This is a genomic window from Mycolicibacterium rutilum, assembly GCF_900108565.1.
Lineage (GTDB): Bacteria > Actinomycetota > Actinomycetes > Mycobacteriales > Mycobacteriaceae > Mycobacterium > Mycobacterium rutilum.
On sequence record NZ_LT629971.1, the window covers coordinates 1418760 to 1475352 of the forward strand.

A 56593-nucleotide genomic window follows, 5' to 3' on the forward strand; every position below is an offset into this window, starting at 1 on the left:
TCGACCGCGTACTGGCTGCAGGTCGGCATGAACCGACATGTCGGAAGGCGCAGCGGCGAGATGGTGTGGCGGTAGAGCTGGATGAGGAAGATGACCCCGCGGGCGGCCGCAGCCCCGGCCGACCTCATCGGTCGACCTCGGTCTTGGGCCGCGCGCGCCGCAGCGCACTGCGCAGTTCCTGCTCCAGCCGCGCCGAGATGGCGTGCCGGCTGCTGGGCAGCGCGCGGATGACGACCCGGTCGGCCGGGTCCAACTCGTCGATGACCGCGCGCGCGACATGGCGCAGGCGACGGGCCACCCGGTGCCGTTGGACGGCGTTGCCGACGGACTTGGAGACGACGAGGCCGATGCGCGGCCCGGGATCGGTGCCGGTCTTGCTGCGCAAGGCATGGACGACGAGATCGGGCTGCGCCGCGCGCACCCCACGACTCACCGTGGCCCCGAACTCGGTCGACCGCGTCATCCGGTATCGCGCCGGAAGCACCGCGTCAGACCTCGGATCGAATCACGCAGTGAGCTTGCGGCGGCCCTTGCCACGGCGATTCGCCACGATCGCCCGGCCGGCCCGTGTCCGCATGCGCAGCCGGAACCCGTGCACGCGCGCCCGGCGCCGGTTGTTCGGCTGGAAGGTCCGCTTGCCCTTGGCCACGGCTGTCTCTCCTTGTTGCGTTTGGCATCCGCAGCCCACACCGAACCCGTCTGGCTTCAGTGAGGACGCAGTCGCCGTTGGTAAGCTCGTCCGTCTCGCTAACCGGCGCGGTCTCCAGGCCATGCTGGTCGCAGCCGTATCGCCACGTACGGGCGACTGTTCGAGGGTACTGACGAGATTTCGCTGGGTCAAACCTCGCCGGCGCGGCCCGCAAACGGCGCCCACCGCACCGTCGGCCGGCCGTGCGTCCCGGCCGCAAATCTACGTCGGCGCAATGTTGCAGAACGGTTGGCACCCGCGAAGAAAACTGTTAGCTTCTGCCAATGCCGTTCGATAACGAAACGGCGACAGACAACAAGGCGGGGACCCCCGACGAGTCGTGAGCCCACGGTGATCACCGTGACGCGCCCCGGCTCGCGGCATTCTCGCCCGTAGACAACCGAACGAAGACGACCGTCCGATATCCACAGACTGTGGATAACTGTGTGGACAGATCGTCATCGTTCCTTCGGTCGTCCCTGGATCGGCCTCGAGGGGGTGCTCGTCATTGACAGCTGACCCCGACCCACCGTTCGTGGCCGTCTGGAACACTGTCGTAACAGAACTCAACGGTGGCCTGGGAACCGGCACCGACGGGCCGATGCTCACCCCTCAGCAAAGGGCATGGCTCAAACTCGTCAAACCCCTCGTCATCACCGAGGGGTTTGCGCTGCTGTCGGTTCCGACGCCGTTTGTGCAGAACGAGATCGAACGCCACCTGCGTCAGCCGATCATCACAGCATTGAGCCGTCAGCTCGGCCAGCGCGTCGAACTAGGTGTGCGCATCGCTGACCCCGGACCCGACGACACCAATTCCGGCCCGACCGGACTGGCCGCCGTCTCCGAGCCCGACGAAGTCGACGAGGACCTCGAGGCCAGGGCCAGCGCCGAGGAGAGTTGGCCGACGTACTTCACCAACCGCTCACCCGGCGCGCTCGCCGACGACACCACCTCGGTCAACCTCAACCGCCGCTACACCTTCGACACCTTCGTCATCGGCGCGTCGAACAGGTTCGCCCACGCGGCCTCGCTGGCCATCGCCGAAGCGCCGGCCAGGGCCTACAACCCGCTGTTCATCTGGGGTGAGTCCGGCCTGGGCAAGACGCACCTGCTGCACGCCGCCGGGAACTACGCCCAGCGGCTCTTCCCCGGCATGCGGGTCAAGTACGTCTCGACCGAGGAATTCACCAACGACTTCATCAACTCGCTGCGCGACGACCGCAAGGCGTCGTTCAAGCGCAGCTACCGCGACATCGACGTGCTGCTGGTCGACGACATCCAGTTCATCGAGGGCAAGGAAGGCATCCAGGAGGAGTTCTTCCACACCTTCAACACGCTGCACAACGCGAACAAGCAGATCGTCATCTCCTCGGACCGGCCGCCCAAACAGCTCGCCACCCTCGAAGATCGGTTGCGCACCCGGTTCGAATGGGGCCTGATCACCGACGTTCAGCCGCCCGAACTCGAGACCCGCATCGCGATCCTGCGCAAGAAGGCGCAGATGGATCGCCTCGACGTGCCCGATGACGTCCTCGAACTGATCGCCAGCAGCATCGAGCGCAACATCCGCGAACTCGAGGGTGCCCTGATCCGGGTGACCGCGTTCGCCTCGCTCAACAAGACGCCGATCGACAAGTCGCTGGCCGAGATCGTGCTGCGGGACCTGATCTCCGACGCGAGCACCATGCAGATCAGCACCGCGGCGATCATGGCGGCCACCGCCGAGTACTTCGAGACCTCGGTCGAGGAACTGCGCGGCCCGGGTAAGACCCGCTCGTTGGCGCAATCCCGCCAGATCGCGATGTACCTGTGCCGCGAACTCACCGACTTGTCGCTGCCGAAGATCGGCCAGGCGTTCGGCCGCGATCACACCACCGTCATGTACGCCGAGAAGAAGATCCGCGGCGAAATGGCCGAGCGGCGTGAGGTTTTCGATCATGTCAAGGAACTCACCACCCGCATCCGCCAGCGTTCCAAGCGCTGATTCGACTGCTGAATCCCCCGCCGCGTCGACCACGCGGCGGCTTCGTCTTGCCCCGCGCCGCGGGTCCCGGACGCCCACCGGCATCTCGTCGGGAAAATCTTTGAAATTTCTTCTGCACCGCCGGCACCACCAGTCACAGAGCAGGGTTGTGCACACAGCTGTGGAGAACTTGGGATCAACCGTCGAATTACCTGCCGAACGCTGCACAGCCGGCCGCGGCTCCACAAACGGCCCGCCGCGGTGCGCACGTCATCCACAGTTCATACACACCCGTGGCAAGCCCCTCAACTGCGCGGACGCCGATTGATCCCCACCCTCCACAGGACCTAATACTGTTGCTTGTATATCTCCCTAGATCTCTCTTCGAAGAAGCACCTTGGGGACACACGGAAACTCGGCCGACTCGACCGGTCCGGTCGCACGGATGTCACCCCGATCGATTAGCTTTCAAGTTGGGACGGAAAGCTCTACGGTGATTCATCGACAGCCGTTACGGTCGTCGGGGCGCCTCGATCCGGAGCGCGACGAGACACCGGGAAACCGCTGGTTATTGCTTGTTGTGGTATTGATCGAAGGGACTCTATGGACGTGGCGACGACAACAGTTGGTGTCACCGATCTGAAGTTCCGCCTGGTACGAGAGGACTTCGCCGACGCCGTGGCGTGGGTGGCGCGCAATTTGCCCACCCGCCCGACCGTTCCGGTGCTGGCCGGCGTCCTGCTCACCGGCTCCGACGACGGCCTGACGATTTCGGGGTTCGACTACGAGGTCTCCGCCGAAGTCCAGGTCCCCGCCGAGATCGCCTCGCCGGGCAGCGTTTTGGTGTCCGGGCGGCTGCTGTCCGACATCACCAAGGCGTTGCCGGCCAAGCCGATCGACGTCACCGTCGAGGGCACCCGGGTGTCGCTGACCTGCGGTAGTTCGCGATTCTCGCTGCCGACCATGGCCGTCGAGGACTACCCGACGCTGCCGACGCTGCCCGAAGAGACCGGCGTGATCTCCGCCGACGTGTTCTCCGAGGCGATCGGGCAGGTCGCGATCGCCGCCGGGCGCGACGACACGCTGCCGATGCTGACGGGTATCCGCGTCGAAATCACCGGGGAGAAGGTCGTTTTGGCGGCCACCGACCGGTTCCGGCTGGCGGTCCGCGAGTTGACCTGGTCCACCGCGAGCGCCGATGTGGAGGCCGCGGTGCTGGTGCCGGCCAAGACGATGTCGGAGGCCGCCAAGGCGGGAGCCGACGGCGGCGACGTCCATCTGTCGCTGGGTGCCGGGTCCGCCGTGGGCAAGGAAGGTCTGCTCGGTATCAGCAGCGGCGGTAAGCGCAGCACCACGCGACTGCTGGACGCGGAGTTCCCGAAGTTCCGGCAGCTGCTGCCGACCGAGCACACCGCGATGGCGACCATCGGCGTCGCCGAGCTGACCGAGGCGATCAAACGTGTCGCGCTGGTCGCCGACCGCGGCGCCCAGGTGCGCATGGAGTTCGCCGACGATGTGCTGCGGCTGTCGGCCGGCGCCGACGACGTCGGTCGCGCCGAGGAGGACCTGCAGGTTTCGTTCGTCGGGGATCCGCTGACCATCGCGTTCAACCCGAACTACCTGACCGACGGGCTCAGCTCGCTGCATTCGGAGCGGGTGACGTTCGGGTTCACCACACCCAGCCGCCCTGCGGTGCTCCGCCCGGCGGGCGAGGATGATGGAGAGGTCGGCACCACCGGGCCGTTCCCGGCCGCGCAGACCGACTACGTCTACCTGCTGATGCCGGTGCGGCTCCCCGGCTGACCGGCCCGACGCCACGAAAGGGGCGCACATGCAACTCGGTCTGGTCGGCCTGGGCAAGATGGGCTTCAACATGCGCGAGCGCCTCCGGCAGGGCGGGCATGAAGTCGTCGGATATGACCCGCGGCCGGAAGTGACCGATGTGCCGACCCTGGCGGCGTTGGCGTCGGCCCTCGACGCACCGCGGGTGGTGTGGGTGATGGTGCCGTCGGGCCACATCACCCACGACACGATCACCGAACTCGCCGAGGTGCTCAGCGAAGGCGACTTGGTCATCGACGGCGGCAACTCCCGCTACACCGAGGACGCGCCACACGCAGAACTGTTGGGCGCCAAGGGAATCAAGTTCATCGACGCCGGGGTGTCTGGCGGCGTCTGGGGTCTCGACGAGGGCTACGGATTGATGGTCGGTGGTGACGCCGCCGACATCGAACGAGTGATGCCGATCTTCGACACGCTGCGGCCGCCGGGGCCCCGCGAAGACGGCTTCGTGCATGCCGGCCCGGTCGGCGCCGGGCACTACGCGAAGATGGTGCACAACGGGATCGAATACGGCTTGATGATGGCTTACGCCGAAGGGTATGAGCTGCTCGCGGCCGAGGAGCTGATCACCGACACCCAGGCCGTCATCCAGGCCTGGACTAACGGCACCGTCGTGCGGTCCTGGCTGCAGCAACTGCTCGCCAAGGCGCTCAAGGAAGACCCGAAATTCGTCGAAATCAGCGGCTACACCGAGGATTCCGGCGAGGGCCGGTGGACGGTGGAGGAGGCGATCGCCCATCGCGTCCCGATGCCGGTGATCGCCGCGTCGCTGTTCGCCCGGTTCGCGTCGCGGCAGGAGGACTCGCCGGCGATGAAGGCCGTCTCGGCGCTGCGCAACCAGTTCGGTGGGCACGCGGTCAAGCGGATCAGTGAGTCGGGGTAGGTGCCGAGCGCGTGTACGTCCGCCGGCTGGCGCTGACCGACTTCCGATCCTGGCCCCGGGTCGAGTTGGATCTCGAACCGGGCCGCACCGTGTTCGTCGGCCGCAACGGCTTCGGCAAGACCAATATCGTTGAGGCGCTGTGGTATTCGTCGACGCTCGGTTCTCATCGGGTGGCCACCGACGCCCCGCTGATCCGGACCGGCGCCGAACGCGCCGTGGTGTCGACGATCGTCGTCAACGAGGGTCGTGAGCTCGCCGTCGATCTGGAGATCACCGCCGGCCGGGCGAACAAGGCACGACTGAACCGCTCCCCCGTGCGCAGCGCCCGCGAGATCCTCGGCGCCCTGCGGGCGGTGCTGTTCGCCCCCGAAGATCTGGCGCTGGTCCGCGGCGACCCGGGTGAACGCCGCCGCTACCTCGACGACCTCGCCACCATCCGCCGGCCGCAGGTGGCCGCGATCCGCGCCGACTATGACAAGGTGCTGCGGCAACGGACCGCACTGCTCAAAACGGCCTCGGGTGCCCGATTCCGCGGTGACCGTTCGGTTTTCGACACCCTCGATGTGTGGGATGGACACTTGGCCGCCAACGGCGCCCGGCTGATCGCGGCCCGCGTGGAGTTGACCAACCAACTGGCGCCCGAGGTCGAGAAGGCCTACCAACTGCTGGCGCCGACCTCGCGGCCGGCCGGCATCCGGTACCGCAGCGGCGTCGAGCTCGTCGAACAGGAGGCCGCAAGCGGCACCGCCGACCCCGAACTGTTCGAGGCCGCGCTGCTCGACGCGCTGGCCCGCCGTCGCGACGCCGAACTGGAACGCGGCGTGTGTCTGGTCGGTCCGCACCGCGACGACCTCGAACTGCGGCTCGGTGACCAGCTGGCGAAAGGGTTTGCCAGCCACGGGGAATCGTGGTCGATGGCGCTGTCGCTGCGGTTGGCGGCCTACCAACTGCTGCGCGCCGACGGTGGGGATCCCGTGCTGCTGCTCGACGACGTGTTCGCCGAACTCGACACCGCGCGCCGGCAGGCGTTGGCCAATGTGGCCGCGTCCGCGGAGCAGGTGCTCGTCACCGCCGCGGTGCCCGAAGACATCCCGGCGGAATGGGATGCGGGCAGGATCGGGGTGACGATGCGGGACGAGGATGCGGGGCGGATCTCGGTGATCGACGATGAGTGAACCACCCGAAGACCAGGGCGGAGTTTCCGACCGTGACGAAATGGGCCCGCCCGCTCACCTGGCTCATCTGGCCGGAATGGATTTGGTGCGCCGGACCTTGGAAGAGGCGCGCGGGGCGGCTCGCAGCCAGGGTAAGGACGTCGGCCGCGGTCGTCAGCGCGCGCCGCGCCGGATCGCCGGCGCGAGTCGGCGCCGCTGGTCGGGGCCCGGACCGGACGCGCGGGACCCGCAACCGCTGGGATCGGCGGCCAGTGAACTGGCCCGCCACCGCGGGTGGTCGGGACGCGTCGCCGAGGGCGCAGTGTTCGGACGGTGGGCCAGTGTTGTCGGAGAGGGTATCGCTGATCACGCCACTCCGACCTCGCTCAACGACGGGGTCCTGACCATCTCGGCGGAGTCGACCGCGTGGGCGACCCAGCTGCGGATGGTGCAGTCGCAGGTGCTGGCCAAGATCGCCGACGCCGTGGGCGACGGCGTGGTCAAGTCGCTGCGTATCGTCGGACCGGTGGCGCCGTCGTGGCGAAAAGGCCGCTATCACGTCTCCGGTCGAGGGCCCCGCGACACATATGGCTGAGGCCCTATCGGCCGGTTGCCTCAAAGGCCTGAGAACGCCGCGATCGTAGCTCTCAAGCGTCTTGACGCACCTCGGATCGAGAAATTCCCCAGGCGACGCAAATAGGTGTGCAGAAACGCGGCCTCAGAATCGGTCCTGTCGCTTGGAAACGGTAGACTGGTGACAAGATCCGCAGGCGGCTGTTGAACGCCTGGCAAGCCTTCCCCGGCAAGAGACCAAGGAGACGCGTCCAACGTGGCTGCCCAGAAGAAGAATGCCCCGAGCCAGTACGGCGCCGACTCGATCAAGGTCCTCGAAGGCCTCGAAGCGGTCCGCAAGCGGCCGGGCATGTACATCGGTTCGACCGGTGAGCGTGGTCTGCACCACCTGATCTGGGAAGTCGTCGACAACGCCGTCGATGAGGCGATGGCCGGCTTCGCCACCAAGGTAGAGGTCAGGATCCTGCAGGACGGTGGCGTCCAGGTCACCGACGACGGCCGCGGCATCCCCGTCGCCATGCATGCCACCGGCATCCCGACCGTCGACGTCGTGATGACCGTGCTGCACGCGGGCGGCAAGTTCGAAGAGGGCGCCTACCAGGTATCGGGTGGTCTGCACGGCGTCGGCGTCTCCGTGGTCAACGCGCTGTCCACCCGGCTCGAAGCCGACATCCGCACCGACGGCTACGAGTGGTTCCAGACCTACGACCGCTCGGTACCCGGCACGCTCAAGCAGGGCGAGAAGACCAAGGAGACCGGCACGACGATCCGGTTCTGGGCCGATCCGGACGTCTTCGAGACCACGAACTACGACTTCGAGACCATCGCGCGCCGGCTGCAGGAGATGGCGTTCCTCAACAAGGGCCTGACCATCGAGCTGACCGATGAGCGGGTGACTCCCGACGAGGTCGTCGACGACGTGGTCAGCGATACGGCCGAGGCGCCGAAGTCGGCCGACGAGAAGGCTGCCGAGGCCGCCGCGCCGCAGAAGCTCAAGCACCGCGTCTTCCACTACCCCGGCGGGCTGGTCGACTTCGTCAAGCACATCAACCGGACCAAGACGCCGATCCACCCGAGCATCATCGACTTCGACGGCAAGGGCGACGGCCACGAGGTCGAGATCGCCATGCAGTGGAACGCCGGTTACTCCGAGTCGGTGCACACGTTCGCCAACACGATCAACACTCATGAGGGCGGCACCCACGAAGAGGGTTTTCGCGCGGCGTTGACCTCGGTGGTCAACAAGTACGCCAAGGACAAGAAGCTACTCAAGGACAAGGATCCGAACCTCACCGGCGAAGACATCCGCGAAGGCCTGGCCGCCGTCATCTCGGTCAAGGTGTCCCAGCCGCAGTTCGAGGGCCAGACCAAGACCAAACTCGGCAACACAGAGGTCAAGTCGTTCGTCCAGCGGATCTGCAACGAGCAGATCAGCCACTGGCTCGAGGCGAATCCGGCGGAAGCCAAAACCGTTGTGAACAAGGCGGTCTCGTCGGCTCAGGCGCGGGCGGCGGCGCGTAAGGCGCGGGATCTGGTGCGGCGTAAGAGTGCCACCGATATCGGTGGGTTGCCGGGTAAGTTGGCTGATTGCCGGTCGACGGATCCCAGCAAGTCCGAACTGTATGTGGTCGAGGGTGATTCGGCCGGCGGTTCGGCCAAGAGCGGGCGCGATTCGATGTTTCAGGCGATCCTGCCGTTGCGCGGCAAGATCATCAACGTCGAAAAGGCCCGCATCGACCGGGTGCTCAAGAACACCGAGGTCCAGGCGATCATCACCGCGCTGGGCACCGGCATCCACGACGAGTTCGACATCTCCAAGCTGCGTTATCACAAGATCGTGTTGATGGCCGATGCTGATGTCGACGGCCAGCACATCTCCACGCTACTGTTGACGCTGTTGTTCCGGTTCATGAAACCCCTTGTCGAAAACGGGCACATCTTCTTGGCCCAACCTCCGCTGTACAAACTCAAGTGGCAGCGCAGCGCCCCCGAATTCGCGTATTCCGACCGCGAACGCGACGGGTTGCTCGAAGCCGGGCGCGCCGCGGGTAAGAAGATCAACACCGACGACGGTATCCAGCGCTACAAGGGTCTGGGCGAGATGGACGCCAAGGAGCTGTGGGAGACCACGATGGATCCCTCGGTGCGGGTGCTGCGCCAGGTCACCCTCGACGACGCCGCCGCCGCCGACGAGTTGTTCTCCATCCTGATGGGCGAAGACGTCGAAGCCCGCCGCAGCTTCATCACCCGAAACGCCAAAGACGTCCGCTTCCTCGACGTTTGATCCCATTCGCCCATAGATGCCGAAGGCTGATTACCGATGACTGATACCACGTTGCCGCCCGGCGACGAAGCGGGCGACCGCATCGAACCTGTCGACATCCAGCAGGAGATGCAGCGCAGCTACATCGACTACGCGATGAGCGTGATCGTGGGGCGCGCCCTGCCGGAGGTGCGCGACGGCCTCAAGCCGGTGCACCGCCGCGTGCTCTACGCGATGTTCGACTCGGGCTTCCGGCCCGACCGCAGCCACGCGAAATCCGCTCGCTCCGTTGCCGAAACGATGGGTAACTATCACCCGCACGGCGACGCATCGATCTACGACACCCTGGTCCGGATGGCCCAGCCGTGGTCGCTGCGCTACCCGCTGGTCGACGGGCAGGGCAACTTCGGCTCGCCGGGCAACGACCCACCGGCTGCCATGAGGTATTGCGTTACAGGAGACGCGTTGGTAGCGCTGCCCGAAGGCCGTACGATTCGCATCAGCGATGTGGTACCGGGTGCTCGACCTAACAGCGACAACGTCATTGACCTCAAGGTGCTTGACCGGCACGGCCTTCCCGTCGTGGCTGACCGGCTGTTCCACTCAGGTGAACACCCGACGTGGACGGTGCGCACCGATGAGGGCCATGAGGTCACCGGTACCGCCAACCACCCGTTGCTGTGCCTAGTGGACGTCGGCGGCGTGCCGACGCTGTTGTGGAAGCTGATCGAGGAGATCCGTCCCGGCGATATCGCGGTGATGCGCACCGAGACTACGGTTTCTGATGAGAATCAGCGATATTCCGTCATAAACCGTAGTCTCGCGGGGTTCAGCGACGCGTACCGCGAGGATCCGGACGCCGACGCCATTGTGGCTGAGCTGACCGATGGCCGGTTCTCCTACGCGCGCGTCGCTTCGGTGACCGACGCTGGTGTGCAACCCGTCTATAGCCTCCGAGTCGATACCGCCGACCACTCCTTCATTACGAACGGATTCGTCAGCCACAACACCGAGGCGCGGCTGACTCCGTTGGCGATGGAGATGCTGCGCGAAATCGACGAGGAGACAGTCGATTTCGTCCCGAACTACGACGGCCGGGTGCAGGAGCCGACGGTTCTGCCGAGCCGGTTCCCGAACCTGCTCGCCAACGGTTCGGGTGGCATCGCGGTCGGTATGGCGACCAACATCCCGCCGCACAACCTGCGCGAGCTCGCCGACGCGGTGTACTGGTGCCTGGAGAACCATGACGCCGACGAGGAAGCCACGTTGGCCGCGATGACCGAACGGGTCAAGGGTCCCGACTTCCCGACCAGCGGTCTGATCGTCGGTTCGCAGGGCATCGAGGACACCTACAAGACCGGGCGCGGGTCGATCCGCATGCGCGGTGTCGTGGAGATCGAAGAAGACAGCCGCGGCCGCACCGGCATCGTCATCACCGAGCTGCCGTATCAGGTCAACCACGACAACTTCATCACCTCGATCGCCGAGCAGGTCCGCGACGGCAAGCTGGCCGGCATCTCCAACATCGAGGACCAGTCCAGCGACCGCGTCGGGCTGCGAATCGTGGTGGAGCTCAAGCGCGATGCCGTCGCCAAGGTGGTGCTGAACAACCTCTACAAGCACACCCAGCTGCAGACCAGTTTCGGCGCCAACATGCTGGCCATCGTCGACGGCGTGCCGCGCACGCTGCGCCTGGACCAGCTGATCCGCCACTACGTCAACCATCAGCTCGACGTGATCGTCCGGCGCACCAGGTATCGGTTGCGCAAGGCCAATGAACGGGCCCACATCCTGCGCGGTCTGGTCAAGGCGCTCGACGCGCTCGACGAGGTGATCGCGTTGATCCGAGCGTCGGAGACCGTCGACATCGCCCGCCAGGGCCTGATCGAGTTGCTCGACATCGACGAGATCCAGGCCCAGGCCATTCTCGACATGCAGTTGCGCCGCCTGGCCGCCCTGGAACGGCAGCGCATCGTCGACGATCTGGCCAAGATCGAGGCCGAGATCGCCGACCTCGAGGACATCCTGGCCAAGCCCGAGCGGCAGCGTGCGATCGTGCGCGACGAGCTCAAGGAGATCGTCGACAAGTACGGCGACGACCGTCGCACCCGGATCATCCCGGCCGACGGCGACGTCGCCGACGAGGATTTGATCGCCCGCGAGGACGTCGTCGTCACGATCACCGAGACCGGCTACGCCAAGCGCACCAAGACCGACCTGTACCGCAGCCAGAAGCGCGGCGGCAAGGGCGTGCAGGGCGCCGGGCTCAAGCAGGACGACATCGTCAACCACTTCTTCGTCTGCTCGACGCACGACTGGATCCTGTTCTTCACCACGCAGGGCCGGGTCTACCGCGCGAAGGCCTACGACCTGCCCGAGGCGTCCCGCACGGCGCGCGGTCAGCACGTGGCCAACCTGCTGGCCTTCCAGCCCGAGGAGCGCATCGCGCAGGTCATCCAGATCCAGGGTTACGAGGACGCGCCGTATCTGGTGCTGGCCACCCGCAACGGGCTGGTCAAGAAGTCCCGGCTGGTCGACTTCGACTCCAACCGCTCCGGCGGCATCGTCGCGGTCAACCTGCGCGACGGCGACGAACTGGTCGGCGCCGTGCTGTGCTCGGCCGACGACGACCTGCTGCTGGTGTCGGCCAAGGGCCAGTCGATCCGGTTCTCGGCAACCGACGAGGCGCTGCGGCCGATGGGTCGCGCCACCTCCGGTGTGCAGGGCATGCGGTTCAACACCGACGACGCCCTGCTGTCGCTGAACGTGGTGCGCCCGGACACGTACCTGCTGGTCGCGACGGCCGGCGGCTACGCCAAGCGCACCGCGATCGACGAGTACCCGGTGCAGGGTCGCGGCGGCAAAGGGGTCCTGACGGTCCAATTCGACAAACGCCGTGGCAGTCTTGTGGGTGCGTTGATCGTCGATGACGACACAGAGCTGTACGCGATCACCTCGGGTGGCGGTGTCATCCGGACGGCCGCACGCCAGGTCCGCAAGGCCGGGCGGCAAACCAAGGGCGTTCGGTTGATGAACCTCGGTGAGGGCGACACACTGGTTGCCATTGCGCGCAACGCGGAGGAAGGCGACAGCACCGACGAGGTCAACACCGACGTCGGCGAATAGCCGACGACCGGACGACGTGAAGGAGCCGTAGGTGGGTTCACCGAACGAGCCGGGATACCCGCGTGCCGGCGAGGGTCCCGACGGCGCCAACGGCCCGAACAACGGGCCGGGGGCGAACGGTTCGGCCGGTAACCACCAGTCGCTGGGCCCGCGGCCCGGCGGCGACTCCGGGGACGTGCCGCCCTGGCAGCGTGGCCCGGCGGCGCGTGCGGCGCAGCCCGGGCCGCGGCCCGCAGAACCGAGGCGCGCGCCCCGCGGCGATGACGACCACTCCCCCGGCGTGGACGCCAGGCTGAACCGGTTCGTCGGCGGCGGCGGCGCGACCCCGACCGAGGAGGTGCCGGTGCGGGAGCGCCAGGACGCGCCGCGTTCGGAGGCTTATGCCAGCGAGTTGCCCGATCTGTCCGGGCCGATGCCGCGCCCGCAGCAACAGCAGCCGCCGCGTAAGCCGGCCGAGCGGTCCGGCGGTGAGCCCGCAAGGCCGGCGGCCGGTTCCCGCGTGCAGGTCGGCACCCGGCACAAGGGGCCGGTCCGGGCCAGCATGCAGATCCGCCGGGTCGACCCGTGGAGCACGCTGAAGGTGTCGCTGCTGTTGTCGGTCGCGTTGTTCTTCGTGTGGATGATCGCGGTCGCGTTCCTGTACCTCGTGCTCGGTGGCATGGGCGTGTGGAGCAAGCTCAACAGCAACGTCGGCGACCTGCTGACCAGTGCCGGTGGTGGCGCCGGCGGCGAGTTGGTCTCCAGCGGAACGATTTTCGGCGGCGCCGCGCTGATCGGATTGGTCAACATCGTGCTGCTGACGGCGATGGCGACGATCGGGGCGTTCATCTACAACCTGTCCACCGACCTGGTCGGCGGTGTGGAGGTCACGCTGGCCGACCGGGACTAGGGTCGCGGCGGGTGGGCGCGGTTTGGGCGGGAGCCTACGATTGCGGTAATCTCGTCGCTCGGCCGTACCGGCGTAACGGGGCTATAGCTCAGGCGGTTAGAGCGCTTCGCTGATAACGAAGAGGTCGGAGGTTCGAGTCCTCCTAGCCCCACGGAAAGGTTTCACACCATGAAGTTGGTGGCGGTGCTCGCCATGATCGCCGCGGCAGCCGCGGTGGCCGTCTGGCGCTCACGCACCGGCGCAGAGGTGTGGCACGTGGCGCCTGACGCGCCGTCGGCGAACCAGGGGCCTTAGCTCAGTTGGTAGAGCGCTACCTTTGCAAGGTAGATGTCAGGAGTTCGATTCTCCTAGGCTCCACAAACCTGTCTCATGAGTGCAATGCGCGAAGTCACGTACGACGTCGACGGCTTGACCATGGTCGCCCACCTGGCGTTGCCGCAGGGCGAGGGCCCGTGGCCAGCCGTGCTCATCGGACACGACGGGATCGGCCTCGACGACTATCAGCGGCGCCGCGCCGACGAGCTGGCCGACCACGGTTACGCCGCCTTGGCGATGGACTATCACGGTGGCCAGTTGTTCACAGGTCGACCGGAAGCGATGCTGGCCCGGGTCATGCCGCTGCTGGCCGACGCTGAGCGGATGCAGGCGATCGGCCGTGCCGCGCTCGATGTCCTGCTGGCGGTGCCCGGTGTCGACACCGGCCGCCTCGCCGCTCTCGGCTATGGCGCGGGCGGACGCATCGTGCTCGAACTCGCCCGGGCAGCGGTGCCGTTCAAGGCCGTCGCCGTCGTCCATCCCGGGCTGCAGGACGTCGACGCCGAGGACTGGACGAACGTGGCCGGCGCTGTCCTTCTGTGTACCGGTTCCGACGACCCGCTCTGCACCCCTGACCAGGCCCTGACGTTCGGCCGCACGCTTGGGGACGCCGGGGTCGATTGGCGCCTGAATGTCTACGGCGGCGCCCAGCACGCTTTCTGGGCCCAGCCGACGAACCCCGACGGGTCGCCTGCCGACGGGACCACCCACAGCCAGCCCACCGTGCCCGGCGTCGGGTATCACCCCACACACACTCCGCGTGCATGGCGGGCGGTGCTGGACCTGTTCGAGGAAGCCCTCGGGGGCCGAAACGACGCGCGCCCGGGCTCACGGCCGCGGTGAGACCTCCACACTCGGCGGTAGCGGCGACGGCTCCTTCTGCGTGGAGCGCCGCACGATCGAGAACGCCACCGCTCCCCCGGCCAGCGCCACGACGCCGACGGCGGCCACCAGCAGCGGGCGCCGGCGCCGCCGCGAGCGCGCCTTGGTCACCGCCGCGGGCAGACCCGCCACCACTTCCTGCGCGACCGCCAGCTCCTTGGCCAGCTCGGCCTTGAGCCGTCCGGTGCGGTACCGCTCGCCCACCCAGGACGCCGACGACTGGGCGCCGTTCAGGCCTAGGCCCACCGCCCCGCGGGTAACGTCGACCGGGCCGAGCGCGGTGTACTTCAGCCCACGGCTCAACCGCTGGCCGGGACTCAACCGGACATCCGTCTTCGGGCTCATCGCACACCTTTCTCACCGCGCCGAGGGGTCGCCCCCAGCCTGCCACCTACCGCAATCCCACGGTGCCCGTTGGCCGCCGAACGCGGCGTGGCACACTGACAACCCGTGACGAGCCCCATTCAGACCGCGACCGCGACGCTGCACACCAACCGCGGTGACATCAAGATCGCACTCTTCGGAAACCATGCACCCAAGACCGTCGCCAACTTCGTGGGACTGGCACAGGGAACCAAGGACTACAGCGGCGAGAACGCCTCGGGCGGCACCTCCGGACCGTTCTACGACGGCGTCGTCTTCCACCGCATCATCGCCGGCTTCATGATCCAGGGCGGCGACCCGACCGGCACCGGCCGCGGCGGACCGGGCTACCAGTTCGAGGACGAGTTCCACCCGGAGCTTCAGTTCGACAAGCCCTACCTGCTGGCGATGGCCAACGCCGGACCCGGCACCAACGGCTCGCAGTTCTTCATCACGGTCGGCAAGACGCCGCACCTGAACCGGCGGCACACCATCTTCGGTGAGGTCGTCGACCCCGAGTCGCAGAAGGTCGTCGACGCGATCGCCAACACCGAGACCGACCGCAGCGACCGCCCCACCGACCCGGTGGTCGTCGACTCCATCACGATCGCCTAGCGGCGTTCAGGAACCGGCGCCGGCGTATCCGGCGTCGGTCAGGGCGTCGAGCACATCGAGCGGATCGGCGCCCAGATCCCAACGGCTGAACACCAGCAGCCGGTCGTCGGCGGTATCGATCTCGAGCAGCCGCACTTTGCGGGCCAGCCGACGGAACTCGGTGATCCGGATCAGCTTGATGTCCGCGCGAGCCAGCACCCGCGTGCCCACCCAACCGCGGGTTACCAGGCCGTCGTTTCCGATTGCCAGTTTCGGCCGCGCGCGCCACGACAGGCTTGCAAACAAGATCAAACCCACCGCGGCAATGCCGGCCAGGACACGTCCGGGAGGGTCTGTGATCAGGCTCACAGCGGCGACAGCCAAGATAATCCCGCCTACGCCGCACGCGACGATGCCGCCGGTGGGAGGGCTCCACTCAGTTTGCTGCATCCGTTTTCCACACCCTTTAACCGCTGCGAACGGGGTTATCCACAAGTGCTATCCCCAATGGGGATGAATCACATCCGTGTGATCCGGTTACCGCGAGGTTGCTGACCGGGTAACGCGCAGCGACGAGAATGAATTCATCCCTTTGCTCGGCGCGGTCAGCGCCAGCGCATCGTGAGCAACAAGCCGGTGATCATGAAAGCAAACGCGATCGCGTAGTTCCACGGACCGAGGTCCTGCAGGAACGGGATGGCCGACGACGCCAGCTGGAAGACCAGCAGCCACACCAGGCCGATCAGCATCAGACCGATGAACAGCGCCACGAACCAGATGCTCGACGGGCCGGCCTTCACCTTCACGGGCGTCCGGCTCACCGCGTTGGCGGTGAAGTCGTTCTTCTTGCGGACCTTGGACTTGGGCATGGTTACCTTCGGGACAACTAGGTGCGACGATGTTGGCACGAGCCTATCGCAGGCCCGGCGCGGCGCGGTCGGGCGAGCAGGCGGAAACCGGGGAGACGATGCGACGCTGGCGGCTTACACAGGGCGGGTGGCGCCTCGGCGTGCCCGTGGTGTGTCTGCTGGCCGGTCTGCTGCTGGCCGCCACGCACGCCGTCTCCGGCGGCGGGGAGATCCGGCGTAGCGACGCACCCCGGCTGGTCGACCTGGTGCGTGAGGCGCAGCAGTCGGTGGATCGCCTCAGCGCCCAGCGCGACGCCCTGGTGACCGAGGCGGATTCCCATCACGGCGGAAGCCCGGGCGCCGACGCCGCGCTGGCCGCGATCACCGGGCGCGCGGACCGGCTGGCGGCCGAGGCGGGGCTGGACCCGCTGCGGGGGCCGGGGCTCGTCGTCACCCTCAACGACGCCCAGCGCGACGCCGAGGGCCGGTTCCCCCGCGACGCGACCCCCGACGACCTCGTGGTGCACCAGCAGGACATCGACGCGGTGCTCAACGCGCTGTGGAGTGCGGGCGCCGAGGGCATCCAGATGCAGGATCAGCGGATCATCGGCACGTCGGCGCCGCGATGCGTGGGCAACACCCTGCTACTCAACGGCCGCACCTACAGCCCGCCGTACGTCATCACCGCGATCGGCGACGCCGATGCCATGCGCACCGCCCTGGCCGCCGCGCCGCTGGTGACGCTCTACCGGCAGTACGTGGTGCGGTTCGGGCTGGGGTACTCCGAGGAGCCGCGGTCGTCGGTCGAACTTGTCGGCCACAGCCAGCCGGTGCGGATGCAGTTCGCCAAGCCCGCCGGTCCGATCGGTTACTGAGCCCTGGCAAGTAATCTGGACTGATGCAGGTTTTGGTCGTCGACAACTACGACAGCTTCGTGTTCAACCTCGTCCAGTACTTGGGTCAGCTCGGGGTGCACGCGCAGGTCTGGCGTAACGACGACGACCGGCTGGCGACCGACGCCGACATCGCCAAGGCCGCGGCCGAGTTCGACGGTGTGCTGCTGTCCCCCGGCCCGGGCACCCCGGAGCGGGCGGGGGCGTCGATCCCGCTGGTGCGGGCGTGCGCGCAGGCCGCCACTCCCCTGCTCGGCGTGTGCCTCGGCCACCAGGCGATCGGGGTCGCGTTCGGCGGCACCGTCGACCGTGCGCCCGAGCTGCTGCACGGCAAGACCAGCGTCGTGCACCACTCGAATACCGGTGTGCTGCAAGGCCTTCCGGATCCGTTCACCGCGACGCGGTATCACTCGCTGACGATCCTGCCCGACACGGTGCCCGCCGAACTCGAGGTCACCGCGCGCACCGAGGGCGGCGTCATCATGGGTGTGCGCCACGCCGAATTGCCGATCCACGGGGTGCAGTTCCACCCCGAGTCGATCCTCACCGAGGGCGGCCACCGCATGCTGGCCAACTGGCTGGGCTACTGCGGGACGGCCCCGGCCGAGTCGCTCGTGCGCCAGTTGGAGGACGAGGTCGCCAGCGCGCTGCAGGCGGGCCGCACCGCGGCTACTGCGCGAAGCTCAGCGTGATCGACGACCCGAAGGTCACCGGCGTTCCCGCCGACGGCTCCTGAGTCACGACGCCGTTGGACGGCACGCCGCTGTTCTGCGCGTTCGGCAGCTTGATCAACCCGCCGGTCCAGCCCAGGCTGCGCAGGTAGGGCTCGGCCTCGGTCCAGAACATCCCGCGCAGGTCCGGCATCGTGAACTGGTTGCCGCGCGACACCTGGATCTGGATCACGGTGTCCACCGCCACGTTCTGGCCCGCCGTCGGGCTGGTGCCGACGACCTGGCCGACCGACCTGATGCTGTCGACCTGCACGTCGACACTGTTCGCGAACCCGGTCTCGGTCAGGATGCGTCGGCAGTCGTCGACGGTGAGGCCGACGCAGTCGGGCACCACCTTGCTGTCCGGACCTGATCCCACGATGATCGTGATCTCGTTGGTGACCGCCGCGGTCTGATTCGCGGGCGGGTTGGTGCCGATCACCTTGTCCTTCAGTTCAGGAGTCGACGGCGACGCGGACTGCCGGAACTTCTCGAACCCGGCCTCCCGCAGCCGCTGCGCGGCCTCGGTGTAGGTCAGGTTCTTGACGTCGGGGATCTGGCGCTGTTCCGGACCGACCGAGACGTTGAGCGTGATCTCCTCGCCGGCGTCCACCGACGAATCGGCGGTCGGGTCCGTGCTGATCACATGGCCGACCGGCACCGCGGAGTCCGTCTGCTGCTCGGTGCGGGTCTTGAAGCCGCGGTTCTGCAGCTCGGCGATCGCATCGTCCCTCGCCTGCCCGCTGACGTCGGGCACCTGAACCTCTCGGGTGCCGTTGCCGAACATGTTGATCGCGACGGTCACCACAACCGTCAGCACTGCCAGCGCGGCGACCGCGATCAGCCAGCGGCCGACCGATCCGCGGCGCTCGCGGTCGGCGTACTCGGGCGGCTGCGGCCGCGACACCGGTTCGATCGGCTCGGTGCGCTGGTGCGTCGGCGGGGTGGACATCAGCGAGTTGCGCTCGGCGTCGGTGAACACCTTCGGCGCGTCCGGCTGCTCACCGCTGTGCACCCGCACCAGATCGGTGCGCATCTCGGCGGCCGTCTGGTAGCGGTTGTCGGGGTTCTTGGCCAGCGACTTGAGCACCACCGCGTCGAGTTCGGGACTGATCGCCGAATTGCGCTGCGACGGCGGTACCGGATCCTCGCGGACATGCTGGTAGGCGACCGCCACGGGCGAATCACCGATGAAAGGCGGCTCGCCGGTGAGGATTTCGTAGAGCACGCAGCCCAGCGAGTAGACGTCGGAGCGGGCGTCGACCTTCTCGCCGCGGGCCTGCTCGGGCGACAGGTATTGCGCGGTGCCGATCACGGCGGCGGTCTGGGTGACGCTGTTGGCGTCGGCCAGCGCGCGGGCGATGCCGAAGTCCATCACCTTCACCGCGCCGGTCTTGCTGATCATGATGTTCGCGGGTTTGACGTCGCGGTGGATGATGCCGTGCTGGTGGCTGAAGTTCAGCGCCTGGCATGCGTCGGCGATCACCTCGATGGCCCGCTTGGGCTCCATCGGGCCGTCGTTGTGCACGATGTCGCGTAGCGTGACGCCCTCGACGTACTCCATCACGATGTAGGGCAGCGGCCCGGTCGGCGTCTCCGCCTCGCCGGTGTCGTACACGGCGACGATGGCCGGGTGGTTCAGCGCGGCGGCGTTCTGCGCCTCGCGGCGGAACCTCAGATAGAAGCTCGGGTCGCGCGCGAGGTCGGCGCGCAGCACCTTGATCGCGACGTCGCGGTGCAGCCGCAGATCGCGCGCGAGATGGACCTCGGACATGCCGCCGAAGCCGAGGATGTCGCCCAGTTCATACCGGTCGGACAGGTGTTGCGGGGTTGTCATGACAATGTCTGTTCTGAAGCCGAAAGTCGCAGGTCACCCGGCCGGTCCGGCGGGGAGTGGAGCACCGGCATCGTTGCCGGTGATGCCATCATCTGCGATGGGGTTACCCCCGATTGTCCCTTATCACCCCCGGGCGCCCGCGGGCCGGTCGTGCCCGGGCCACGGTCAGGCGCCGCGGCCGGCGACTCGAACGGGGTGGTCTCGGTGATCGTGTTGGTGATCGTCGGCGGCTGCGGACTCTGGTCCTGACGGTCCTGCGCGTTGAGCACGATCAGGATCGCGATGATGATCGCCAGCGCACCCAGGACGCCCGCCGCCCACAGCAGCGCCCGCTGACCCGACGAGAACGTGCGCCGCGGCGGGGGCGGACGGTGACTGCCGGTGGCCGGCCTCGGTCGCGCGGCGGTCGCGGGCGCGCGGCCGGTCATGTCCGCGGCTGCTCGTGCCTGGGTAGCCGACGGCACCGCGGTGGGCGCGGCGCGGCCGATCGACGGTGCGGCGTTCGGTCGCGGCGGGCGCCGGCCGGAGCGCACCGCGGCGACCGCGTCGGCGAACGCGCCGCCCGACCGGTAGCGCATCCCCGGATTCTTGACCAGGGTGATCTCGATCAGCTCGCGCACATTGGGCGGCAGATCCGCGGGCAGCGGCGGGGGAGTCTCCTTGATGTGCTTCATCGCCACCGTCAGCGCGCCGTCGCCGGTGAACGGCCGCTTGCCCGAAACCGATTCGTAGCCAACAACTCCCAGCGAGTACACGTCGCTGGCGGCGGTCGCGTCGTGGCCGAGCGCCTGCTCGGGAGCGATGTACTGGGCGGTGCCCATCACCATCCCGGTCTGCGTGACCGGGGCGGCGTCGACGGCCTTGGCGATGCCGAAGTCGGTGAGCTTCACCTGACCGGTCGGGGTGATGAGGATGTTGCCGGGTTTGACGTCGCGGTGCACCAGGCCGGCGGTGTGGGCGACCTGCAGGGCGCGGCCGGTCTGCTCGAGCATGTCGAGCGCGTGCCGCAGCGACAGTCGGCCGGTCCGCTTGAGCACCGAGTTGAGCGGTTCGCCGTTGACCAGTTCCATCACCAGGTACGCGGTGCGGCCCTCGCCGTCCATGTCGGTCTCGCCGTAGTCGTACACGCTGGCGATGCCGGGATGGTTGAGCATGGCGACCGTGCGGGCCTCGGCGCGGAACCGTTCGACGAACTCGGGGTCGGTCGAGTACTCGGCCTTGAGCACCTTGATCGCGACCCGGCGCCCGAGCCGTGAGTCGACGCCTTCCCAGACCTGACCCATGCCGCCGGTGGCGATCAGCCGCTGCAGCCGGTACCGGCCCGACAGCGTCACTCCCACGCGGGCTGTCATGGCGCCTCCCTCAGCGCCGCGGCTATCGTCGCCCGCCCGATCGGGGCGGCCAGCGCCCCGCCGGTGGCCGACAGCCGGTTGCCGCCGTTCTCGACCAGCACCGCGACCGCCACCTTGGGCGCCTGGGCCGGAGCGAAGGCGATGTACCAGGCATGCGGAGGGGTGTTGCGCGGGTCGGTGCCGTGCTCCGCTGTCCCGGTCTTGGATGCGATCTGCACGCCGGCGATGGCTCCCTTCTGCTGCGTCACCTGCTCGGCGGCGACCATCAGATCCGTCAGTGTATCGGCGACCTGCTCTGACACTGCCCGCCGCACTTCCTGCGGAGCGGTGGAGGCGATGTTGGCGAGGTCGGGTCCCCTCAGGCTATCGACCAGATAGGGGCGCATGGCCACCCCTTTGTTGGCGATGGTCGCGGCGACCATGGCGTTCTGCAGCGGCGTCACCGCGACGTCCTTCTGCCCGATGCTCGACATGCCCAGCGCGGCGGCGTCGGGAATCGGCCCGATCCGCGACTCCACCACCTGCAGCGGGATCATCGGGGCCGGCGCGTCCAGGCCGAACGAGCGGGCGGTCGAGCGCAGCGCATCGGCGCCGGTGTCGATGCCCAGTTCGACGAACGCGGTGTTGCACGATCGGGCGAACGCCTCCCGCAGCGGGGCGGTCGGGCCGCCGCCGCACGAGGATCCGCCGAAGTTCTCCAGCGTCGCGGTGCTGTCCGGCAGCGGGATGCGCGGCTGAGCGGTGAGCTGGGTGTCCGGCGTGGCGCCGTGCTGCAGGGCCGCCGCGGTGGTGATCACCTTGAACGTCGAGCCTGGGGGATAGGTCTCCGAGATCGCCCGGTTCAGCAGCGGCGAGTCGGCGTCGTCGCGCAGCCGCTGCCACGCCTCCGACTGCGCGGCCATGTCGTGGGTGGCCAGCAGGTTCGGGTCGTACGACGGCGACGACACCATCGCCAGGATCTTGCCGGTCGACGGTTCGATCGCCACCACCGAACCCTTACAGGGCCGGCCGTCGCAGCCGTCCTCCATCGCCTCCCAAGCTGCTTGTTGCACTTGAGGTTTGATCGTGGTGTCGACGTTGCCGCCGCGCGGGTCGCGACCGGTGAAGAAGTCGGCGAGGCGGCGGCCGAACAGCCGCTGGTCGGAGCCGTTGAGGATCGAGTCCTCGGCGCGCTCGAGCCCGGTGCTCGAGTACTGCAGCGAGTAGAAGCCGGTGACCGGCGCGTAGGCCTGCGGCTCGGGGTAGACCCGCAGGAACCGGAACCGGCCGTTGGTCGACACCGAGTACGCCAGCAGTTGACCGCCCGCCGAGATCTGGCCGCGCTGGCGGGAGTACTCGTCGAGCAACACCCGCTGGTTACGCGGATCGGAACGCAACCCGTCGGCGGTGAACACCTGGGTCAGGGTGGCGTTGGCCAGCAGCAGCACGATCAGGGCCATGACCGTGACGGCGACGCGACGCAGTGAGGTGTTCATACCTTCTCGATCACCTCGGTGCCCGCCGAAGCGATCGGTGTCGACGACTGCGGGGTGGTCACGATCGGGCGGCGGGCCGCGTGCGAGATCCGGACCAGGATCGCCAGCAGCAGATAGTTGGCCAGCAGCGACGAACCGCCGTAGGACATCCACGGGGTGGTCAGCCCGGTCAACGGGATCAGCTTGGTGACGCCGCCGACGACGATGAACAACTGCAACGCCAGTGTGGCCGCCAGGCCGGCGGCGAGCAGCTTGCCGAAGCTGTCGCGCACGGCGATCGCGGTGCGCAGCCCGCGCACGATGACGATGGTGTAGAGCATCAGCACCGCGGCCAGCCCGACCAAGCCGAGTTCCTCACCGACCGCGGCGATGATGAAGTCGGTCGAGGCCGCGGGCACGGTGCCGGGCTGCCCGTTGCCCAGGCCGGTGCCGAAGATCCCGCCGGTGGCGAAACTGAACAGCGACTGCACCATCTGATACCCGGCGCCGTCCGGATCGGCGAACGGGTCCATCCAGGTCTGGACGCGCACCCTGACGTGGTCGAAAAGGTAATACGCCGCAACGCTTCCCGCGGCGAACAGCGCCAGGCCGATGACCACCCAGCTGAGCCGGTCGGTGGCGATGTACACCAGCACCAAAAACGACGCATACAGCAGAAGCGACGTGCCGAGGTCCTTCTCGAACACCATCACCGCGATCGAGGCGATCCACGCGGCCAGCAGCGGCGCGAGGTCGCGCGGCCGCGGCAGGTCCATGCCCAGTACGTGCTTGCCCGCGCTGGTGAACACGTTGCGCTTGGACACCAGCACCGCGGCGAAAAAGATCAGCAGCAGAATTTTGGAGAACTCGGCGGGCTGAATAGAGAAGCCCGGCAACTGAATCCAGATCTTCGCGCCGTTCTGCTCCGACATCGAGCGCGGCAGCACCGCCGGAATCGCCAGCAGGATCAGGCCGGTGAAGCCGCACACGTACCCGTAGCGGGAGAGCAGCCGATGGTCGCGCAGGAAGATGACGATCAACGAGAAACCGATGACGCCTAGCAGTGTCCACAGCATCTGCTGATTCGCGGTGCCGCCGAGCCCGTCCTGCGTCATCTCACCGGAGGCGAGGTCGAGACGGTGAATCATCACCAGCCCCAAGCCGTTCAGCAGCGCGACGACGGGCAGCAGCAGCGGATCGGCATACGGTGCGAACCGCCGGATCGCGAGGTGGGCGCCGAGGAACAACGCGAGATAGGCGACGGTGTACTGCGCCAGGTCCCAGTGCAGGCCCTGCTCCTGGTTGGCCTCGACGAGCAGCAGCGCCAGCGTGGTGATGCCGGTGGCGAAACCGAGCAGGAACAGTTCGGCGTTGCGCCGGTTGGGAAGTGGCGGCGTGACGGCGACGGCGGACTGCGGCTGGGTGGTCATGCCAGTGCTCTCGCTCGGCTGGTCATGACGTTTCCCGGCAGTTGGTCCCCGGCTCGGGTACCGGCGGCAGTGCGGTGACGGTCGGGGGCGGCGGCGGCTTGGGCGTCGACTCCGGGGCCGGCGCATCCGGCGGTGGGGGAGCGGGTGCCGGCGGTGGCGCACCGGGGTCGGTGGGCTCGGGCGACGGCGGGGACGGGGACACGGTGCGCGGGGTCTCGGGTGCCGGGGTTTCGCCCTCGCTCGGCGGATTGTTCGGCAGTCCAGGCGAATTCGTCGGCGCAGGGCTGTGCGGTGCGGTGGTGCGCGGCGGCGTGGGCGGCACCGGTGTGCAGATCGGGAGCAGGGAGTCGCGGGCCAACTGGTTGATCTGGGTGATGGCCTCGTCCTCGGTGCCCGTCGGCAGGCCCGCCATCACCTGGCGCTGCTCGGACGGTTTGAGGTCGCTGACCCGCAGCAGTTCACAGTCGCGCGGCTGTTGCCCGGGGCTGATCAGGGTCAGGCCGTTGCGCTCGGTCAGGCAGCCCTGCCGGTACGGCTCCTGCAGCGGGAAGCCGAGGATCGATCCGGGGATGCCACGCATGATCGAGACGGTGTCCTCGTGCGCGGTGACGTAGAAGTTGTTGCGGATGATCTCGCGGCCCACCGCCAGTCCGGCGAGCACGACGAGCACGAGCAGCACTGCGGCGATGTACATTCGCCGCCGCGACTTCGGCGGTCGCGGCGGCTCCTCCGGTTCCGGCAGAACGCGTTTGGCTTCGTTGCGTTTCGGGTTGAACGCCGACGCGCGGCCGGCCGCGGTGTTCGGCGGTGGTTGGTCGTCGTCACCGGAGACCGCACCGGCCAGGATCGGCTGGGTCTGGCCGTAGTCGTAGTCGACGACGTCGGCCACCACGACCGTGACGTTGTCGGGCCCGCCGCCGCGCAGCGCCAATTCGATGAGCCGGTCGGCACTTTCGGACACGTCGGAGATCTGCAGCGCCTCGAGGATGGTGTCGTGGCTGACCGGGTCGGACAACCCGTCCGAGCACAGCAGGTAGCGGTCACCGGCGCGGGCCTCGCGCATGATCAGCGTCGGCTCGACCTCGTGGCCGGTCAGCGCGCGCATGATCAGGGAGCGCTGCGGGTGGCTGTGCGCCTCCTCCGCGGTGATCCGGCCCTCGTCGACGAGCGTCTGGACGAACGTGTCGTCCTTGGTGATCTGGGTGAGCTCACCGTCGCGCAGCAGATAACCCCGCGAGTCGCCGATGTGGACCAGGCCAAGTCGGTTGCCCGCGAACAGGATCGCCGTGAGCGTGGTGCCCATGCCCTCGAGTTCGGGGTCGGCCTCGACGTGGGCGGCGATCGCCGAGTTGCCCTCGCGGACCGCGGAGTCGAGCTTGGAGAGCAGGTCACCGCCGGGCTCGTCGTCGTCGAGGTGGGCCAGCGCGGCGATCACCAGCTGCGAGGCGACCTCGCCCGCGGCGTGCCCGCCCATGCCGTCGGCGAGCGCCAGCAGCCGCGCACCGGCGTACACCGAGTCCTCGTTGTTCGCGCGAACCAGGCCGCGATCGCTGCGCGCGGCGTATCTCAGTACAAGGGTCACGGGCGCAGCTCGATTACCGTCTTGCCGATTCGAACCGGCGTCCCCATCGGAACCCGTACCGCCGTCGTCACCTTCGCCCTGTCGAGGTATGTGCCGTTGGTCGATCCTAGGTCTTCGACGTACCACTCCGACCCTCGCGGCGACAGCCGGGCGTGGCGCGTCGAGGCGTAGTCGTCGGTCAGCACCAGCGTGGAATCGTCGGCGCGGCCGATCAGCACCGGTTGGCTACCCAACGTGATCCGCGTTCCGGCCAGCGCGCCCTCGGTGACGACGAGCTGGCGTGCCACGTTGCGGCGGCCGCGGTTGGGCAGCAGCGAGGCGCGCAGCGGTAGCCCGCGGCGCACCATGACCGCGCCCGTCGGCGCGTAGAGATCGGTCCGCAGGATCCGCAGCACCGACCAGATGAACAGCCACAGCAGCAACAGGAAACCGACGCGCGTCAGTTGCAGTACCAACCCCTGCATCTGACGTCCTCTCCGTCTCCGTCCCGTACGCGTCGCTTCGGCATCCACGCAGCCAGCCTCGGCACCGTCACGATACTTGGACGGTCACCGAGATGAGCGGGAAGCGACCAGCTTCGCCGCCCGCCGCGCCGCGCTCAGTGCACGCGAACGATGATTTCGGAGTGGCCCAACCGGATCACGTCGCCGTCGGCGAGCTGCCACTCCTGCACGGGCGCGTTGTTGACCGTCGTGCCGTTGGTGGAGTTCAAATCGGACAGCAACGCGACCTGACCGTCCCAGCGGATCTCCAGGTGGCGCCGGGACACGCCGGTGTCGGGCAGCCGGAACTGGGCGTCCTGGCCGCGGCCGATGACGTTCGTACCCTCACGCAGCTGGTAGGTGCGGCCGCTGCCGTCGTCGAGCTGCAACGTCACCGTCGCGCCACCGGCCTGGTAATCACCCTGGCCGTAGCCGCCGTATCCGGCGGCGGGCTGGCCATAGTCGTAGCCCCCGCCCGCGGGCTCGGCGTAACCCGGCTCGGCGTAACCCGGCTCGGCGTATCCGGCTGCTGGCGCGTCGTTGTAGCGGCCGTAGTCGGGCGGCGCGTAGCCCTGTTCCTGACGGCCGTAGCCCTGTCCGCCGTAGCCCTGGTCGGGGTAGCCACCCTGATCGGGATAGCCCGGCCGCGGCTCGGGCCGGCCGTAGCCGCCGTCCTCGTGTCGTCCCGGCGCGGGCGGGCGGCCGTAGTCGTAGTCGTTGGCGGGTGGCTGGCCGTAACCCGGCTGGCCGTATCCGGCGGGCGGCTGACGGTAGCCCTGATCGGGATAGCCGCCCTGCGGGGGCGGGCCGTATCCGGCCGGCGGGCGCTGCTCGTAGGACGGCGGCGGGTAGCCACCCTGATCGGGATAGCCACCTTGGTCGGGGTAACCACCCTGCTCGGGATAGCCGCCCTGGTCGGGGTAGCCGCCGTGGCGGGGTGGGTAGCCGGGCTGCTCGCCCTGCGGATAGCCGCCCTGTTCCTGCGGCGGGTACTGGCCGCGGTCATCGGGACGGCCGTATCTGTCGTCGTAGTACTCGTCGGCGGGCCGCCCCGGTCCCTGGCCGCCGCCGCGATAGCTCGGGTTGTCGCTCATCGGTGGTACTCCTGATTCTGCGCTTGACGCACGTTCTCGGGGTGATGGGGCGGGTTCGCCGGTGGTCGAGTCAGGGTTGACAACGCCACGCGCGCGAAACTGTCCGGTGTGCAGGTTGGCCGACTGCTCGAACTTGACGACAACATCACCATAGGTTTGCCATCCCTGCTCACGGATGTACCCCTCCAAATGCTTGGCAAAAGTCGCTGATGTGAGGTCTGGGTCGGCGCTCACCTTCTGATAGTCAGGCACACTGAGGGTAATGACGTACTCGTTCGGCGCCAAAACTTGACCGCCGAGCACTTCACGCGCCCCGGTGTCGGCTTCGCGGCGCAGTAACGACTCGACTTCCTGCGGGACGATGGACCCACCGAAGACGCGGGCGAACGCGTCGCCGACCGTCGACTCGAGCTTGCGCTCGATCCGGTCGACTAGACCCATTTCACCGCCCGCCTCACTCGTCGTCGTCCATCGGTCCTGCTCACCCGCAGCGGGTGCCAGCGTGTCGCCTGGCCACAATGCTTCTCTGCATGGTATCGGCCAAGTGCGGCGGTGCGGGACCAACAGAATTCTGAGAATCGGCGCGACGGCCGCTGAGGGTGCGATAAGTGGAGGTCAACGCGTCGTCGCCGGCGCCATCGCGACCTCTGTCGCGCTGATCTGAAGGCAGCCGGTACGGTTGGGGAGCGGGGCGCCGAGCGTGATAGGCTCCCCCGGTTGTTGGGGCGAGTGGCGGAATGGCAGACGCGCTGGCTTCAGGTGCCAGTGTCCTTCGGGACGTGGGGGTTCAAGTCCCCCTTCGCCCACAATCGCAGAGGCCACGAACCGAGACTGGTTCGTGGCCTCTGTGCTCGGTGTTGCCCGTACTCATCGCTGAACAGATTGCCGCCGGGCTCCGCCCTGTCGACGCCCGACCCCGGGCCTTGACCTCAAGTCCGATTGAGGTTCTACGGTCACCGGCATGGACACGGCAACATCACGACCCACTTCCGCAGTCGAGCTTCACGCAGACGTCGTTGACGCGGGAATCTTGTTCCTGCGCATCGTCTTCGGCGGCCTGCTAACCGCGGCGGGCCTTCAGAAACTCTTCGGCTGGTTCGGTGGTCAGGGGCTCACCGCCACCGGTGCAATGTTCGCCGACCTCGGTTATCGGCCGGGCATGTTCTTCGCCGCCGTCGCGGGGACGCTGGAGGCGGTCGGAGGGACTTTGCTGCTGCTCGGGTTGTTCACCCCGCTGGCCTGCGCCATCGTCCTCGGGGTGATGATCAACGCGGCGAGCGTCACGTGGTCAGGTGGCCTCTTCGGCCCGACCGGATACCAAATGGCGCTGCTCTATGCCACTGCGGCGGTGGCGATCGCCTGCACCGGCGCCGGACGACTTGCGCTCGACACCGGTCGCGCATGGCATCGAGAGGGCGCGGCATGGGCCGCGGCGAGCATCGGTCTCGGTGTCGCATCCGCGGTCGGTGTCTTGCTGCTCAAGACCGTCCTGTAGCGACCAGCTGTCAGTCTGCGGACCTACCCGTCCGCTGTTGCCCAATTGGCCCTTGGCGGCGCCGCTGGCAGCGATCGGCGCGATGTTCGATCTCGCTCAGCCGACCGCTTAGGTGGGGAAATCCGCGCTGCGAGAGAGCATCTCGTTAGTCCGGATGTCGGCCAGGGTCTGCTCCAGCGTGTCGGTCACGGCGTCGTATCCGCTATTGCCCAGGACCAGCCGGCGCGGCGGCGGGTCTTGAGCCATCGCAGCGATCACCGCACGGGCACCACGGCGCGGATCGCCGGGTTGCACGCCGTCCATCTCCACGAAGGCGGCACGGACCTGCTCCAGCATGTCGTGATACTCCGGAATAGCCTCCGATACGGGCTCGTTCGAGAAGCCGGCGTAGGCGTTCGTGCGAAACGCCCCCGGTTCGACCGTCAAGACGGAGATGCCCTGTGCTGCGACCTCCTCGCGCAGGGCATCGGTGATGGCTTCGATGGCGAACTTCGTCGCACTGTAATAGCCGAATCCGACCGCCGACACGAGCCCGGCTACCGAGGACACGTTGACGATCCACCCGTTTCCGCGGGCGCGCATCCCCGGCAGCACTGCACGCGTCACCGAGAGCACCGCGAAGAAGTTCAGTTCGAACATCGCCCGTATCGAGGACTCGTCCATCCCTTCGATCGATCCGTACCAACCTCGGCCGGCGTTGTTGACGAGCACGTCGATGCCGCCGAAGCGCTCCTCGGCGGCATACACCGCGCGCTGCACCTGCGCCGTATCGGTGAGTTCGAGCGGCACGACCAGAACGCGGTCGCCGTACTGGTCGGCCCACCCCGCCAGTTCTTGCGGGCGCCGGGAGGTGAGCGTCACGCGGTCCCCGATCTCCAGCGCCGCCTCTGCGAACGCCACTCCGAAGCCGCCGGGCGTGCCACCTGTGATGAACCATCGCCTGCTCATGGCTCGATCACCAGCCGGCTGATCGACGCACCATCGAGGGTGAAGCGGAAGTGCAGGTCGGCGACCCCGCCGGAGAAGTTGCCCTCCAGGTGCTGCTTGACGTCGACGGTCGTGTCAGTCGTGGTCGCGCCGGTGAACTCCGATGTGTAGGTGTACTCGCCGGCCGAGGCGGTCAGCCAGGCCCCGATCTCGTCGCGGCCCCTGTAGTCGCGGCCTTCATCGGTCACGACGGCATCGGCGGTGAAGGCGGCGACCGCTCGGCCGTCCTCTGGCGTGTTGAGCGCGGTCATGAACGTCTTGATGGTGTCCGGGAGTGCATCCCATTCTGTGGTCATGACCCCACGGTGGAGCCTCCCCCAAGGGGAGAGTCAAGCCAGATCGTCGTTAGTCCCGATCGTGGTGTTGCCGCAGGCGATCGCGAACTCATTTACCGCGTCGACGAAGATGCGCCGACGAACCATGAAAGCCAAGTGCCGAAGCCCCGTTTGATCTGATGAGTAGTCGCCTGCCGCGGTGGCCGGATAGAAAAACAGATAGGTGCCGGGTTTGCCGCCTGCCGGTCGGAATGCGAACTCATCGTGAGCGTCAAGGAAAGGCTCGAAGCCAGCCAGGGGCATCAGCGCTGCGTAGTACCGCTTCGCGGAAGCCGGATCGGGCACGTTGACGCCGAGATGGCCAAGCACCGGACGAGTATCCCCGACGGCGTTTCAGCGCCCGCTCTACGGAAGCATCTAGTCTGTCGGGGGTGCTCACCGAACTCGTGGAACTGCCCGGCGGCTCGTACCGGATGGGATCGACCGCCTTCTATCCGGAGGAAGCTCCGGTCCACACCGTGTCGGTGGCGCCGTTCGCCATCGAGCGCCATCCGGTGACCAATGCGCAGTTCGCCGAATTCGTCAGGGCCACCGGCTATGTCACGGTCGCCGAACGTCCGCTCGATCCTGCCGACTTCCCCAACGTCCCGCCCGCCGACCTCGTCCCTGGTGCGCTGGTGTTTAGACCGACGGACGGACCGGTCAACTTGCGCGATTGGCGGCAGTGGTGGGACTGGGTGCCCGGCGCCTGCTGGCGGCATCCGTTCGGTCCGGACTGGTCGATCGATGACCGCCCCGATCATCCGGTCGTCCAGGTCGCCTACCCCGACGCCGCGGCGTACGCGGCGTGGGCTGACCGCCGCCTACCCAGCGAGGCGCAGTGGGAGTACGCCGCGCGTGCCGGTTCCACCGCCGCCTACGCCTGGGGCGACGACGTGCGTCCCGACGGTCGCCTGATGGCCAACACCTGGCAGGGCAGGTTCCCGTACCAGAACGATGGCGCGCTCGGCTGGGCCGGCACCTCGCCGGTAGGCACGTTTCCCCCCAACGGATTCGGGCTCGTCGACATGATCGGCAACGTGTGGGAGTGGACCACCACCCCCTACAGCCGTCACCACCGAATCGACGAGCCCGCACAGAGCTGCTGCCCGCCGCCGGCGCCGTCCGGCGACCCGACCGTCAACCAGACCCTCAAGGGCGGTTCACACCTGTGCGCACCCGAGTACTGCCACCGGTACCGCCCGGCCGCGCGCTCGTCGCAGTCTCAGGACAGCGCCACGACGCACATCGGCTTTCGCTGCATCGCGTGAGTGGCGAAACATTCGAGGTTCCGCCGCGGCAAAGACGCTGGCCTGGACGTTTCGGCGACATCAGGTGGCGTAACATTCGGTAATCCGCCACCGGGCTCCCGGGGTGGCACAGTGAGTGCATGCCCCGCCGCCCGAAGGTTCCGCCGAAGGACTTCCCCCGTCCGTCGGTACGCGAGTACGCGGGCACCCGGGCCGACGCCGCGCGCTGGGTGCGCGACGTGCTTCGCAGCCAGATCCTCGAAGGCGCGTTCGGTGGACTCGCCGCGGCGCGGCCGGCGCTGCCGCCCGAGTCTGAGCTTGCCGCGGAGCTCGGTGTCAGCCGCAACGCCATCCGCGAGGCCCTGGAGCTGCTGCGCGGCGAAGGCCTGATCACCCGCGTCCAGGGATCGGGCACCTTCGTCACCGGCGCAAAGCTGCGCCAACACCTCGACCGACTGGAGGGTCTCGCTGAATCCCTTGCCGGACACCAGCTGCCGGTCGACAACGAGGTGCTCTCGGTGCGCGAGTCGGCGGCGACCCCGTTCGTCGCGGCGAAACTCGAGCTGCCGGAGAATGCGCCGATCCTGTTCATCGAACGGTTGCGGTCGGTCGGCGGGCTGCCGCTCTCGCTGGACACCACGTCGCTGCGCATCGGCGCCATCCCCGTCGACGCCGAACTCGCTCAGCAGGACGTCTTCGCGATCGTCGAGCGCGAGCTGGGCGTGCGCTTGGGCTGGGCCGAGATCACCGTCGAGTCCGTCGCCGCCGACTCCCGAACCGCCGAATTGCTCAAGATCCGCCCCGGTGCACCGCTGCTGCTGCTCCATCGTCTGACCCACCTCGAGGACGGCACCCCGTTCGACCTCGAAACCGTCCGCTACCGCGGCGATCGGTGCTCATTGGTGACCACCGCCGCACGGGGTGACGCCGCGAGTCCGTAGGACTGGCGCCGCCACCCACCCCACGCCCGAAAGGGTTATTCCGCAACCGAATTGGAAGGTGTATTCGTCATGCCCGAACAACCCAACATCGTGTACTTCCATGTCGACAACCTCGGCATGGGCGAGCTCGGCTGCTACGGCGGCGGCATCCTGCGTGGCGCCGACACCGCCCGCGCGGACGCGTTCGCCGCCGAGTCGCTGAAACTGTCGCACTTCGTCGTCGAGCCGCAGTGCACCCCAACCCGGTCGGCGCTGATGACCGGCCGCTACCCCATCCGGTCCGGTAACCACACGATCGCGCTGGGCGGCAACGGCGGCGGCATCGTTGCCTGGGAACGCACCATGGGCGACATCCTCTCTGAAGCCGGTTACGCGACCGCATGTTTCGGCAAATGGCACATCGGCGCAGAGGACGGTCGCTGGCCGACCGACCACGGCTTCGACGAGTGGTACGGGCCGGCCCGGACCTACGACGAGTGCCTGTGGCCCGACGACCCGTGGTACGACGGTGAGCGCGACGGCTACTCCTACATGTACGAGGGAACCAAGGCCGACGGGGTCACCACCACCGACCAGCAGCTGACGGTCAAGCTCAAGGGCGAGATGGACGGCGAATACGACCGTCGCGCCAAGGCTTTCATGAAGCGCAGCGTCGAGGCCGGCAAGCCGTTCTACCTGTACCACAACCACTCGCTGATGCACTTCCCGATGGAGGTGCGCGAGGAGTTCAAGGGTAAGAGCACCAACGGCGCGTGGGGAGATTCGCTGCTGATGCTCGACCACGACTTTGGCAGCATCCTCGACTATCTGGCCGAACTCGGCATCGAGGACAACACGATCGTGGTGTTCGCCGGCGACAACGGCGCCGAGGACCACTTGGCCGGTCGCGGCACCGCAGGGTTCTTCGACGGCTCCTACTTCAGTTCGGCCGAGGGCGGCATCCGCACGCCCTGCCTGATCCGCTGGCCGGGCAAGGTGGCGCCGCGCGAGAGCAACGAGATGGTGCACGTCACCGACATGTTTCCGACGCTGCTGCGCTGGGCCGGCTGTGACGTCCCCGACGACCGCATCATCGACGGCATCGACCAGCGCGAGTTCTTTGCCGGCGCCGACGAATCCAGGCGCGAAGGCTGCATGGTGTGGCTCAACGAAGAACTGCACGCCGTCAAATGGTCACAGTTCAAGATCAACTTCAAGCGCCAGCAGCACTTTCACGATCCGGAGATTCCGCTCGGCTTCGCGCGCATCACCAACCTGCTGGAGGACCCGAAGGAGCGTGAGGCGGTCAACCAGACCTGGGTGCGGTGGTGGGTGATGCAGCACGCGTACCGCTTCATCCAGGCATTCGAGGAGAGCGTGCAGACCGAGGAGCTGATCCCGGCCGGGGCGCCCATCGACTTCGTGCCGGCGCGCACGCAGTAACAGCGCCATGACGTCGTCGAAAAGCTACGGTGCCGAATCGATCACGATCCTGGAGGGCCTCGACGTCGTCCGGAAGCGACCCGGCATGTACATCGGGTCGACGGGCGAACGCGGCCTGCACCACATGATCTGGGAGGTCGTGGACAACGGCGTCGACGAAGCGATGGCGGGACACGCCAGCCGGGTCGACGTGACCCTGCTCGCCGACGGCGGCGTCGAAGTGGTCGACGACGGACGCGGGATCCCGGTGGCCCAGCACGCCACCGGGATCCCCACCGTCGACGTGGTCATGACGCAACTGCATGCCGGCGGCAAATTCGACTCGGACTCCTACAGCGTCTCGGGCGGTCTGCACGGCGTCGGCGTCTCCGTCGTCAACGCGCTGTCCACCCGGCTCGAGGTCGACATCTGGCGCGACGGCTATCAGTGGTCGCAGTCCTATGACCGATCGCTGCCCGGCACTCTGACCAAGGGTGCGCCTACCGCGAGAACCGGTACCAGAGTGCGCTTCTGGGCTGACCCGGAAATCTTTGAGACCACGACGTACCGCGTCGAGACGGTCGCGCGCCGCCTTCAGGAGATGGCATACCTCAACCGCGGCCTGACCCTGACCCTGAGTGACCAGCGCGGCGCAGACGCCGATAGCCGCACGTTCCACTATCCCGGCGGGCTGGTCGACTTCGTCGCCCACATCAACCGGAACCGAGAGCCGATCCAGCCGACCGTCGTCGGCTTCACCGGTACGGCGCCGGCCATCGAGGTCGAAGTGGCGATGCAGTGGAACGCGGGTTACACCGAGTCGGTACACACCTTCGCCAACACGATCAACACCCATGAGGGCGGTACTCATGAGGAGGGTTTCCGTGCGGCGCTGACGTCGGTGGTCAACAAGTACGCCAAGGACAAGAAGCTGCTCAAGGACAAAGATCCGAACCTCACCGGCGAAGACATCCGCGAAGGCCTGGCCGCCGTGGTGGCGGTGAAAGTGGCCGAACCGCAATTCGAGGGCCAGACCAAGACGCGACTGGGCAACGCCGACATCCGCTCGTTCGTGCAGAAAGTTTGTCACGAGAACCTGACCCACTGGTTCGAGGCGAATCCTGCCGAGGCGAAGACCGTCATCGCGAAGGTCACGTCGTCAGCGCGGGCGCGGGCGGCTGCGCGTAAGGCGCGGGATTTGGTGCGTCGTAAGAGTGCCACTGATATCGGTGGGTTGCCGGGTAAGTTGGCGGATTGCCGCTCGACGGATCCCACCAAGTCCGAACTGTATGTGGTCGAGGGTGATTCGGCCGGTGGTTCGGCCAAGAGTGGGCGCGATTCGATGTTTCAGGCGATCCTGCCGTTGCGCGGCAAGATCATCAATGTCGAGAAGGCCCGTATCGACCGGGTGCTGAAGAACACTGAAGTGCAGGCGATCATCACCGCGTTGGGCACCGGTATCCACGACGAGTTCGACATCTCCAAGCTGCGTTATCACAAGATCGTGTTGATGGCTGATGCTGATGTCGACGGCCAGCACATTTCCACGCTGTTGTTGACGTTGTTGTTCCGGTTCATGAAACCCCTGGTCGAAAACGGGCACATCTTTTTGGCCCAGCCGCCGTTGTACAAGCTCAAGTGGCAGCGCAGCGCCCCCGAGTTCGCCTATTCCGATCGTGAGCGTGACGGGTTGCTCGAGGCCGGGCGTGCGGCGGGTAAGAAGATCAACACCGATGACGGTATCCAGCGCTACAAGGGTCTGGGTGAGATGGATGCCAAGGAGTTGTGGGAGACCACGATGGACCCGTCGGTGCGGGTGCTGCGCCAGGTCACCCTCGATGACGCCGCCGCCGCCGACGAGTTGTTCTCCATCCTGATGGGCGAAGACGTCGAAGCCCGCCGCAGCTTCATCACCCGAAACGCCAAAGACGTCCGCTTCCTGGACATCTAAAACAACGGCAGCGCCAGGTAGGTGATCACCAAGGCGCCCAGAATCAACACGGCCGCCCCGGCGCAGAACACCTGGCGCCGAGCGGTGACGCGTACCGCGAGCGGACGGGCCGCGAGCGCGCGGCGCCGCCGGACCCCGATCAGAAACACTGCGGCGGTGCACACCAGTGCGGCCACACCGACATTCACCCGGGAAGGCTGGTCGAGACCGTGCTCTCTGGCCAGCAGCAGTCCGCCGGCCACCAGCGCCGCCAGCGACGTGCGGGCCCACGCCAAGTCCGTGCGTTCGGCTTGCAGCCCGCGGTCCTGGGCCAGCGCCTCACGGGTCACGCTGCGACCGCCACTGTGATCGTCACCAACCCGATCACGATCAGGCCGATCGTCAGGTAGACCGGCGTCCGCGGTCGCGAGAGCGGCTGATCCCGCCGCATCGCGTAGTCCACCCGGTGCCACCGGTGCAGACCCGCGCCGGACGTGAGAACCGCGAGGACACCGACAGCCATGCCGACGGCGTGCCGCGACCCGGGGACGCCGAGTTCGGGCATGAACTGCACGACCGCGACCGCGGCGGCCAGCAATCCGAGCGCAGTGCGCTGCCACGCCAGAAAGGTCCGTTCGTTCGCCAGGGTGAACCGGTAGTCGGGCTCGGTGAGCTCCGAGTCATGCTCGGCGACAACAGTTTCAACGTTCACCGTCCCAGTGTTCGGGACCCCCCGGGCGGCCGCCAGTACCGGGCAGGTGGCGTAACGCAGATGTCACCCGAATGTGCGTCGAGATCTACGTCAGGGTCGCGATCGGGCGTTGCGAACAGCCCTGACGTCGATCTCGACGGCACATCGCTCGGCGGAACGCCGGAAGAATTGGCAGCGCCCGCGCCTCGACCTCGGCCTGCAGATCAGCGCCGATGGCGTAACTATCGGGCAACCTCCAGTGACGGCGAGGTAACAGAAAACGTCGACTCTGGTCAACGTGAACCAGCGAACCCAGAGCCCCCGCCGCCGTGCCGCGGCCCTACTCGCGGGCCTGGCCGCCGTTGGCGCCCAGGCGCTGAGCGGGTGCGGGCTGCTCACCGACCCCACGGTCACCGTGAACGTCGGCTACCAGTCCAAGACCATCAACACGGTCAACGCCGGCACACTGCTGCGCGACAGCGGCGAGTTCGAGAAGGCGCTCGAGCGGCTCGGCGAGCAGACCGGACAGCGGTACCGCGTGGTGTGGCAGGATTTCGCGTCCGGCGCGCCGCTGACCGCCCAGATGATGGCCACCCACGTCGACATCGGTTCGATGGGCGACTACCCGCTGCTCACCAACGGCTCCAAAACCCGCAAGTACGCGGACGCCGAGACCGAGATGATCGCGACCACCGGCTACAGCCTGCGCGGGTCGCTGAACCAGGTGGTGGTGCCGCAGACATCGAGCGCACGCACACTGGCGGACCTGACCGGGCAGCGCGTGTCGACCAGCTTGGGCTCCGCCGGCGACGGCATGTTCTCGACAGCGTTGCAGCGCAACGACATCGACAAAGCGGTCGTCAACATCGTCAACCAGGACCCGGCCGTCGGCGCCGCAGCAATCGAGGGCGGTCAGGTCGACGCACTCGCACAGTTCGTGCCGTGGCCGCAGCTGGTCGTCTTTCGCGAGCAAGGCCGGCTGCTCTACGACGGCGGTGACAACGAGGTTCCGACCTTCCACGGCGTCGTGGTGCGCAAGCACTTCGCCGACGGCCACCCCGAGGTGATGACCGCCTTCATGGAAGCGGTGCAGAGCACCACCGAGGCGATCGTCGCCGACCCGCTGCGGGCAGCCCAGCGCGTCAGCGCGCTTACCGGCATCGAACCCGAGGTCGTCTACCTCTACAACGGGCCCAACGGGTTGGTGTCGTTCGACATGACGATCAAACGGCAGTTCTCGGCCGCGTTCGATCAGGTGAAGGCGTTCCTGGTCAAGCGCGGATCGGTCACCGCCGACTTCGACGTCGCCGACTTCATCGACGACAGCTATCTGCGCACGCTGTTCGGGCCCGACTACGAACGGCGCCTCGACGACGTCGCGAACCCGGCGAAGCTCAGCGGCACCGACGACCTGTGCCGGCTGCCGGTCGCGGACCCCGCGCAGGCATCGGAGGTGTGGCCGGCCGGCGCCGACACGACACATCCCGCCGCCACGCCGACGTGTCTGCTGCGCCGGGTGGCCGCCACCGAGGAGGTGCGTGCCGCCTACGTCCCGGACACGCTGACCGGCATCCGACTGTTCGCCGACCACGCCGTCTGGCTCGCGGACCCGGGCGCCCCGCCGACGCAGCGCTACAAGCCGTTCGCCACCGACGCCGGCGCGGACGCCTATCGCGCCACACACCCGCAGGCCACCCCTGTCGGATACGACGCCGCGGTCTCGCAGTCGAGATCGTCCCGCTGAAAACCCGCCCGACCCGGAAACCGAGGAGAAAAGATGACGCTGACCCTGAACGACGTCGGAGCGGTGCCCACCCGGGCGCCCGCGGCGCCACCGCGAACCCCGCTGCGGGTAACCCTCGCCGGGCTGCTGCCGGCGAGGCTGCGGACCCGCACCGCGGCCTTCGTCCTTCCGCTGCTCCCGATCGCCGGCTTCCTGGTGCTGTGGCACCTGCTGACCGACTACGGCGTGGTGGCGTGGCTGCGGTTCAACCGGATGCCGACACCGGCGAGCGTGTTGGACGCCTTCATCGCGCGGGTCGGATCGGGCTCCTACTACGACGACCTGTTCGCCAGCCTGCAGCGCATCCTGCTCGGCTTCGGCCTGGCCGCCGTCGTCGGCGTCGCGCTGGGCATCCTGGTCGGCCGCTCCGAGGTGGCGCGAATGACGTTGCGGCCCTTCATCGAGATCATCCGACCGATACCGGCGATCGCGCTGGTGCCGCTGACCATCCTGCTGTTCCCGTCCAGTGAGCAGGGCATCGTGTTCATCACGTTCTTCGCCGCGTTCTTCCCCGTCGTGGTCAGCACCATCCACGCGATGGACTCGTTGCCGAAGGTGTGGGAAGAAGCCGCCAAGACGATGGGCGCGGGCCGGGTGTCGCTGCTGTTCCAGGTGATCCTGCCGGGCGCACTGCCCGGCATCTTCGCCGGCCTGTCGGTGGCGATGGGCGTCGCATGGATCTGCGTGGTCAGTGCGGAGATGATCTCCGGCCAGTTCGGCATCGGCTACTACACCTGGCAGTCCTACGGGCTGCTCGACTACGCCGGCGTGGTGGTCGGCATGCTCTCGATCGGCGCACTGGGCCTGGGCACCGCCTGGCTCGTCGAGTACGTCGGCCGCCGCGTCAACCGCTGGCTGCCGAGGGCCGCCCGATGACCACCGGAGCAGTCCACCTCGACCACCTGAAACTCGGTTTCGACGGCGTCCTCGCCGCCGACATCACGCTGACCGTCGAGCCCGGCGAGATCGTCGTGTTCCTCGGCCCGTCGGGCTGCGGCAAGTCGACGATTCTGCGAGCGCTGGCCGGGCTGCTCACCCCGGTGGGTGGCACCGCCACCGTCGACGGTGCGCCCGTCGCCGGCAATGCGGCCCAGTGCGCCATGGTGTTTCAGGAGGACGCGCTGTTCCCGTGGCGCACCGCGCTGAAGAACGTGCAGTACCCGATCCGGCTGCGCGGTGTGCGGGGCCGTGAGCTCACGCGGGCGGCCACCGCGCGGCTGCAGCAGGTGGGCCTCGACGCCTACCTGGACCACCTGCCCGCGCAGCTGTCCGGTGGCATGCGCCAACGGGTGCAGCTTGCCCGCACGCTGGCGTGCGAGCCGCAGGTGATGCTGATGGACGAGCCGTTCGGCGCGCTGGACGCCCAGACCCGCTTGGACATGCAGCGGCTGCTGATGTCGGTCTGGGAGCAGCAGAAGATGACGATCCTGTTCGTCACGCACGACGTCGACGAGGCGCTGTTGCTGGCCGATAGGGTGGTGCTGCTGAGCCACCGGCCCGCGACCGTCGCCGACGTCATCGCCATCGACAATCCGCGTTCACCAGAGGCGCAGTTCCACGAGGACTATCAGCGGCTGCGCCGCGACATCCTCGCCTTCCTCGGTCAGAGCCCTGCCAAGAGCGCCTGACCGCCATCGTCTAGGAGAAGTCCGTGAGTCTCACGCTGCCATCACCGCGGGTCCATAGCCCCGCGACACCGTCTGTGCTGCAGGCACTTCGATCTCCTGCGCTGCTGCGCACCGAGGTGCTGGCGGGGTTGGTGGTGGCGTTGGCCCTCATCCCGGAGGCGATCGCGTTCTCGGTGATCGCCGGTGTCGATCCCCGCGTCGGATTGTTCTCCTCGGTCACGATGGCCATCACGATCGCGATCGCCGGCGGCCGGCCGGCGATGATCTCGGCGGCGACGGCGGCGGTGGCCCTGGTGGTCGCGCCGGTGGCGCGCGAGTACGGGGTGGGGTACCTGGTGGCGACGATCGTGCTCGCCGGGTTGTTCCAGGTGCTGCTGGCCGTCGGCGGCGTCGCGAAGCTGATGCGGTTCATTCCGCGCAGCGTGATGATCGGCTTCGTCAACGCGCTCGCGATCCTGGTGTTCGTGTCGCAGGTGCCGCACCTGCTGGGGGTGCCGTGGCTGGTGTATCCGCTCACGGCGGTCGGCATCGCGTTGATGGTGCTGCTGCCGAAGGTGACGACGGCGGTGCCCGCGCCGCTGGTGGTGGTGCTGGTGCTGACCGCCCTGGTCGTGCTGTTCGGTTGGGACGTGCCCGACGTCGGCGACCAGGGTGCTCTGCCGGACTCCCTTCCGCTGCCCGGCATTCCGGACGTCCCGCTGACGTGGCACACGGTGCAGATCATCGCGCCGTACGCGCTGGGAGCGGCGCTGGTGGGGCTGCTCGAGTCACTGATGACGGCCAAGCTCGTCGACGACATCACCGAGACGCCGTCGAACAAGACCCGCGAGGCGTTCGGGCAGGGCATGGCCAACATCGTCACCGCACTATTCGGCGGGATGGGCGGCTGCGCGGTGGTCGGGCAGACCATGATGAACGTCAAGGTCGCCCGCGCCCGCACGCGGATCTCGACGTTCCTGGCCGGGGTGTTCATCCTCGTGCTCGTCGTGGCGCTCGGACCCGTCGTCGGGATGATCCCCATGGCCGCTCTGGTGGCGGTCATGATCGTGGTCTCGGTGGCGACCCTGGACTGGCACAGCATCGCGCCGCGCACGCTGAAAGTCATGCCGCGCAGCGAAACCGCCGTCATGGTGGTGACGGTCATCGGCACCGTCGCGACCGGCAACCTCGCCATCGGCGTGGGTCTGGGCGTGCTGGCGGCGATGGTCGGCTTCGCGCGACGGGTGGCGCACATGACGATCGTCGAATCCGACTCGGCGTCGGACACCCGGACCTACCGGGTGCGCGGCGAGTTATTCTTCGCCTCCAGCAACGACCTCATCCACCAGTTCGACTACGCGAACGATCCGGACGAGGTGGTGATCGACCTGTCGCGCACCGACGTCTGGGACGCGTCCTCGGTGGCGACACTCGACGCGATCAGACAGAAGTACGAGGCGCGCGGCAAGACCGTCCGGCTCACCGGCCTCGACGGGGCGAGTCTCGAGCGGCTCACCAAACTGTCGGGGCGGCTGGGAATCTGACCGCCGTCACGCGCTGTCGTCGCCCCAATCGAGGTCGTCCAGATACTTCCGCAGGTCGTTGAACTTCTCCATCTCCTCCGTCATGGCCCGCGAATAGCTGGCAGTGACGTACCGGACGAAGTCACCCATGCGCTCGATGTCGAAGGCAAACGCGACTCTGTCCGCAACAGAACCCGAGCGGTTGAGGACTTCGCCGATCCATCGGTCGCTTCCCAAGCCGCCGAGCTCGACGCGCGTTATCTGAAACAGTCTCCCGGTGTCATCCACCACGCTCCAGAAATCCACGGGACTGAACATCTAACTCCGTTCCGCTAAACGACACAGGTCGTCGCCTGGCGCCGTGAACACCTATGATTCAGCGACGGACGCTCCTCTAGCAACGCTCTGCAGCCGCGTGCGATTCCCCGGCCGCGGCTGGACGCTCGGCACGCCTCGACGGTCCCGCGCCCGACTCCGGGTAGGTTTTCTGGGCATGCGGCACGGACTTCTTGCGCTCATCTCTGCGGTCGCGCTGCTGACGGCGGCGTGCGGTTCGACTGTCGAGGGCACGGCGGTGAAGGGCACCGGTGGACCGTCGGCGCCCGCACTGAACTTCGACCAGCTCGACCCCGGCCGCTATCCGACCGAGCCGCGCGAGCCGCTCGGCGCGGCGGGGGACCCGCGGCGTGGGGTGATCATCGAGGCGCAGCGGATGGCCAACCACGTCATCGGGCCCTGGGAGGTCGACCCGGCGCTGTCGGGCTGGTTCGGTTTCGGCGCGATGGTGCTTCCGCACTCCGACATGCTCGCGCTGATCGGGCCCGCGAACTTCGCCGCCGCGGCCGGCAGGCACAACTTCGTCAACGGATTCGCCACGGCCCGAATCGAAAAGGGCAGCAAGATGATGCTCAACGCGGTGCTGCGCTTCGCCGACGACGGCGCGGCCACCGCGGCGGCCACCGACCTCGGCGACACCGCGTTGCAATTGGCCAGTGCCGACGGGCCGCCGCAGAAGCTCGACGTACCCAACCATCCCGAAGCCCGCGCATCGAGCTACACCGGCACCGATCGCGCCAGCGGGCCGTTCGGCGCGGTGCGGTCGTTCACCGCGCACGGTCCCTACGTGTTCATGCAGTTGGCTCAGGTCACCGCGGGCGTCGAGGCCGCGACCGGGCTGATTGTCAAGGCGATCGAGCTGCAGACTCCGGAGATCGACAACTTCCGGGCCACCGACCCCAGCGAGTTCACCGACATCTCGATCGACCCGACCGGGCTGCTGGCCCGGACGCTGCCGATCGAGGGGCAGGACGCGTCGTTCACCAAGAACGCCACCTACGAGCAGCGCGGCGCGCTGCACTTCCAGTCCGACCCGGCGCGCACCTCGAAGTTGTTCTCCGACATCGGCATGGACACCGTCTCGATGGGCGGCACGAACGTCTACGAGACCCGCGACGCCGACGGCGCCAAGCGCATCGTCGAGGACTTCTTCGCCGAGGTCTCGCCGACCGCCAAGCCGGCCAACGCGGTGCCGAACATGCCCAACAGCCGGTGCCTGGGCATGAACGACGGCAGCTTCTACTGCCTCGGTACCGCGGACAACTATGCGATGGAGGTCAGCGCGCCGAATCTGCTTGCCGCCCAGCAGATGACGGCCGCGCAGTACATCATGCTGATGAGCTGATCAGCACCCCGTTCAGCACCAGCGCACACAGTTCGGCCGCTGCGGCGTCGACGTCTTTGACCCGCCGCACACACACCGCGTACCAGGCGCCGCCGGCGATGACGTCCATGACGGTGTCGGCGCTGATGTCCGGCCGCGCGACGCCGGCGTCCACCGCGGCGGTGAGCCGATCGCCCAGTTGGCTTCGCGCCGTCGCCTCCAACCGGTCGCTGAGCATCCGGCGCATACCGCGGTCGGCTCGTAAGTCGTTGAGCAGTCCGGGAATTGACTCGGCCACCGCGGGATCGGCGTACATCGCGAGCGCGCCGCGGCACAGCCGGGTGATCTCGGCGACGAAGTCGTCTTCGGGCGGATCCTGGCCCAGGTCGGGGAACAGCGCCTCGTGCACGAGATGAGCCTTGGACCGCCACCGCCGATACACCGCGGGCCGGCTCACGTTCGCGGTGGCCGCGATGAGGTCGATCGTGGTGTTGGCGTAGCCGCGCTCGATCAGCAGGCGTCGCGCGGCGGCCAGCACGTCGGCGTCGATCGACGGGTCCCGGCGCGAACCCTGCCGTCGGCGGCGCGGCGCTGCGGTCTCGGCCATTTCCACCCCCCTCGCTGCATTTGTCGTTACAGTCTGTCACAACAAAACGGGGCCGAACGTGGGTTACCCGCACGTTTGCGGCGAGCAGTGCGTGCGGGTAACCCACGTTCGCGGGCGACAAAGGGAGGCGGCGACGGTGACGCTCGCGCAGACGAACCTATTGGCGGGTGTCGGCGAGGACGGCCGCCACCTGTACACCTGCCCCTTATGTGAAGCCATGTGCGGGCTGGAGATTCACGTCGACGGCGGCCGCGTCAGCAGCATCCGGGGCAACCGCGACGACACCTGGAGCCGCGGCCACATCTGCCCGAAGGGCGCCACGCTGGGCGCGGTGCATGAGGACCCGGACCGGATTCGCCGGCCGCTGATCAAGGTCGACGGGCAGTGGCGCGAGGTCAGCTGGGACGCCGCCTTCCGTCGCTGCACCGAACTGCTGGCCCCGGTCATCGAGAGATACGGCATCGGCGCGGTCACCTGCTACACCGGAAACCCGCTCGCACATTCGTTCTCGCTCGGCCGCTACACCGGCGTGCTGCTCGGCATGTCGGGCATCCCGCTGAGCTACTCACCCGGAACCGTCGATCAGTGGCCCAAGAACCTGTCGTCGCACCTCATGTACGGCGGCTGGTGGACCTTCCCGGTGCCCGACATCGAACGCACCGACCTGCTGATCGTGATGGGCGCCAACCCCGCCGCCTCGCAGGGCTCGCTGCTGGCCGCACCCGACGTGATGGGCATCATCGACGCGATCCGCAAGCGCGGCAGGGTGATCGTCGTGGACCCGGTCCGCACCGCCACCGCCGCCCGCGCCGACGAATGGCTGCCGATCACCCCCGGCACCGACGCGGCGCTGCTGCTGGCCGTCTCGCACACGCTGTTCGCCGAGGACCTGGTCGACCTCGGTGCCCTGGCGCCCCACATCGACGGGCTGGACCGGCTGCGGGCGGTGACCGCGGACTGGCCGCCAGAGCGGGTCGCCGACGTCACCGGCATCGACGCCGAACGCATCCGCGCGCTCGCCCGCGAATTGGCAGGCACCCAACGTGCCGTCGTGTACGGCCGAATCGGGTTGTGCAACCAGGAGTTCGGCAGCCTGGCCAGTTGGCTTGTCGACGTCGTCAACATCCTCACCGGGCACTTCGACACCGTCGGCGGCGCCATGTTCCCGCTGGCCGCCGCGTGGTCGGTGACCGTGCAGCCCATCCCAGGTCTCGAGGACGGCGCACCGGAGTTCGGCCGGTTCCGCACCCGCGTGCGCGGCGCCAAGGAGGTGCTCGGCCAGGTTCCGGTCTCGTGTCTGGCCGAGGAGATCGCGACGCCGGGGGAGGGGCAGATCAAGGCGCTGATCACCGTCGCGGGCAACCCGGTGCTGTCCACACCCGCCGGCCACCTGCTCGACGAGGCCCTGCCGAAGCTCGACGCGATGATCGCCGTCGACCTGTGGCTCAACGAGACCACTAGGCACGCCGACGTGATCCTGCCCGCACCGTCACCGCTGGAGCAGCCACACCACGACGACCTGATCCTCAACTTCGCGATCAACAGCATCGCGAACTACTCGGCACCGGTGTTCGAACCCGAGGATCCGGACCGGCCGCAGGAGTGGGAGATCCTGATCCGGCTCACCGGCCTGTGCACGGGCACCCCGGCCGAGGACGTCGACGTCGCGGCGATCGACGACGGCTTCTTCGACTACATGGCGTTCACGCAGGGCCTCGACGGCGCCGAACTGCGCAAGCACTACACGCGCGGCGGGCCCGAGCGCATCCTCGACCTCACGCTGCGCACGGGCCCGTTCGGCGACCGTTACGGCGAGCACCCCGACGGGCTGACCCTCGACAAGCTCAAGGCCCAGCCCAACGGCGTCAACTTCGGGCCGATGGTCCCGCGGATTCCGGAGGTGCTCGGCACCGCCGACAAAAAGATCCGGCTCGCGCCGCAGTACCTGCTCGACGACGTGCCCCGCCTCGCCGCGCGGCTGAACCGTGCACCCGATGAGCTGGTTCTGGTGAGCCGCAGGCACTTACGGTCGAACAACTCGTGGCTGCACAACGTGGGCCCGTTGATGAAGGGCCGCGACCGGTGCACGCTGCTGATGCATCCCGACGACGCGGCCCGGCGGGGCGTCGCGACCGGCGACGTCGTGGCGGTGGCCTCGGCGGGCGGCTGCATCGACGTGCCGGTCGAGGTGACCGACGCGATCAAGCCGGGTGTGGTGTCGATGCCGCACGGCTGGGGCCACGGCAAGCCCGGCACGCGACTGTCGGTGGCCAACGCATCCCCGGGGGTCAACACCAATGTCCTGTCGCCGCCGACGTTCCTCGACGAACCGTCGGGCAACGGCGCGCTGAACGGTATCCCGGTGACGGTGTCGCCGTCGACGACCTGACAAGATCGGATTGTGGGCAAGAACGAACGCGCGAAGATCGTCATGTCCGGCGACGAGATCGCCGACTTCATTGAACGCAGTCGGACCGCGACGCTGGCGACGGTGCTCTCCGACGGGCGGCCGCACCTGGTGGCCATGTGGTACGCCGTGCTCGACGGCGAGATCTGGTTCGAGACGAAGGCCAAATCGCAGAAGGCGGTCAACCTTCGGCGTGACCCGCGCGTCACCGTGATGATCGAGGACGGGCTGACCTACGACACGCTGCGCGGCGTGTCGATCGACGGCACCGCCGAGATCGTCGACGACCCGGAAACCGTTCTGCGCGTAGGGATCAGCGTGTGGGAGCGCTACACCGGGCCCTACACCGACGAGATGCGCCCGTTCGTCGACCAGATGATGAACAACCGCATCTGCGTGCGGGTGGTGCCCAGCCGGACCCGCAGCTGGGACCACCGCAAGCTCGGCATGCCCGAGATGCCCGTCGGCGGCACCACCGCCCAGTATCTAGGTTGAGCCCATGGACCCGAACGCCAAACCCAAGCAACTGAACTCGCCGTTCGTCACGACGATCATGAAATACGCCGGCAAGGCGCACGTCTGGGTGTACCGGCGCTCCGGCGGCAAGATCGGCGCGACGTGGCGGGTGGGGGCCGGCTTCAAGAAGCCGGTGCCGACGCTGCTGCTCGAACACATCGGCCGTAAATCGGGCCGCCGGCTGGTCTCGCCGCTGGTCTACATCCACGACGGCGAGGACATCATCGTGGTGGCGTCGCAGGGCGGCCGCGACACCGATCCGCAGTGGTACCGCAACCTGGTGGCCAATCCGGAGGCGTTCGTCGAGATCGGTTCGGACCGCCGCCCGGTACGCGCGGTGACCGCGTCACCCGAGCAAAAGGCACGGCTGTGGCCGAAGCTCGTCGAGGCGTACGCCGACTTCGACACCTATCAGGCGTGGGCCGACCGGGAGATTCCCGTGGTCACCCTGCAGCCGCGCTGAGTGCGATCCATCTCACACCGCTGACGCGTTCGAGTGCCCCCACGGGTCGGGTAGCCAACTAGGCAGGTGCACCCCAGCGCCGACCGAATCCGTCAACGCTTAAGGGGCGATTTCCACGATGACTACCACCAACACGCTGATTGCGCAGTTGCGCACTCTTCTCGACCTCACCCACACCGAGATCCAGATCGCCGAGACCCGGATCACGCAGGCTCGCACCGAAGCGGTGCGCCGTGAGCTGACCGAGAACGCCGAGAACGGCCGCATCCGCGCCGAGGAGATTCAGCAGGCGATCCGCGATCTGGGCGGCTTCCCCGACACCGTCGGCCCGTTCCTGGGACGCGCGGCCGCCGCGGTCAAGGCGCTGACCGAGCAGGCACAGCCGTTCGACGAGGCCCTGCTGGGCGACCTGGCCCTGGAGAACCAGCTGCTCGACCGCGCCCGCTACATCAAGGCGCTGGCCGTCGCGGACAAGAAGCCCGACGTGCAGGCGCTGGCCGACCGGCTGATCACCGCCCACTCCGCGACCGTGAGCTGGCTGACCACCGTGCTGGCCGAGGACGCGCTCGGCGGCCCGGCCGCGCTGCAGCGCACCCCGCTGCAGGCCGCCGCGGGCACCGCGGTGAAGCTGATCAACATGCCGGGCCAGTGGTCCGCGCAGTCGGTCGAGCGGTTCGCCGAACTGCTGCGCTCGACCGGACCCGCCGTCGAGGACCTGCGGGAGCGCGCTCAGCGTGCCGGCGAGATCACGCTCAAGGCGCTCGGCGCCTCGCGTGACGGTGCGCTGCGCAGCGCGGAGAAGGTCGTCCGCCGTGAGGGCGCAGGTGACGCGGCCGACGCGCTGCACAAGGCCCGCGCCGAGGGCGGTGTCGTCGACGCCGACGAGCTGCCCATCGACGGTTACGACGAGCTCAACCAGACCGACGCGATCGCCGCGGTCAAGGAGCTCGAGGAGCCGTCGGACATCCGCACGATCATCGCCTACGAGGAGATGCACAAGAACCGCCAGCGGCTGATCTCGGCGGCGCAGACGCGCCTGGCCGACATCGCGCAGGAGGTCGTCGGCATCAGCTGACTTTCCGGATGGCACGAGAGCACCCCGCGGGAAACCGCGGGGTGTTCTTCGTGTCGGGGGTGTTTCGCGAGTTCTACAGCAGGGCTGTGAAACTCGTCGATCCACGACCCTCACGTCGATCTCGGCGCCGAACGGGCCGCTACACCCGAGGCCGTTACATCCGCGGTGGGCTGAACCCGGGGTTGGCCAGGGCGTTGGCGATGCCGCTACCGATCGGACCGTGCTGATCGACGAGGGTCGCGGTGCCGGTGGCGACGCCGTCGTGGCTGAAATGCGTCAGCGCCGTCAGCCCCAGGTAGGGCCCGTCGGGCAGCCGGGACAGCGTCACCGTGTAGTCGGCGTTGATGAACTGCAGGCCGCTGGGCCCGAAGTGGGTCAACGAGCTGACCATGTCGCCGGCCATCGCGGCGCGGCTGAACGGGGTGAGGCCGGCGCCGGCGACCAGCGGGCGGACGTCGCGCACCCAGATCTGCTTAGGTCCCGAGTGCTGCCAGCCGGCGAGCCCGGCGCCCGGCCCCGGAGTGTGGTCCTCGCGGCCGTAGGTCCACACCAGCGTCGACAGCCCGCGCGGAATCGGGTCGGGCGTCGGCGGGATCGGCGGCATGTTGACCGGCGTGGAGAAGATCGGGTCGGTGGGCTGCTCGCCGCGGCGCAGGAACAGCGCAGTGGCGCGCGCGACGACGGTCTCGTCCTGGGTCATCAGCGCGTCGACGAGCTTGAGGCGCCGTCCCGCACGGACGACGGTCGTGGCGACCCGCACGGGCGCGAGCGCGGCGGGCCGGAACAGGTCGACGGTCAGGCGGGTCGGTTGGAAGTCGGGATCGCCGGCATCGCGTTCGAGGACGTAGCCGAGCAGTCCGCCGACGTAGTTGCCGCTGATCGTCTGGCCCCACGGTCCCTGCGCGATGGGGTGGGGGACGAACGCGTCCCCGTCGGGGGTGAAGAACGCCGTCGACGCTGAAGTCACCGCGACGACGATAGCGGGACCTAACTTTCTGCCAGCCAGCGCTTGACGTCAGCGTCCGCGGGATCGACGGCGTCGGCGTACTCGTCGTGTTTGCCGACGTACGAGGCGACCATCTCGCAGACAGGGACGATGCGCAGGCCGGCGTCGCGGGTCTGCTGCAGTGCTTCGCTGATCAGGATGGTCGCCAGTCCGCGGCCCTCGAATTCGCTGTTCACCTCGGTATGGGTGAAGACTCGCTGCCCGTCACGGTCGGCGAACTCGGCCTGGCCGACCTGCTGGCCGTCCACGGCGATGGTGTAGCGGTTGGACTCGGCGGTGACTTCGGTCGGGGCTCCGGTCTTGTCGGTGGTCATGTGGTCTCTATACCCCCGGGCGGGGCCGCGGACGCAACGTCGCCTTCGGCAGGGGCGGGGCGGGCAGGCGGGTGACCGCGCCGCGATAACCGGACACCGCGCCGAACCGGTCGTCACCGGCCTCCCACTGGCGCCGATACTCGGCGATCTCGTCGTGGCTGCGGCCGACGAAGTTCCACCACATCAGCAGCTGTTCGGGGAAGGGCGGGCCGCCGAGCAACACGACCCGCGCGGCGTCGGGCCCGTCGTTGTGCAAACTGAGCCGGTCGCTGCCGGCGGCCTGGAACCACAGGTCGGCGACGTCGAGCGTGTCCGCGCCGACCCGCACCGCGCCGTGGTCGAGCAGCACGCCGTGTTCGAAGGCGGGGTCGACGTCGAAGGTCACCGATGCGCCGGGGTCGAGGTCGACCTGTGCACCCAACAGCGGTGTGAACGTGTGGACCGGGGACTGCTCACCGGCGAGACGCCCGAGGAACACCCGCAGCGTCGCCCCGTCCACCGACCGCGGCACCGGGACGTAGTGCGCGAAGTCGCGCGAGGTGTTCCGCGCCTCGTCGGGCAGCGCCACCCACAGTTGCACGCCGTGCAGGATGTCGGTCGCCGGCGTCGACACCTCCGAGTGGCAGATCCCGGCACCGGCGGTCATCAGGTTCAGCTCGCCGGGGCGCACCAGCGCGTGCACACCCGCGCTGTCGCGGTGCTCGACCTCGCCGCTGAACAGCCAGCTCACGGTCTGCAGTCCGGTGTGCGGATGCGGCGGGACGTCCATCCCGACTCCGCCGCGAACGTCGTGCGGACCGTAGTGGTCGGCGAAGCACCACGCCCCGATCAGCGAGCGCTGCCGCTGCGGCAGTGTCCGTCGCACCCGGATGGCGCGGGGCCCGCCGAGCGGCACCTCCCGCGCATGCAGGACGCCCGCGAACGGCGATGGCGCGCAGGTGACTTCGGCCGGCGCCGTATCGGTGTTGCTCACGGGGCCAGCGTAGGCCCGCGGCGCGAAATCAGCCGGTCATCGCCGAGCGGATCACCTCGAGGTCGTGGTCGTCGACCTTGAACACGCCGAACCGGAACTTGAAGCCCCACCGCTGCTTGTCCTCGATGAAGTCGAGCTGCTCGATGAGCGGGCGGATGGGGGTTTCGACGCAGTCGAGGAAGTCCACGTTGCGCCGCCACCGTTCGACGTCGGGGGCGATCGGATCGAGATAGGGCTCGTCGTCGGCGATGCGCCCGATCGCGGTGAACGCCTGCAGCGGTTCCCCATCGGGGTAGACGACGCGCGGTGAATAGAAGGCGATCCAGTCGCCGCGCGCCATCTTGCGCAGCATGGCGGCCTTGCCGTGGTTGGCCTGAGTGAAGCGGCCCCGCACTGCGAGTTCGACGTGATCACGGCTCACGGTGTTTATCCAGTTCGTCATGTCCGCACGCTAAGCGCGCGGGCCGACAACTTGCCTGTCTCTGCGTGCCTGCTTGTGGATAACTCTGCCGGGCAGGCGGATAGCATCGGACGCCGTGGGTGATGAGCCGCTGCGCGACGACCACGCCGAGTTGCTGCGCCGCCGCGCGCTGACGGAGGACGCCGGCCGCCCCGACGCGGTGGCCAAACGGCACGCCGCGGGCGCCAGGACCGCCCGCGAGAACCTGGCCGACCTGGTCGACGAGGGCTCGTTCGTCGAGTACGGGCGTTTCGCGATCGCGGCGCAGCGGCACCGGCGCGACCTCGCCGACCTGATCGCCCGCACCCCCGCCGACGGTCTCATCGCGGGCACCGCGCGGATCAACGGGGACCTGTTCGGGGAAGCCGCCAGCGCGTGCGCGGTGCTGTCGTACGACTACACGGTGCTGGCCGGCACGCAGGGCGCGTTGGGGCACCGCAAGAAGGACCGGCTGTTCGAGTTGATCGAGCGGATGCGGTTGCCGACGGTGTTCTTCGCCGAGGGCGGCGGCGGGCGGCCGGGCGACACCGACTATCCGGTGGTGTCGGCGCTCGACGCGCGCGCGTTCAAACTGTGGGCGGCGCTGTCCGGGTTGGTGCCGCGCATCGCGGTGGTCCGGGGCCGGTGTTTCGCGGGCAACGCGGTGATCGCGGGCTGCGCCGACCTCATCGTCGCCACCGCGGACACCTCGATCGGCATGGGCGGGCCCGCGATGATCGCCGGCGGCGGCCTCGGCGACGTGCCGCCCGACGAGGTCGGCCCGATCAGCATGCAGGAGCCCAACGGCGTCGTCGACGTCGTGGTGCCCGACGAGGCCGAGGCGGTCGCCGTCACCAAACGTCTGCTCGGCTATTTCCAGGGCGCGACGGCACCGGGCCCGGTGGCCGACCAGAACCGTTTGCGCACAATGGTTCCCGAGCGGGCGCGTCGCGCGTATCAGGTGCAGCCGATCATCGAGACCCTGGCCGACACCGGCTCGGTAACGATGCTGCGACCGCGGTTCGCGCCCGAGATGGTGACCGCGCTGGCCCGCATCGACGGCCGAGCGGTCGGCGTGATCGCCAACAACACGATGGTGATGGCCGGTGCGATCACCGCGCGCGCCGCCGACAAGGCGGCACGATTCCTGCAGCTGTGCAACGCTTTCGGGCTACCGGTCATCTCGCTCGTCGACTGCCCCGGCTACATGGTCGGGCCGGCGGCCGAGTCGGAGGCACTGGTACGACGGGCATCGCGGATGCTGGTCGCCGGCGCGGCACTCGACGTCCCGCTGGTCGCGGTCGTGCTGCGCCGCGGCTACGGGCTCGGCGCGCAGGCGATGGTCGGCGGGAGCATGCACGAACCCGCGCTGACGGTGGCGTGGCCGGGTGCGCACCTGGGGCCGATGGGGCTCGAGGGCGCCGTGCGGTTGGGTCTGCGCAAGGAACTCGACGCGATCGCCGATGCCGCCGAGCGCGAGGAACGGGTACGGCAGGCGACCGCGGCTGCGCAGGAGAACGCCAAGGCGCTCAACGCCGCTGCGCTCTTCGAGATCGACGACGTGATCGACCCGGCGCAGACCAGGGAATTCATCGTCAACACGTTGGCCGCGGCGTGCGCACACGCGCCGGGCGCGGCGCACCGCCGGTTCGTCGACACCTGGTAGTGGATTGAGGACGGTGCCGCCTGCGCCTCTCGGCGGGTGGTCGCTCGAAGCGACTGTGAGGTTGGGGCCCGGGGCATGCCCGGCACCGTCGCATCGATCAACCGTGCACAGGTTCGGGTTATTCCGGCTCAGGCGGACTCCGCGTACAGCCGCCGCTCGCGCACCGGGTGACCATTGCGCTCGGCCAGCGACTTGAGCTGGCGCAGGGCAAACGTGCGGCCCCGGCCGGCCTCCGGGACGTAGATGCCCGCCCACAGGCCCTCGGCGCGCGGCAGTTCGCAGGCCTCGCGGGCGCACAGCCAGCGTCGCGGGCACGCCCGGCAGATGGCCTTGGCTTCCTCGTCGGCCGATGTGGTCCACCGTTCGGGGTCGCGGGTGCAGGCGCCGACGGGGATTTCGTCCCACTCCGTGGTGTTCATTGCGGTTCTCCTCTTGGCCTCTGCGGCATGTCCGCCGCGGATGCAGCAAAACGTAGCGCACAAACCGTAGCAATGCAACAGTTAATGGTGGCGCGAGCTGCCTGGAGGGTACAACTGCGACGTAACCGTAGCGGCGAGCCCAAACAACCGTAGCGTCAGACCACTATGAACTGACGCGCGCGAGGACCCAAGCCGTAGCATCGATGCCCGCGACCGCTACGATTACGGGGCCGCTTCACCGCTCTGACGCCTAGGGACCGCCGCGCCATGACCCAGCCCGAGTCGACCGCCGAGTCGATGGAGCCTGTGGATCCCGGGATGGCGCGCGCAGGCGCCGCGGCTGCCGCACGACGTCGCGAACTGAACATCAGCCAGCGCCGCCTGGCCGCGGACGGCATCATCAACGCCGGCGCGCTGATCGCGTTCGAGAAGGGCAGGAGCTGGCCGCGCGAACGCACCCGGGCAAAGCTCGAGGAGGTTCTCCAGTGGCCGCCGGGCGCGATCACGCGACTCCGGCGGGGGGAACCGGTCGCCGTCGACAGGCCCGCGCGGGTGGCGCCTGCGCCGACGTCCGGCGAGGACGTGCCGTTGATCGCGCAGGCGGTGATCACCGCCGCGGGCACGTTCGACACGGCGATCGCGGCCTTGCCGCCGACCGAGCACCCCGATTTCCCGGCGAAGGTGACCGCGATCCTCGCCGATCTTCGCCAGTTGGAGGGTGTCGCCGCGCAGGCGGCGCGCATCAGCAAGGTGACGCCCGCGCTGATCAAAGCGCTGAGCGCGGTCCGCACCCGCTACGACGATCTGATGCTGCGGGCGGCACGCTCACCGCGGCCCACCCTCGGTCAGCGGCTGTATGCGGCGCGCCGCAGCGCCAACCTGACGATCAGTGAAACCGCCGAGGCGGCCAGGATATCCGAGGACGACGTGGTGGCCGCCGAGTCCGAGCAGCCGGTCGCGGCACCGGTCGCCGAGGCGATCGAGGGGTTCCTGGCGTTGTTCGCCTAGCGGTCAGAAGCGGTCGCGGCTGCGGTCGTCGTGGGTCGGGAAATGCTCGGCCAGCGCGGCGGCGATCTCGAGGAAGCGCCGTCGCGTCGCCGTGGACATCTCGGCCGTTCCGCTGATGACCCCGCCCGGCCGCAGATGTCCGTCGAACGGAACCTCGATGACCCGCTGGCCCTGACTCGAGAACTGCTGCGCCAGAATCGATCTCGTCCGCTTGTCGGCGTGTCCGTCGGAGTCGTTGAGCACGATGACGGTCCGCTGGAGCAACGAGGTCAAGCCGCGCGCGGCCAGCCAATCCAGCGTCTGGCCGGCGGCGGCGGCACCGTCGACCCACGGCGACGACACCACGATCAGCGCGTCGAGGTCGCGCAGCACCTCCTGGGTGACCGGGCTGTCCATCGTCGAACTGCAGTCGATGATCGAGATCGTGAAGTGCCGGTCCAGGCGCGACGTCGCCTCGCGGTAGATCGCCGGATCGAGGACCCGGCGCCGTGCCGGTGTCCCCTCACCGGCGAGGACGAACAGGCCGGCGGCGTTGTTGCCGACCCGGCTGCGCACATCGGCGAACGTTTCCAGGTGCTGGTCGGACGCCAGCTCCCAGTAGGAGCCCTGCGCCCGCGGGTCGACGCGGCTGCCGAGCTTGCCGAAGGCGGTGTCGGCGTCGATCGCCACCACCCGGTCGTCCTGGCGCAGTTCGGCGAACACCGACCCGACGCTGGCGGACACGGTCGTCTTACCGACCCCGCCCTTGCCCATCACGCCGACCTTGTAGTGGCCGCGCAGCCCGGACCGGATCTGGGCCTCCAGTTCGGCCTGGCGGACCTCCTCGGGACCGGGGCCGACGTTGATCAGCCCGAAGCTGGCGCGGTAGAGGGCCAGCCGCCAGCCCCGGGTGGGGGCCGCGCGGCGGGCCGGGACGAGTTCGTCGGCGCGGATGCGCTCGGCGAACGAACCCGGCGGGCGCTGTTCGGGGGCGGGCCACTGCCCGACCGGCGGTTGCCCCGGCTGCGGCGGCGGACCGGGGCGCTGCGGCGGACGCGGCGGTTGCCGGACCGGCTGCTGCGGACCCCACGGGCCCGGATCCGGCCGTCCGCCCGCGGTCAGCGGGCCGGTGTCGCGCGCCGATCCCGGCGGCGGGCCGTAGGGCGATTGCGGGGGCCGGAATCCGCCCACCGCCCGGTCCGCCTCGGTGAACGGCTGGGTGTCGCGGAACGCGGTGGACGGCTCGGCGGGCGGCTCGGGCGCGGGAAACTCGACGGGTGGCCGCGGCGGGGCCGGCGGTCGCGGGGGAGGGGTGGGCTCGGGCTCCCGGGACGACGGTTCGAAGTCGGTCTCCTCGGGGCCGGTCCAGCCGAGCTTTCTCCGCAATTCGTCATCGCGGTCGGTCACAGCGCTCTCCTCCGAATGTCGTGCGTCGGCCCCTCCACAAGTATCAACTACCCGACCGGCCGGCATTCGTCAGCTCACCAGCAAACTCGATTACCACTGGCGGCAGCGTGCGGCGCCGGGTGGGGCAGCAGACCGCCCCAACCCACGCGAGGGCCTGCGCGCGGCGATGGTGGAGAGGTAGCCGAGGCACGCGTCGCGAGGGTATCGGGGCATGTCACGCGGTTCGCTGAGCAACTGCTCAAAACGCCCCCACATGCAGCGACAGGCTTCCTGAGAAATAACTGAGACGCCGGTACCGACTGCAGTCCGCCGCTCGAACGAGTCCGCAAATTCATGTCGTGACCGGTACCCGACCGCTGGTACGCTGATTTTCGGCGAAGGGGTCAATCAAGATGGGTCATGGGCAGCCACGCGCCCGCAGTGGCAAAGAAACGCCGGGCAATGTCAGATGAGCGGTGCCGAACGGTCGCGCAGGCCGCCCGAATCGGGTCCCCCGCGCCCGCCGATGGCGGTTAGCGTGGACGCGGGCCGAGCCGCCGCCCGCCCGGTCAGGCCGTCCCCACACGACCAGAAGTGAGGAGCCGAGGAACCGTGTCCGGCGAAGAACTCCGCGTCACCACCGCGCACCTGTCCGAGCTGGCAGTCCGGCACGAGCGGGCGGCTCACGAAACCCGATCGGCGACGGTGGCCACCGAAGGCGTCGACGCCGCGGTCAAGAACACCCACGGCAGCATCGCCTCGGCGACCTCCAGCGCCCTCGACGCCGTCCTTTCGTCCCGCCATTCCGCGGGCGACAGGATGGCGAACGTCTCGGACACGTTGCGCGACAAGCTGACCGACGCCGCCAAACGCTACGGCTCGACCGACGAGGCCCAAGGCAGCGCCCTCGACTCACAGGTGCGACCGGCATGAGGCAGGACGCCACCCACATCGACGACGTCGTCGGCGTCGAGGTCACCATCGACGGGATGCTGGTGATCGCCGACCGGCTCGGACTGGCGGAGTTCCCGACCGCGCTCGGCATCCGGCTCAACATCCCGCAGCCCGACCTGCGCGACCTGGTGTGGGAGCAGGTCGCGCGCGACCTCACCGCCCAAGGCGTGCTCGACGTGTTCGGCGAACCGCACCCCGAGGTCGCAGCAATGGTCGACACCCTGAGCAGGGCCGATCGCACGCTGGAAGCCCGCTGGTGGCGGCGCGACCTCGGTGGCAAGATGGTCCGCTTCACGGTGTGTCGCAAGGGGGATCGCCATGTCGTTGCCGCACGTGACGGTGACATGCTCGTCCTGCAGCGGGTGGCGCCGCAGGTCGGTCTGGCGGGAATGGTGACCACTGTGCTCGGCTCCGCCACCGCCGCGGATGTGGAGCCGTTGACCGGCGTGGCGAGCAAACTGGCCGAATGCCGGGACGCTAACCAGATCGCGGCCTACGGCGTGGCGCCGGCGTCGGCGCGCGCGTACGCCGACATCATCGCCGAACCGCAGAGCTGGGTGGAGATCACCGCCATCGAACGCC

At 68.4% G+C, this 56593-nt stretch carries 56 protein-coding genes, 3 tRNA genes and 1 pseudogene (2 of these 60 only partly in view); 34 read left to right on the forward strand and 26 right to left on the reverse strand.

The window, feature by feature from the left end; translation table 11 throughout:
• The 3 genes in view from yidD to rpmH are tightly spaced (at most 21 nt apart) and all read right to left on the reverse strand, a layout consistent with a single transcriptional unit that may run on beyond the window.
• Window positions 1-128, reverse strand: partial view of a membrane protein insertion efficiency factor YidD gene (gene yidD / locus BLW81_RS06795; protein ID WP_083406524.1) — the start only. 217 nt of this gene lie to the left of the window's left edge; the window shows 128 of its 345 coding nt (coding positions 1-128); the start codon lies at window positions 126-128; its stop codon lies beyond the left edge, outside the window.
• Complete coding sequence (gene rnpA, locus BLW81_RS06800; RefSeq protein WP_083406525.1) at window positions 125-484, reverse strand: ribonuclease P protein component; 360 nt, start codon at window positions 482-484, stop codon at window positions 125-127. The genes yidD and rnpA overlap by 4 nt, the downstream gene beginning before the upstream one ends.
• Before the next feature lie 21 nt (window positions 485-505).
• Entirely contained in the window at window positions 506-649 is a 144-nt protein-coding gene (gene rpmH / locus BLW81_RS06805; protein ID WP_059165437.1) for a 50S ribosomal protein L34, read from the reverse strand.
• A gap of 547 nt (window positions 650-1196) precedes the next feature.
• Between rpmH and dnaA the strand changes: the two genes are divergently transcribed.
• The 12 genes from dnaA to BLW81_RS06860 all read left to right on the forward strand — a co-directional run bounded on the left by dnaA (window position 1197) and on the right by BLW81_RS06860 (window position 14539).
• Window positions 1197-2672, forward strand: a complete 1476-nt coding sequence (gene dnaA, locus BLW81_RS06810; protein ID WP_083406526.1) for a chromosomal replication initiator protein DnaA — start codon at window positions 1197-1199, stop codon at window positions 2670-2672.
• A gap of 588 nt (window positions 2673-3260) precedes the next feature.
• On the forward strand, window positions 3261-4454 hold the full coding sequence (gene dnaN / locus BLW81_RS06815; protein WP_173839579.1) for a DNA polymerase III subunit beta: 1194 nt from the start codon (window positions 3261-3263) through the stop codon (window positions 4452-4454).
• A gap of 28 nt (window positions 4455-4482) precedes the next feature.
• Window positions 4483-5376 (forward strand): phosphogluconate dehydrogenase (NAD(+)-dependent, decarboxylating), encoded by an 894-nt coding sequence (gene gnd / locus BLW81_RS06820; RefSeq protein WP_083406528.1) that lies wholly within the window; start codon window positions 4483-4485, stop codon window positions 5374-5376.
• 11 nt (window positions 5377-5387) lie between these two features.
• The gene (recF, locus tag BLW81_RS06825; RefSeq protein ID WP_083406529.1) at window positions 5388-6551 is read left to right on the forward strand and encodes a DNA replication/repair protein RecF; all 1164 of its coding nucleotides are present in this window, start codon (window positions 5388-5390) and stop codon (window positions 6549-6551) included.
• Window positions 6544-7125: a DUF721 family protein gene (locus tag BLW81_RS06830; protein ID WP_083406530.1), complete on the forward strand. Its 582-nt coding sequence runs from the start codon at window positions 6544-6546 to the stop codon at window positions 7123-7125. The genes recF and BLW81_RS06830 overlap by 8 nt, the downstream gene beginning before the upstream one ends.
• A gap of 234 nt (window positions 7126-7359) precedes the next feature.
• Entirely contained in the window at window positions 7360-9387 is a 2028-nt protein-coding gene (gene gyrB, locus BLW81_RS06835; RefSeq protein ID WP_083406531.1) for a DNA topoisomerase (ATP-hydrolyzing) subunit B, read from the forward strand.
• A 36-nt stretch (window positions 9388-9423) separates the two neighbouring features.
• Window positions 9424-12492 carry an intein-containing DNA gyrase subunit A gene (gene gyrA / locus BLW81_RS06840; protein ID WP_083406532.1) on the forward strand — a complete coding sequence of 1023 codons (3069 nt, stop codon included), beginning with the start codon at window positions 9424-9426 and terminating at the stop codon, window positions 12490-12492.
• Window positions 12493-12523: 31 nt separating this feature from the next.
• Window positions 12524-13381, forward strand: coding sequence for a DUF3566 domain-containing protein (locus BLW81_RS06845; RefSeq protein ID WP_083406533.1), 858 nt, complete (start codon window positions 12524-12526; stop codon window positions 13379-13381).
• Window positions 13382-13458: 77 nt separating this feature from the next.
• Window positions 13459-13532: transfer RNA gene (locus BLW81_RS06850), tRNA-Ile, on the forward strand.
• 17 nt (window positions 13533-13549) lie between these two features.
• Window positions 13550-13675, forward strand: coding sequence for a hypothetical protein (locus BLW81_RS30130; protein WP_268875588.1), 126 nt, complete (start codon window positions 13550-13552; stop codon window positions 13673-13675).
• Window positions 13666-13738: transfer RNA gene (locus BLW81_RS06855), tRNA-Ala, on the forward strand. The genes BLW81_RS30130 and BLW81_RS06855 overlap by 10 nt, the downstream gene beginning before the upstream one ends.
• Before the next feature lie 21 nt (window positions 13739-13759).
• Complete coding sequence (locus BLW81_RS06860) at window positions 13760-14539, forward strand: dienelactone hydrolase family protein (protein WP_235632207.1); 780 nt, start codon at window positions 13760-13762, stop codon at window positions 14537-14539.
• On the opposite strand, the gene cwsA is transcribed toward BLW81_RS06860, so the two are convergent.
• Entirely contained in the window at window positions 14525-14923 is a 399-nt protein-coding gene (gene cwsA / locus BLW81_RS06865; RefSeq protein WP_083406535.1) for a cell wall synthesis protein CwsA, read from the reverse strand. The genes BLW81_RS06860 and cwsA overlap by 15 nt on opposite strands.
• 105 nt (window positions 14924-15028) lie before the next feature.
• Here cwsA and BLW81_RS06870 point away from each other — a divergent pair, with 105 nt between their 5' ends.
• The gene (locus BLW81_RS06870; protein WP_083406536.1) at window positions 15029-15556 is read left to right on the forward strand and encodes a peptidylprolyl isomerase; all 528 of its coding nucleotides are present in this window, start codon (window positions 15029-15031) and stop codon (window positions 15554-15556) included.
• 6 nt (window positions 15557-15562) lie between these two features.
• On the opposite strand, the gene BLW81_RS06875 is transcribed toward BLW81_RS06870, so the two are convergent.
• Complete coding sequence (locus BLW81_RS06875; RefSeq protein WP_083406537.1) at window positions 15563-15985, reverse strand: PH domain-containing protein; 423 nt, start codon at window positions 15983-15985, stop codon at window positions 15563-15565.
• Between the two features lie 155 nt (window positions 15986-16140).
• Window positions 16141-16404: a cell division protein CrgA gene (crgA, locus tag BLW81_RS06880; RefSeq protein ID WP_083406538.1), complete on the reverse strand. Its 264-nt coding sequence runs from the start codon at window positions 16402-16404 to the stop codon at window positions 16141-16143.
• A 98-nt stretch (window positions 16405-16502) separates the two neighbouring features.
• On the opposite strand from crgA, the gene BLW81_RS06885 reads away from it, so the two are divergent.
• Window positions 16503-17258: a DUF881 domain-containing protein gene (locus BLW81_RS06885; RefSeq protein ID WP_083410367.1), complete on the forward strand. Its 756-nt coding sequence runs from the start codon at window positions 16503-16505 to the stop codon at window positions 17256-17258.
• A 23-nt stretch (window positions 17259-17281) separates the two neighbouring features.
• Window positions 17282-17968 (forward strand): aminodeoxychorismate/anthranilate synthase component II, encoded by a 687-nt coding sequence (locus tag BLW81_RS06890; RefSeq protein WP_083406539.1) that lies wholly within the window; start codon window positions 17282-17284, stop codon window positions 17966-17968.
• Here BLW81_RS06890 and pknB read toward each other — a convergent pair.
• The 7 genes from pknB to BLW81_RS06925 form a co-directional block, all read right to left on the reverse strand.
• A complete protein-coding gene (gene pknB, locus BLW81_RS06895) occupies window positions 17946-19823 on the reverse strand; it encodes a Stk1 family PASTA domain-containing Ser/Thr kinase (RefSeq protein WP_083406540.1) in 1878 nt (625 codons plus the stop codon). The two genes, BLW81_RS06890 and pknB, sit on opposite strands and share 23 nt — an antisense overlap.
• Window positions 19820-21175, reverse strand: a complete 1356-nt coding sequence (locus BLW81_RS06900) for a protein kinase domain-containing protein (RefSeq protein ID WP_083406541.1) — start codon at window positions 21173-21175, stop codon at window positions 19820-19822. Before BLW81_RS06900 ends, pknB begins: the two co-directional genes overlap by 4 nt.
• On the reverse strand, window positions 21172-22650 hold the full coding sequence (gene pbpA / locus BLW81_RS06905; RefSeq protein WP_083406542.1) for a D,D-transpeptidase PbpA: 1479 nt from the start codon (window positions 22648-22650) through the stop codon (window positions 21172-21174). Before pbpA ends, BLW81_RS06900 begins: the two co-directional genes overlap by 4 nt.
• Window positions 22647-24059 carry a peptidoglycan glycosyltransferase RodA gene (locus tag BLW81_RS06910; protein ID WP_083406543.1) on the reverse strand — a complete coding sequence of 471 codons (1413 nt, stop codon included), beginning with the start codon at window positions 24057-24059 and terminating at the stop codon, window positions 22647-22649. The genes pbpA and BLW81_RS06910 overlap by 4 nt, the downstream gene beginning before the upstream one ends.
• 22 nt (window positions 24060-24081) lie before the next feature.
• Complete coding sequence (locus BLW81_RS06915; RefSeq protein ID WP_083406544.1) at window positions 24082-25641, reverse strand: PP2C family protein-serine/threonine phosphatase; 1560 nt, start codon at window positions 25639-25641, stop codon at window positions 24082-24084.
• The gene (locus BLW81_RS06920; protein WP_083406545.1) at window positions 25638-26105 is read right to left on the reverse strand and encodes an FHA domain-containing protein FhaB/FipA; all 468 of its coding nucleotides are present in this window, start codon (window positions 26103-26105) and stop codon (window positions 25638-25640) included. The genes BLW81_RS06915 and BLW81_RS06920 overlap by 4 nt, the downstream gene beginning before the upstream one ends.
• Window positions 26106-26239: 134 nt before the next feature.
• The gene (locus tag BLW81_RS06925) at window positions 26240-27658 is read right to left on the reverse strand and encodes an FhaA domain-containing protein (protein WP_083406546.1); all 1419 of its coding nucleotides are present in this window, start codon (window positions 27656-27658) and stop codon (window positions 26240-26242) included.
• A 282-nt stretch (window positions 27659-27940) separates the two neighbouring features.
• On the opposite strand from BLW81_RS06925, the gene BLW81_RS06930 reads away from it, so the two are divergent.
• Both BLW81_RS06930 and BLW81_RS06935 read left to right on the forward strand, forming a co-directional pair.
• Window positions 27941-28023: transfer RNA gene (locus BLW81_RS06930), tRNA-Leu, on the forward strand.
• Window positions 28024-28178: 155 nt separating this feature from the next.
• Window positions 28179-28712: a DoxX family protein gene (locus BLW81_RS06935; protein ID WP_083406547.1), complete on the forward strand. Its 534-nt coding sequence runs from the start codon at window positions 28179-28181 to the stop codon at window positions 28710-28712.
• Window positions 28713-28820: 108 nt separating this feature from the next.
• Here the strand turns inward: BLW81_RS06935 and BLW81_RS06940 are convergent, their stop codons facing one another.
• The 3 genes and pseudogenes from BLW81_RS06940 to BLW81_RS06950 form a co-directional block, all read right to left on the reverse strand.
• Window positions 28821-29660, reverse strand: a complete 840-nt coding sequence (locus BLW81_RS06940; protein ID WP_083406548.1) for an SDR family NAD(P)-dependent oxidoreductase — start codon at window positions 29658-29660, stop codon at window positions 28821-28823.
• Window positions 29657-29995 carry a hypothetical protein gene (locus BLW81_RS06945; protein WP_083406549.1) on the reverse strand — a complete coding sequence of 113 codons (339 nt, stop codon included), beginning with the start codon at window positions 29993-29995 and terminating at the stop codon, window positions 29657-29659. The genes BLW81_RS06940 and BLW81_RS06945 overlap by 4 nt, the downstream gene beginning before the upstream one ends.
• A 57-nt stretch (window positions 29996-30052) precedes the next feature.
• Window positions 30053-30343: pseudogene (locus BLW81_RS06950) on the reverse strand (VOC family protein); the annotation flags it as partial.
• Window positions 30344-30405: 62 nt separating this feature from the next.
• Between BLW81_RS06950 and BLW81_RS06955 the strand changes: the two are divergent.
• The 4 genes from BLW81_RS06955 to gyrB (BLW81_RS06970) all read left to right on the forward strand — a co-directional run bounded on the left by BLW81_RS06955 (window position 30406) and on the right by gyrB (BLW81_RS06970) (window position 35556).
• On the forward strand, window positions 30406-31284 hold the full coding sequence (locus BLW81_RS06955; RefSeq protein WP_083406551.1) for a formylglycine-generating enzyme family protein: 879 nt from the start codon (window positions 30406-30408) through the stop codon (window positions 31282-31284).
• 218 nt (window positions 31285-31502) lie between these two features.
• Window positions 31503-32204: a GntR family transcriptional regulator gene (locus BLW81_RS06960; protein WP_157897905.1), complete on the forward strand. Its 702-nt coding sequence runs from the start codon at window positions 31503-31505 to the stop codon at window positions 32202-32204.
• A 69-nt stretch (window positions 32205-32273) separates the two neighbouring features.
• Window positions 32274-33626 (forward strand): arylsulfatase, encoded by a 1353-nt coding sequence (locus tag BLW81_RS06965; RefSeq protein WP_083406553.1) that lies wholly within the window; start codon window positions 32274-32276, stop codon window positions 33624-33626.
• A 7-nt stretch (window positions 33627-33633) separates the two neighbouring features.
• The gene (gene gyrB, locus BLW81_RS06970; RefSeq protein ID WP_083406554.1) at window positions 33634-35556 is read left to right on the forward strand and encodes a DNA topoisomerase (ATP-hydrolyzing) subunit B; all 1923 of its coding nucleotides are present in this window, start codon (window positions 33634-33636) and stop codon (window positions 35554-35556) included.
• Here gyrB (BLW81_RS06970) and BLW81_RS06975 read toward each other — a convergent pair.
• Window positions 35553-35885 carry a DUF202 domain-containing protein gene (locus tag BLW81_RS06975; RefSeq protein WP_083406555.1) on the reverse strand — a complete coding sequence of 111 codons (333 nt, stop codon included), beginning with the start codon at window positions 35883-35885 and terminating at the stop codon, window positions 35553-35555. The two genes, gyrB (BLW81_RS06970) and BLW81_RS06975, sit on opposite strands and share 4 nt — an antisense overlap.
• The gene (locus tag BLW81_RS06980) at window positions 35882-36247 is read right to left on the reverse strand and encodes a YidH family protein (RefSeq protein WP_083406556.1); all 366 of its coding nucleotides are present in this window, start codon (window positions 36245-36247) and stop codon (window positions 35882-35884) included. The genes BLW81_RS06975 and BLW81_RS06980 overlap by 4 nt, the downstream gene beginning before the upstream one ends.
• A 277-nt stretch (window positions 36248-36524) precedes the next feature.
• Here BLW81_RS06980 and BLW81_RS06985 point away from each other — a divergent pair, with 277 nt between their 5' ends.
• From BLW81_RS06985 to BLW81_RS07000, 4 genes are read left to right on the forward strand one after another with little or no spacing between them, the layout of a single operon-like run.
• Window positions 36525-37970: an ABC transporter substrate-binding protein gene (locus BLW81_RS06985; protein ID WP_235632208.1), complete on the forward strand. Its 1446-nt coding sequence runs from the start codon at window positions 36525-36527 to the stop codon at window positions 37968-37970.
• A gap of 33 nt (window positions 37971-38003) precedes the next feature.
• Window positions 38004-38885, forward strand: coding sequence for an ABC transporter permease (locus BLW81_RS06990; protein WP_083406558.1), 882 nt, complete (start codon window positions 38004-38006; stop codon window positions 38883-38885).
• On the forward strand, window positions 38882-39637 hold the full coding sequence (locus tag BLW81_RS06995) for an ABC transporter ATP-binding protein (RefSeq protein WP_083406559.1): 756 nt from the start codon (window positions 38882-38884) through the stop codon (window positions 39635-39637). The genes BLW81_RS06990 and BLW81_RS06995 overlap by 4 nt, the downstream gene beginning before the upstream one ends.
• A 23-nt stretch (window positions 39638-39660) precedes the next feature.
• Window positions 39661-41160: a SulP family inorganic anion transporter gene (locus BLW81_RS07000; RefSeq protein ID WP_083406560.1), complete on the forward strand. Its 1500-nt coding sequence runs from the start codon at window positions 39661-39663 to the stop codon at window positions 41158-41160.
• Between the two features lie 6 nt (window positions 41161-41166).
• On the opposite strand, the gene BLW81_RS07005 is transcribed toward BLW81_RS07000, so the two are convergent.
• A complete protein-coding gene (locus BLW81_RS07005) occupies window positions 41167-41457 on the reverse strand; it encodes a hypothetical protein (RefSeq protein WP_083406561.1) in 291 nt (96 codons plus the stop codon).
• Window positions 41458-41632: 175 nt separating this feature from the next.
• Here BLW81_RS07005 and BLW81_RS07010 point away from each other — a divergent pair, with 175 nt between their 5' ends.
• Entirely contained in the window at window positions 41633-42820 is a 1188-nt protein-coding gene (locus BLW81_RS07010; protein ID WP_083406562.1) for a DUF7373 family lipoprotein, read from the forward strand.
• On the opposite strand, the gene BLW81_RS07015 is transcribed toward BLW81_RS07010, so the two are convergent.
• Window positions 42804-43406 carry a TetR/AcrR family transcriptional regulator gene (locus BLW81_RS07015; RefSeq protein ID WP_083406563.1) on the reverse strand — a complete coding sequence of 201 codons (603 nt, stop codon included), beginning with the start codon at window positions 43404-43406 and terminating at the stop codon, window positions 42804-42806. The two genes, BLW81_RS07010 and BLW81_RS07015, sit on opposite strands and share 17 nt — an antisense overlap.
• A 136-nt stretch (window positions 43407-43542) precedes the next feature.
• On the opposite strand from BLW81_RS07015, the gene BLW81_RS07020 reads away from it, so the two are divergent.
• From BLW81_RS07020 to BLW81_RS07035, 4 genes are all read left to right on the forward strand, one after another.
• Window positions 43543-45795 (forward strand): molybdopterin-dependent oxidoreductase, encoded by a 2253-nt coding sequence (locus tag BLW81_RS07020; RefSeq protein ID WP_083406564.1) that lies wholly within the window; start codon window positions 43543-43545, stop codon window positions 45793-45795.
• A gap of 12 nt (window positions 45796-45807) precedes the next feature.
• On the forward strand, window positions 45808-46308 hold the full coding sequence (locus BLW81_RS07025; RefSeq protein ID WP_083406565.1) for a pyridoxamine 5'-phosphate oxidase family protein: 501 nt from the start codon (window positions 45808-45810) through the stop codon (window positions 46306-46308).
• Window positions 46309-46312: 4 nt separating this feature from the next.
• Window positions 46313-46792, forward strand: a complete 480-nt coding sequence (locus tag BLW81_RS07030) for a nitroreductase family deazaflavin-dependent oxidoreductase (protein ID WP_083406566.1) — start codon at window positions 46313-46315, stop codon at window positions 46790-46792.
• Between the two features lie 118 nt (window positions 46793-46910).
• Window positions 46911-47867, forward strand: coding sequence for a hypothetical protein (locus BLW81_RS07035; RefSeq protein ID WP_083406567.1), 957 nt, complete (start codon window positions 46911-46913; stop codon window positions 47865-47867).
• 154 nt (window positions 47868-48021) lie between these two features.
• Here the strand turns inward: BLW81_RS07035 and BLW81_RS07040 are convergent, their stop codons facing one another.
• Genes BLW81_RS07040 through BLW81_RS07055 form a run of 4 tightly spaced genes read right to left on the reverse strand, consistent with a single transcriptional unit; the run spans window position 48022 to window position 50602 of the window.
• The gene (locus tag BLW81_RS07040) at window positions 48022-48834 is read right to left on the reverse strand and encodes a thioesterase family protein (protein WP_083406568.1); all 813 of its coding nucleotides are present in this window, start codon (window positions 48832-48834) and stop codon (window positions 48022-48024) included.
• Between the two features lie 20 nt (window positions 48835-48854).
• Complete coding sequence (locus BLW81_RS07045) at window positions 48855-49187, reverse strand: GNAT family N-acetyltransferase (RefSeq protein WP_083406569.1); 333 nt, start codon at window positions 49185-49187, stop codon at window positions 48855-48857.
• A 7-nt stretch (window positions 49188-49194) separates the two neighbouring features.
• The gene (locus BLW81_RS07050) at window positions 49195-50160 is read right to left on the reverse strand and encodes a pirin family protein (RefSeq protein WP_083406570.1); all 966 of its coding nucleotides are present in this window, start codon (window positions 50158-50160) and stop codon (window positions 49195-49197) included.
• 28 nt (window positions 50161-50188) lie between these two features.
• Entirely contained in the window at window positions 50189-50602 is a 414-nt protein-coding gene (locus BLW81_RS07055) for an EVE domain-containing protein (protein ID WP_083406571.1), read from the reverse strand.
• 94 nt (window positions 50603-50696) lie between these two features.
• Here BLW81_RS07055 and BLW81_RS07060 point away from each other — a divergent pair, with 94 nt between their 5' ends.
• Complete coding sequence (locus BLW81_RS07060; RefSeq protein ID WP_083406572.1) at window positions 50697-52265, forward strand: acyl-CoA carboxylase subunit beta; 1569 nt, start codon at window positions 50697-50699, stop codon at window positions 52263-52265.
• Between the two features lie 128 nt (window positions 52266-52393).
• On the opposite strand, the gene BLW81_RS07065 is transcribed toward BLW81_RS07060, so the two are convergent.
• Window positions 52394-52684: a WhiB family transcriptional regulator gene (locus BLW81_RS07065; protein WP_083406573.1), complete on the reverse strand. Its 291-nt coding sequence runs from the start codon at window positions 52682-52684 to the stop codon at window positions 52394-52396.
• A 267-nt stretch (window positions 52685-52951) separates the two neighbouring features.
• Here BLW81_RS07065 and BLW81_RS07070 point away from each other — a divergent pair, with 267 nt between their 5' ends.
• Entirely contained in the window at window positions 52952-53692 is a 741-nt protein-coding gene (locus BLW81_RS07070; RefSeq protein WP_083406574.1) for a helix-turn-helix domain-containing protein, read from the forward strand.
• A gap of 3 nt (window positions 53693-53695) precedes the next feature.
• Here BLW81_RS07070 and BLW81_RS07075 read toward each other — a convergent pair whose 3' ends face one another.
• A complete protein-coding gene (locus tag BLW81_RS07075; protein WP_083406575.1) occupies window positions 53696-55078 on the reverse strand; it encodes a MinD/ParA family ATP-binding protein in 1383 nt (460 codons plus the stop codon).
• 591 nt (window positions 55079-55669) lie between these two features.
• Here BLW81_RS07075 and BLW81_RS07080 point away from each other — a divergent pair.
• Both BLW81_RS07080 and BLW81_RS07085 read left to right on the forward strand, forming a co-directional pair.
• Window positions 55670-55990: an ESX-1 secretion-associated protein gene (locus BLW81_RS07080; RefSeq protein ID WP_083406576.1), complete on the forward strand. Its 321-nt coding sequence runs from the start codon at window positions 55670-55672 to the stop codon at window positions 55988-55990.
• Window positions 55987-56593, forward strand: the 5' portion of a protein-coding gene (locus tag BLW81_RS07085; protein ID WP_083406577.1) for an ESX secretion-associated protein EspG. Its footprint extends 230 nt past the window's final position; only the first 607 of its 837 coding nucleotides appear in the window; the start codon lies at window positions 55987-55989; its stop codon lies beyond the right edge, outside the window. The genes BLW81_RS07080 and BLW81_RS07085 overlap by 4 nt, the downstream gene beginning before the upstream one ends.

Coding starts and splice junctions, on each gene's coding strand:
- BLW81_RS07070 (WP_083406574.1), top strand. CDS start 52,952: ATGACCCAGCCCGAGTCGACCGCCGAGTCGATGGAGCCTGTGGATCCC.
- BLW81_RS07045 (WP_083406569.1), bottom strand. CDS start 49,187: ATGACCACCGACAAGACCGGAGCCCCGACCGAAGTCACCGCCGAGTCC.
- BLW81_RS06860 (WP_235632207.1), top strand. CDS start 13,760: ATGCGCGAAGTCACGTACGACGTCGACGGCTTGACCATGGTCGCCCAC.
- cwsA (WP_083406535.1), bottom strand. CDS start 14,923: ATGAGCCCGAAGACGGATGTCCGGTTGAGTCCCGGCCAGCGGTTGAGC.
- BLW81_RS07030 (WP_083406566.1), top strand. CDS start 46,313: ATGGACCCGAACGCCAAACCCAAGCAACTGAACTCGCCGTTCGTCACG.
- gyrB (WP_083406554.1), top strand. CDS start 33,634: ATGACGTCGTCGAAAAGCTACGGTGCCGAATCGATCACGATCCTGGAG.
- gyrA (WP_083406532.1), top strand. CDS start 9,424: ATGACTGATACCACGTTGCCGCCCGGCGACGAAGCGGGCGACCGCATC.
- BLW81_RS07010 (WP_083406562.1), top strand. CDS start 41,633: ATGCGGCACGGACTTCTTGCGCTCATCTCTGCGGTCGCGCTGCTGACG.
- crgA (WP_083406538.1), bottom strand. CDS start 16,404: ATGCCCAAGTCCAAGGTCCGCAAGAAGAACGACTTCACCGCCAACGCG.
- BLW81_RS30130 (WP_268875588.1), top strand. CDS start 13,550: ATGAAGTTGGTGGCGGTGCTCGCCATGATCGCCGCGGCAGCCGCGGTG.
- BLW81_RS06885 (WP_083410367.1), top strand. CDS start 16,503: ATGCGACGCTGGCGGCTTACACAGGGCGGGTGGCGCCTCGGCGTGCCC.
- BLW81_RS06965 (WP_083406553.1), top strand. CDS start 32,274: ATGCCCGAACAACCCAACATCGTGTACTTCCATGTCGACAACCTCGGC.
- BLW81_RS06890 (WP_083406539.1), top strand. CDS start 17,282: ATGCAGGTTTTGGTCGTCGACAACTACGACAGCTTCGTGTTCAACCTC.
- BLW81_RS06940 (WP_083406548.1), bottom strand. CDS start 29,660: ATGAGCAGGCGATGGTTCATCACAGGTGGCACGCCCGGCGGCTTCGGA.
- BLW81_RS06920 (WP_083406545.1), bottom strand. CDS start 26,105: ATGCAGGGGTTGGTACTGCAACTGACGCGCGTCGGTTTCCTGTTGCTG.
- BLW81_RS06935 (WP_083406547.1), top strand. CDS start 28,179: ATGGACACGGCAACATCACGACCCACTTCCGCAGTCGAGCTTCACGCA.
- BLW81_RS06900 (WP_083406541.1), bottom strand. CDS start 21,175: ATGACAGCCCGCGTGGGAGTGACGCTGTCGGGCCGGTACCGGCTGCAG.
- BLW81_RS07055 (WP_083406571.1), bottom strand. CDS start 50,602: ATGACGAACTGGATAAACACCGTGAGCCGTGATCACGTCGAACTCGCA.
- BLW81_RS06910 (WP_083406543.1), bottom strand. CDS start 24,059: ATGACCACCCAGCCGCAGTCCGCCGTCGCCGTCACGCCGCCACTTCCC.
- BLW81_RS07015 (WP_083406563.1), bottom strand. CDS start 43,406: ATGGCCGAGACCGCAGCGCCGCGCCGCCGACGGCAGGGTTCGCGCCGG.
- BLW81_RS07065 (WP_083406573.1), bottom strand. CDS start 52,684: ATGAACACCACGGAGTGGGACGAAATCCCCGTCGGCGCCTGCACCCGC.
- BLW81_RS06925 (WP_083406546.1), bottom strand. CDS start 27,658: ATGGGTCTAGTCGACCGGATCGAGCGCAAGCTCGAGTCGACGGTCGGC.
- BLW81_RS06945 (WP_083406549.1), bottom strand. CDS start 29,995: ATGACCACAGAATGGGATGCACTCCCGGACACCATCAAGACGTTCATG.
- pknB (WP_083406540.1), bottom strand. CDS start 19,823: ATGACAACCCCGCAACACCTGTCCGACCGGTATGAACTGGGCGACATC.
- BLW81_RS07035 (WP_083406567.1), top strand. CDS start 46,911: ATGACTACCACCAACACGCTGATTGCGCAGTTGCGCACTCTTCTCGAC.
- BLW81_RS06875 (WP_083406537.1), bottom strand. CDS start 15,985: ATGCAGCAAACTGAGTGGAGCCCTCCCACCGGCGGCATCGTCGCGTGC.
- BLW81_RS06990 (WP_083406558.1), top strand. CDS start 38,004: ATGACGCTGACCCTGAACGACGTCGGAGCGGTGCCCACCCGGGCGCCC.
- BLW81_RS07005 (WP_083406561.1), bottom strand. CDS start 41,457: ATGTTCAGTCCCGTGGATTTCTGGAGCGTGGTGGATGACACCGGGAGA.
- gnd (WP_083406528.1), top strand. CDS start 4,483: ATGCAACTCGGTCTGGTCGGCCTGGGCAAGATGGGCTTCAACATGCGC.
- BLW81_RS06995 (WP_083406559.1), top strand. CDS start 38,882: ATGACCACCGGAGCAGTCCACCTCGACCACCTGAAACTCGGTTTCGAC.
- BLW81_RS06830 (WP_083406530.1), top strand. CDS start 6,544: ATGAGTGAACCACCCGAAGACCAGGGCGGAGTTTCCGACCGTGACGAA.
- pbpA (WP_083406542.1), bottom strand. CDS start 22,650: ATGAACACCTCACTGCGTCGCGTCGCCGTCACGGTCATGGCCCTGATC.